Here is a 57,671-nt window from a genome sequence, read left to right on the forward strand (position 1 = left end):
CTTACAAAGCCGTCGCGTGCTGCGTCATAAGTACGTGATGCAACGGCAGGATTGTCGTTATATTTAGAGCTTAGTGCCCCCATAGCGTCGAATTGGCTTGATAGTGACCAATGTAATTCTTCACCGCCACCGGCGAATACTACGTCTTGCTTACCAAGCTGAATAAGCTCTAGCGCATTACCAATACAGTGGGCACTAGTTGCACACGCAGAAGCAATTGAATAGTTCACGCCGCGAATTTTAAACGGTGTCGCTAGGCAAGCCGATACCGTAGACGCCATACAGCGGGGAACCATGTATGGACCAACACGCTTAACGCCTTTTTCGCGAAGAATATCAGCAGAAAGCACTTGGTTTTCAGAAGACGCGCCACCTGAGCCAGCAATAATACCTGTGCGCTCGTTTGAAATGTCGCTTTCTTCTAAACCAGAGTCTGCAATGGCTTGTTGCATCGCCACGTATGCGTAGCCTGCCGCATCGCCCATAAAGCGCATAGCTTTACGGTCAATATGGTCTTTCAAATCGATGTCGATGTTGCCCCAAACTTGGCTGCGAAGGCCCATTTCGGCGAACTGTTCCGAAAATGTAATTCCAGACTTACCCGCTTTAAGTGAAGCAAGTACGTCTTCTTTATTTACGCCGATGCTTGATACGATACCAAGACCGGTGATAACTGCTCTTCTCATAGTTTACCCTTTGCGTTGTTGCGGCTTATGGTAACGATTTTGAATGGTAAAGTGGTCTGCTCTGCCAATTGCCATACTCAAATTATCCAAACTTCAGCGTTGCAATACCTGTTTCAATTCTGGGCTTGTGTGTATAAACAGGTAGTTTCCCACTTCCCTTCTTTTTCGTTTCTGCCGTCTTTGTCTAAGCTTTCTTGTTCAGAATATTTCCAATGTAGCACGAATGCACAGGGTCATGACCAGCGTTAATTTATACCTTCATAAAACCTTCAAAATAGCTTTAGCGGTTTCTTTTATTGACAAAAGTGAGCTCTAAGTTTGTTCTTAAATATTTTACCCGTATCTTCTCTAGGCAGGGCATCGAGTATTTGCAACATTTTAGGCCACTTGAACCGCGCCAGTTTGCCATCTAAATACCCATGTAGCGCATCAATCGACAGCGCATTGCCGGGTGAGCATTGAACAGCCACCACAACTTTTTCACCATACTCAGCATCAGGCACACCGAATACCGCACAGTCTGCAACCTCAAGCATTTCGATGATGACGCTTTCTATTTCAGCAGGAAATATATTGGCGCCACCTGAGATGATCATGTCTTTTTTCCTATCGCAAATATATAAGTAGCCATCTTCGTCCACATAACCCATATCACCTAATGTCGTGAATTCACCAACATGTAAGTCGCTTTGCGTGCCCGTAGTATTGGTATATTTGAATGGCGCGAACATGGAAAGGTGCGCATATATAACGCCAACACCACCTACTTCGCACTCCTCTTTATCGTCGCTCAGTATTTTAATCGCGGCACCGGGAATGGGCTTACCCACAGAATTTGGCTTATCTAATGCTTCTTGAGATGAAATTAGGGTCATAAAGCCTAATTCACTAGCACCATAAGATTCATAGAAAATTGGACCAAACCAGTTAATCATTGCTTCTTTCACATCGCTTGGCAGTGCGGACCCGGTTGATAAGGCAAATCGCAAACTTGAAGTGTCGTATTTGCTTCTTATCGACTCGGGCAGTTTAAGTAGCCTCACCATCATAGTGGGAACAATATAGGCGTGAGTCAGCTTAAACCGCTCTATGTCTTGTAAAAAGCGTTCGGGGTCGAATTGAGGCTCAATGTATACATCAATATTACCCGCTGCTAAACAGCAGAGCGTAAGCGCGTGTGGTGCACTGTGATAAAGCGGTGCCGAGACGAAAAAGCGATCACCTATTGATAGCTGCATTAACGCTTCAGACAGCCCTTTAAATATTAAATAAGGGTCTGGCCGCGTTAGGTCTTCATCTCGCTTAATACCTTTGGGTTTTCCGGTGCTGCCAGATGTGTAGGGAAACATGCCCTTAAAGCGTTTTGGCGGTTCATCGTGGCGCGTTGCGTTTGGGGCAGCTAATAGCGTATCAAGACACTGGTACTGTTCCCCAGTTTTCGCCTCTGATGCTAACAGTGAATTATCTGTTAAATGATAGCGCTCTAAAATGCTTTCCGGCGTTTTAATCGTGTATATCACTGACAAGGTGGAAACTTGTAATAAGGTTTGGCGGTCATTCTCCCCCTTTAATAAATCGCGATGAGCGAACAGCACTTTAGCGCTGCAGTCGTCTAAAATAGGCAGAAGTTCGGCAACAGGGCTGTGCCAATTAAGCAGAACATAGCGCGAACCCACATATCGGCATGCCTCAACTATTTCAAATATATCGACATGGTTTCGCATAAAAATAGCTACCACATCGTTATCGCACACACCTTGCTCAGCCAGTGCACGTGCTATGATACGTGCACGATCATCCATTTCGTCTCTAGTGCGTTTGCAAATGCTTTGACCACATTGGTGAAACACGCCCGCCATACCTTCTCCCTGAACTATCTTCTATAGACTTAGCGCTAAATTTAACAAATTATTTACAATAACAATTAAATAAACGTATTGTTTTTACTGATAGATTGTTATTTGCAGAAGCAATATGAAAAGAAGAGTTTTAAGCAGGCACAAACTTTTGCGGAAAAACAAAAAGGTGACAGGTAGAATACGCGGCCAAACGTTCGAAATTTAGATAAACCTGAAGATTGCTGTGTTATTAAAAAAGCTAAGACCTCTTGCTCTACGTATATTCCAAAGTGCGGCACCCCGACTTTCTTTCATGGTGGCTGCCTTTATCATTGCTTCTGCAGCGACTGTCTCAGCAACAGCTGCGCCTATCGCCCTCCCCGCGCTACCAGAGCCAGTTTCAAACAATGCCGTAGCTTCTGTAACCATAGAAGACACACAATATGTATTTAGTTTTATGGGACTGGGCAAAGGCAAAACCCATAAAGACGTGCACAACCGTGCTTGGCAGCTTCCTATTGATAGCAAAGATAAACCTTTGCAGTGGCAAGACCTTCCCCCAGTTCCATCCAGCCTTGCACTAAAAGGTCGTTTGGCTTCCGTAGCAGTGGGCGTTAATGACAGCGTTTATATTTTTGGCGGTTACACGGTTGATGAAGAACACAATGAAATTAGTACGCCAGATGTATATAAATACGCTCCTGTAACAGGGGAATATACGCTATTAACGCCTATGCCCGTGCCTGTTGATGATGCAACTGCTTTAGTTTACCAAGACCGTTACGTGTACTTAATTTCTGGCTGGCACAACGATGGCAACGTAAACCTTGTGCAGGTTTACGATACGCAAGCCGGCCAATGGCAACAGGCGAGCCCTTTTCTTGGCAGTCCGGTATTCGGGCAAGCTGGCGGCATCGTTAACAGCACTATGGTAATTTGTGACGGCGTATCAGTAACACCTCACAGCGATAAACGCCGCAGCTTCGCACCAGAAACTGCCTGCTTTAAAGGTGATATTGACAAGGAAAATCCATTCAAGATTGATTGGCGTACGCTTGACCATCCAACGGGTACTGCGCGCTATCGCATGGCGGCAGCGGGCAATAAGGACACCAATAAAATCTATTTTGTGGGCGGTTCGACTAATCCGTACAACTACAATGGCATTGGCTATAATGGCGAGCCTTCAACTGCAGATGACGCCATCTGGATCTTTGATATTGCGGAAGAAACCTGGGTTATATTAAAAACAGATGCTGAAGTGCCTACAATGGATCACCGCGGGTTAATTAACGTTAACGGTTCTTGGAGCACCATTGGCGGTATGCTTGGCGCACAGCTCGTGACCAGTAAAGTGACATCGCACTTTTCAACACCTGCAGAAGTATACTGTCCATCTAAAAGCCAGGCTAGCTCTGACGTTTCAAAACAAGCATCGGATGGGCAAGCTGATGAAGTAGTGAAAACTGCTACCAATTCAAAGTGCCAACACAGAAACGACATAAACGGAGAAAAATAAACAGTGAAATCTAAGCATGCACAGGTTCATTTTAATGAGAGCGGTACGCCTGTCGCCGACCATTTTGACGACGTTTATTTTTCTAACGACAGCGGAATTGATGAAACCCAACACGTTTTTGTTGCAGGCAACGACCTTGCTGAGCGCTGGCAACAGTGGCGCAACCCTACTTTTGTCATCGCCGAAACAGGTTTTGGAACTGGGCTGAACTTTTTGGTCGCCATGCGTGCCTTTAACGAATTTAGAGCAGCGAACCCTGACCATCCGTTAAAGCGCCTCTATTTCATTACCACGGAAAAGTTTCCACTGCCTCAACAGGATATGCAGCGTGCGCTAGAAACTTTTCCTGCTCTTAAAAACGAAGCGCAAGCACTCGCTTCACTTTACCCCATGGGCCTTGAAGGTTGTCATCGCCTTCATTTTGATAACCATTCAACCACACTCGACTTGTGGATTGGTGATGTACACGAGCTTTTGCCTCAATGGCATTCTCCTGTAAATGGCCTCATCGATGCCTGGTTTTTAGATGGTTTTGCACCAAGCAAAAACCCTGATATGTGGACAGATGCTCTGTTTAGCCAAATGGCTCGCTTGTCGAAAACTGGCACAACCTTTGGAACCTTTACCGCCGCAGGTATCGTAAAGCGTGGGCTAGCTGGTGTGGGTTTTACCATTAAAAAACGCAACGGTTTTGGCCGTAAGCGCGACATGCTGACCGGCGTTTTTAACCAAGACAATGAGAATGTTCAGCATAAACTTCGCCTGCCTGCTGGCCCCTACTATAGGTACGCGAACGACAGTTTAGATAAAACAAGTAAAGTCGCGGTAGTAGGCTCCGGCCTTGCAGCAGCTACGGCATGCTTGGCTTTAGTAAAACGCGGCATTAGCACCACTTTGTATTTTGATGGTGACACCCTTGCAAGCGGCGCATCTGGCAACCCGCAAGGCGGCTTTTACCCGCAGCTCCATAGCGAAGCAAGTATTGCCAGCCGCATTCAGGCGCACAGTTTTTTGTATGCTAGACAAGCCTACGACCACACAATTGAACATGCAAAAGCCTGTGGCCTAGCCGACGTTGCCCATGATTTCTGTGGCGTTATTCAACTAAGCTTTAACGACAAGGTAGCAGAACGCCAAAATAAATTGGCTGCTGCCGACGTATGGCCTGAAGCTTTGATCAAGCCCGTGGACAGCAAAGAAGTGAGCGATATAGCTAACCTAGCTCTTCCCTACTCTGGCTTATACATTGGCTTAGGCGGTTGGATTTCTCCTCCGCAGTTAGTAGCGGCCATGATTGAAGAAGCACTTCAAAGTGGCAAACTCACGCTGAAACCCAATCATATCTATGTATCTCATGAGGCAGCTGAGACAACAAAGCAGCAGGTGCGGATTCGTTTTAACTTAGATAGCGCTGAGAATGAAGAAGTTATTACTGCCGATCACCTTATCCTTGCCCTTGGTGCAGGTGCGGTAAACGCTAGCGATTTTAACAGCCTGTCCCTTCGCCCCGTTCGCGGCCAGGTTGAAGCTATTCCCACCCAAATGCCAATTGAACAGCTTAACACTGTGTTGTGTCACAAAGGCTATATGACACCTGTATTCGAAGGCCGGCATGCGTTAGGTTCAACCTACGTTAAAAACGACTTAAGTACCGATGTACGAGGCGATGAAACTGAAATGAACCTCGCCACACACGAACAGGCGCTGGCAAACACCGACATCGTGCAAGCATTACAACATGACGGTAAAGCCAGAGCGGCTACGCGTTTAGGTTCACCCGACCACCAGCCTGTTGTCGGTGCACTACATAATTTTGACTCATTAAAAGAACACTACACTATGCTAGGCGTGGGCAAACCGTTGACTAGCGCGCCAGTGTTGCCAAGCAGCGTAGTTTCCACCCTTACTTGCTTAGGGTCACGAGGGTTAACCACAGCGCCTTTAATGGCAGAGGTCTTGGTGAGCAGTCTATGTAAGGAGCCGCTACCTTTAAGCAACGATCTGCTTAATGCTGTAAACACAAGCCGCTTTATGACTCGCGAAGCGATTAGAAGCCAGGGTTAATAAACGGAGAGGTCGTTGTGAAAATTCTACTGTGCCTAGACACAAAAGATCGGACGTTTAGAGGTTTGAAAGCGAACATGAAAGGAGTTCGCTTTCGAAAACAGAGTGCTAAGGAAGTAAATGGCTAGTTTACGCTAGCCATTTTATTTAAATCCATCACGATAAACGCAGGAATGTATACGTTGGCGCTTGCCACCACTTGTTTATTTTCCAGCGACACGATACGGGCGTTTACGCGGACGCCTCTGTCATCTTCAATGATGGTGCCAGTTACAACATGGTCCATTTCAACCTGTTTAGCGAGTGCAGTACCATCTCGCGTGAGTACGAAATCGCCGACTGGCGTTACGGTAATTCCACCTGCAAGCTTAAAGTCGACAACCGCTAACCCAAAGTCTTGCAGCTCGGCTATTAGATACTCTGAAAGCTGATTACCTAACACGGTGCTGTCGCTCAACGACTGATTAAGCCTCACAAAACTGGCCACACCCACCATATCTTGCTGCGTAAGACGGGTTGCATTGTCCATTAACTCCATCGCAAGTTGCGAGGCGTAATCATTTAAGCGCTTATGCGTTTGTGAAGGTGAATAGCCATGGTGTAGTGGGTCTTTATAGCCGGGTTCAACTTCCACCTGCTGTTGATATTGTCTATCGCGAGAATCTGGTGTGTACTCTAGCCCTGAACGGCTTGGTACAGGTACTGGCTCGGCGTGATGAGTAATTTCACCGTCTTCGCCTAACCAAAACGAGCCCATAGACTCCGTGCTAGTGCACCCTGTCATACATACACTCAGCATTACGCCAACGGCTGCCCAACTGCTTGACACAAGCTTCTTTGTAAACACCATGCTGAAACTCCTAGCCGCGACTTAGCTTAACGCCATCGCGCATACCGTTTTGCTGGCTACCGTCACTTGGAATAAGTGCATCTACCACGTAGAACGGCACTAACATTTGCGCAGTTGCCACAACTGCGCGCGACTCCATGCCTAAAATACGGGCGTTAACTAACACGCCACCTTGGTGCTTGGTCATTGTTCCGGTTAACACATATTCAATAGGAAGGCTGCTGCTCAATTCCAAATAGTCTCGGCTTAATACAAAATCGCCATCGTCAGTAATGCGAATATACTCGGTGGCTTTGAAGTCGATAACCGGCACGCGGAATTTATGCAGTTCGTGAACAAAAGATTCCGCCATCTGACGACCAAGCAAATCTGTTTTCTGCAAGTCAGTATCTAGTAGTGCGAAATGGGTTACACCGATAGGTGTTTTGTTATTCACATATTCCATATTGGCAATTAAGTCTTGCGCCATGTTCTTCACATAGTCGCCAATATGCTTGGTTAGAGGTCGACCTTTATACGCGCCCTGTACGCTCGAATACAAAGGAGGTTGACCGATAGCGCCGTACGCGTCCATACCCTGAGACTGGGTATCGCTGGTATTTTCAACTGGCTTTGAAGGAGCGCGGTCGGCGGCAGTAATATCAATCACATTCATGGCCGGGCGCTGAGGCGCTTGTTCGGCTACCTCTTCTTCCCCCATCATCATAGAGCACCCGCTAACGCTTAGCAGTGAAGCACAAAGCGAAAGCGCCGCGTATTGATTTCGTCTTTTCATGGGGTTACCTCGTACCTTCAGTTCTGTATAACTTGCCGTTTCTGGTGGTTACTTGTTCTTCGCGCCAAAACAGTTCGGCAGGGAAAAAGCGTGTTGCTGCAGCGACAATGTTTTTATTTCTAGCGTTGATAATTCGAGCGTTAACCACCGCGCCAGACTCTTGATACACCATAGTGCCGGTTATGTAAAAATCGACGCGCTCAATGTTGGAAAGCTGGTCGATATCGCGGGTTAATACTCTGTCGCTCTCGTTACTAACAATTATATCGTTCGAAAGCTTAAATTCTTGAGTAGAAAAGCCTCTTTTCGTGGCCTCAGTAATCATTCCTTGTTCAAGTTGATGGCCCAACAACATTAGCGGATGTTGATGGCCAGCACTGTATTTCATAGTATCGGCAGGTACAAAGCCAACTACCGCATAGCGAGACTGACGTGCTGGACCCACATCAGCAAAAAGTTCGTTCGCTAACATATAGGTGTGGTATTCCACATTCCCCAATGCCGATACGTCGCTGGCATCGGTTTGCGCAAATTGACTTTTAGGTTCGTCAGATGAAGAGCAACCAGAGAGTAAGCCCAAGATAAGCGCGGTATATGCCAAGGCTTTCGCGACTAAGCGACCATTTTCTGTCAGCAAAGCGTGAGAGACAGGTTTTGTCATACTTTTCATTACACATGTCCAGTGAAAAACGTCAAATTTCTATCGGAAAGAAGCAAAAACTCATCGAAAAACAGTGATCAGCTACTACGCAAACCGACATTTTCAGTGTCTTTAAACAGGCTTCTGCAAAATTCACACCAAAGAGAGGCTACAAGCAGCATTGACCGTTACATTGGAGGTTACATTGAAAAAAATTGCTGATAACCAAGTGACGTAAAGCGCCTAGTTTCAGGAGATGTCCCTTTCTCAGTGTTAAAAGAACTTGATGTTTATCGTCAGGCCGTGCATGAAAAGCGGAGGCGACTTGCCGCCTTAGGACAGAAAGCTGCCGATAATTAAATAGGCAATGATCACAATGCCAAGTGATTAAAAAACTTGAGAACTCCCGGGACTCTCATGCCGCGTTAATGACCAATTAGCTAAATAAACCTGCACATGCCTAAACCTAAACTTTCACCATCACGAGGTTCAAAACCGAATTTAAGATAAAAACTTTCCTTACCATGCGCAGCCAACAGGCCAATGGTTGCGCCAGGTGCGCAGCAAGACTCCAAATGTGCAATCAACGTGTTCATTATTTTCGAGCCCAAGCCTTTATTCTGATGTTCTGGATGAATGATGACGTCTTGAATATAAAAATACATTGCGCCATCGCCAATCACCCGACCACAGCCTACAAGGTTGTTGTCGAGGTAAATTGTTGCCCAAAACAACGAGGCATCAATACTTTTTTGAACAACCGATAAACACGGGTTACTCCATCCAATCAATTTTCTTAGACTGGCAAAGTCTTCAGCTGACGGAGGACTTTCTTTAACGGTGTAATTCGTATGCATCATTCGTCATTCCTCCCCTCGTTCTCGCAAAAGCTAGCTACCTAATTCGGTAATGTGAAGCAGTTCGCCCGACGGACCCCATAGATAGAAAACACTTCCCCAATGTTGTTGCTCAATTGATGAAATTTTCGTTTTATGTAACGAGCGCGAGCACAAATCAAAAGCGTCCTGAATGTCTGCTACACATATTTGTAGCATAAAGTTATTCGCCAATTCAGGATTATAAAAGCGCTGAAGAAAGAAGAGACAATCACCATTTTCAAACAGTGTTAGGTCTTCATTTACGTATGAAGCATTAAATCCAATCTCAGAATAAAATGCTTTAGAAATGTCGTAGTTTTTGCTTGGAATAAAAGTCTTAATATCTATGACGTCCATATCTTTAGATCCCTCGCATTTCGCTGCTTTAAATTTAAGTCGTGGCTAAATGGCAATAACAGCAAGCATGTCTTCGCCATCTTCATCTAACCCCACCTCTTCGAAACCAAAGCTTGAATAGAAGGCTTTGGCGACAGGATTCTTGGGGTTATAGCATATCTCTATCTGTTTGAGCTCAGAAGTTTGCTTTATAAGCGTGATAGCTTGAGATAAAGCAAGTCTGCCAATTCCATTATTCTGATGGCTCTCATCAATCATAAAGCGCCAAATGGACACTTTGGTTGGCGTTTCCTGAACCCACATCAAGAACCCTACGGGCTGGTCGTTGCAATAAATGGCTTTGCAGGTATGGTTCTCGTTGTAGAAAGACTCAACCAACGACCACATATTGCACGCTACAAACGCTTGTTGATCATCCGCCACATCCAAGTCACAAACCTGCTCATAGTTAGATTTGTTTATTTCTTCCAGTGAAATTTTCATCCTGTCTTCTTATAAAAGCATGCTGTTTTATTGCCATTATAAGCTGAAGTTCACTCAAGTCATCATTAGTCGTTTATATCCATATTGATAGTAAAAGCCTAATTAACAAAGCCGAAAGGTACAGCCCAACGCCAAATACGACGTGATTAATAATACTGTGTAACCGAGCGGTATTAGGGTTAGGCGTTTTCGATGCGGCAACACCAGCGCCCATACCTGGCTGCAATATAAAGAACGGTGCAACGACCGTAGCGATACCGAGCGCCACTGCTGGACCCAGCGTCGGTTCGAACAACCAAGATTCTCCGCATATGAAAATAAGCAGCGCTGCATAGGTAATTCCAATTAGGTAATGGGCTGTCCATCCAATAGTACTTTCCCCGTGAACAACATGGGCACTTGAAATAGAAGTATGACGAAACTGCCCTTTTCTCATGTGCCCTATCCAGCGCCCCACCATGCCCCAATTGGTAGGGGCAATACCAAACAATTGCTTTCTCAACAAGGCCCATAAATCCATCACTAAAGTAGCTCCAATACCTATCAGCAAGATAAAAACAATACTTTGCATATTCACTCTCAATAACTAGTTTCAATTAACATGAGATGCTAGCCTACAACTTCAAGTTAACTTTAAGTCAAGCATTCCTTTGGGAAAAAGTATGGAAATATCTCAGGTCGCCAAAAAGTCAGGAGTGTCGGCATCAACACTGCGCTTTTATGAAGAAAAAGGCCTTATCAAATCTATTGGTCGACAAGGTATACGTCGCGTATTTAGCTCAAACGTTTTAGAGCGCCTTGAATTAATCGCACTAGGCCGCGCAGCTGGTTTTTCACTGGAAGAAATTTCTGGGATATTAGGAACCGATGCAAAGCCTGATATAGACCACGCTCTGCTACTTAAAAAAGCGAGCGAATTAGATGGAACAATCAAAAAATTAGAAGCAATGCGTGATGGTCTGCAGCATGCAGCTGCTTGCACAGCACCGAGTCATTTGGAATGTCCGAGGTTTCGTCGATTGATGAACCTTGCAGCCGCAGGGGTGATTGAAGGCGTTGCAGCGAATAAGGCAGTAAAATAAATATCCGTATCAATGGAAACCACTCAACGCTTTGCGGGTACTAAAGTCACCATCGCAGAGCTACCTCAAAATGGCAAAAATATGGCTATCGTAAAACCGTCCATTTTTAAAAATGGCGCGTTGCAATATCGCTTCTTGCTTAAACCCTGCATCTAACAGCAGCTTTTGCGAAGCAAGATTGGATGAAAATACGCAGGCAAAAATGCGCTCTATACTTGTGTTTGAGAAAGTAAGGGCGATAATTTGGCGCAGCGCGTCACGCATAATCCCTTTTCGCCAATGTGATGAACAAAGCCAGTACCCGACCTCTCCGGCTCTTTCATATTCAAAGTTTCCAGGGTTAACACCAATACACCCTACTAACTCGCCGTCGTACTCTACAGCTTTTATAAAACCCTCTTTGCTCCCCTCTTGAATCCACCATGTGGCATCTTCTTTTGTATAAGGGCTGGGAATTTTTGTCGACAGAAATTGCGTGACCGACGGTTGATTCAAAATATCTACCAGTCTACCTACATCGCTCATTTTAAAATCTCTGAGTGTTATCACGCGCTTTACTTCCCACCCGCTAAATCAATAAACGACCCTGTAACATATGAAGACTGAGGTGATAGAAGCCAGGCTATCGCCTGTGCGACTTCATCTGCTGTACCGCCCCGCTGCATAGGAATTTGTGAGCTTAACCGTTCTACTCTGCCAGGTTCACCACCATCGGCATGAATGTCTGTTTTAATAAAACCAGGCCGGACGCTGTTTACACGAATGTTCTTCGCAGCAAGTTCTAATGAAAGCCCTTTAGTAAATGAATCCATTGCCCCTTTCGACGTCGCATAGTCGACGTATTCAAAAGGAGCACCAGTGCGAGAGGCAATGGACGAAACATTAACGATTGCGCCCCCTGCAACGCTTTGTTTTACAAAAGCCTTTGAACACAAGAATGCGCTAAGCACATTGGTATTAAGTACTTTGGTGAAGCGCTCTGCACTGACGTTAATTAACTCAGTTTTGGTAAATAAAACACCCACATTGTTAACCAAATGCGTTACCTCACCCCACTGTTCCCTTACATATTCGAACATTTCCAGTACTTGCGCTTCATCGGAAACATCGGCTTTATGAGCAAATGCAACGCCACCGTTGTCAGTTATCGACGCACACACGCTATCAGCTGCGTTTTTATCCGAAAGATAATTTACGCAAACTTTATAATCGCTACTTCCCAACAATTTAGCAGTCGCAGCACCAATACCACGACTAGCACCTGTGACAATAACTACCTTGCCCACAATTTGATTCCCTTAACTGGCCATTGAACGTGGCGCTAACTTTATAAGACTAACTTACCAGCTAGTTCTGGCTTCAGAAAGTCTTATTCACCATTGACACGTAATCAGAAAACTTCACAATGGTTCTACTTTATATTCACTCGCGATCATTAATGCTGTACCTTTCTGAATTTCAAATAAAGCTTCCTAATCAATACATTACTCCTGCATTTTCGCTAGCGCTCTGTACTGAAAGTGCGCCGTCGCACTTCCTTATCGCAGGTAGAAACAGTAGCGGAAAGTCACTCTTAATTTCCGCGCTTGCCGGTAATGGGAAGGTAGCAAGCGGTAGTCGTGAATGTACTTCGGTTGTTGCAGAGGTATCGGTTTTTAAACAGCAAGCGATAATTGAAGAAGAAAAACAAAAAGACAGTGCAGATATTTTAGACGTAATAGCTGAGCCAACACAGGTTCGCGAACTATTCGCACAGACTAATGAGGATTATAAAAACCACCCTTATTACGACGAACTCGCCTCTGCGCTTAGAATTGAGCATCTGCTAGATAATGCGTTTCTTTCACTTTCAACAGGTGAAACCCGCAAGATTATTATCATGTTGGCATGGTTAAGTAATGCCTCTATTATTTTGCTTGATGAACCCTTCGAAGGTTTAGATGTTGAAGCGATAAGCGCATTTAGTCTCTTTCTTGTCTCTCAGCAGCAAGCTTCTTTAGTACTTACCGCCAACAAACTCGCAGATATTCCCAAGAATATACAAGCTCAGTTGATTGTCATGGATGACTTGGCCATTACGTGGAAATCTGAAGATAAACTTAACTATGACGGTTTGCGCTCAGAACTAAGCACCTGGTTTGCACTAGAGTCTGATGATATCGATGTTCCCTCAGCCCTAAACGCTAAAGACAAACACGGCGATGACCCCAATCGCAATGACCGAAACCTCAATGAGCAAAACAGTGAGTTAGATTCACTACCTCATACCTTAATTCAGCTTAAAGATGGGTTCGTGCGCTTCGATGAGCGAACCGTATTTGAACAGCTTAACTTTACGCTTAACAAAAATGAGCATTGGCAGATCACTGGTCCAAATGGGTCAGGAAAAACCTGTTTGCTTCAAATGTTTACTGGTGATAATTCCCATTGTTATACCAACGATTTAACAATGTTTGGCATAAAACGTGGCACAGGCGAGAGCATATGGGACATTAAAAAGCACATTGGAATTATGTCGAATGCGCTCCACATGCAGTACAAAGTGAATGCAAGTGTTGAGCACGTTATCATTTCAGGCTTTCACGACAGTATTGGTCTGTACACTCGCCCCACGCTAGCGGAACGCATGGTGGCAGAGCAGTGGCTTGAAGTACTGGGTTTGAAACAGAAAAAGAACACGCCGTTTCAGTCACTGTCTTTTGGTGACCAGCGATTAGTACTTATTGCACGTTCTATGGTTAAGCACCCCGCCGTGCTTATTTTGGATGAACCTTGCAATGGTTTAGACGACTTCAACCGCCAAAAAGCGCTCAAGCTTATTGATATATTAGCTAAAGCAGGCACAAGTACACTGCTGTATGTAAATCACCATGCAGAAGAACACATTCCTAGCATTCACAATACGTTAAATATGAAAGACTATAATGTTTAAGGGTATATGTTGAAAAACTTGGCTTTTCAGGTCTTCGCTAAAAAGGTGTGGCACTTGCCTGTTAGACAACTCGCCTTAAAGCTGGAAGCTTAAAAGCGGATATTTAAGAAGATTAGCGAGGCTAGGTACCGAGAGAGAAAAAAGCGCTATCACAAGGGAAAACTCATGGAAAAAGTGATAGCGCCGAAGTAACCGAGGGTGAGGTACAATAAGAACTTAAAAACTACATGGGATCCAGGGTAAGTAACACGCGATGAGTACCAGGTATGACTTTGCAGGACCGATGCACGGCGGCAAATTCTTCATGGCCCAGCCACGACTTACCTTTAAGTAAACCCACATCAAACGCGTTCATTTGCCTAACGCTGCTCTCTCGATAGTGCTGGCCCAACCTATTCTTAGTAAGCCCTTGTGTATTCGCGTCGTTAAGACCAATCATTTGGCGTGTAACCACACTTTCTTTCGGCAGCCACTCTGTACCTTCGCCCAAATAGGTATTCACCAACCGAACAGGAATATTGTCCACATGGAAGCTTGGGCACATTGCTGATGAAAGGGGCACTAACCTTACGCCCACACTGTCACAGTCAAATAGCGTGGTGAGCATGTCAGACAGCAAATAAATATCGACAATGGCAGCCTGCTTTCCAGCACTAATTCTTCCATCAGGTAAAAGCTTTGCGATTTCCTCTTTCAGTGATGTTAAAGAGAAAACACCGCGAATCCCCATTCCTAATGATTTAAAAACGTCGACATAATATTGCGTGACAAGTGGTACTTCGGGTCTTGTCCATACCGCAACGCTAATACCTTTATCAAAGATATCGCCCAACACCATAGCATCGGCGCTTGAACGCCAAGAGCCGCTGTGTTCAAAGGAAGTAATGTAGTCTTGTAACGCCTGCATATTAGTGCTCCCACGCAGGAAATGGGTCAGGCATTTCAGCCCAAACATGATGGCCTTGAATAAGCTGATCGTCTGTTAACAAGCAACGATCTAACCGCTCGATAATGTCGTTTTTATTAAGCCCTTGTCCAATGAACACCAGTTCTTGACGCATGTCACCGAAGGGCTCCATCCATTGTTCTTCAATCGCTTTAAGGTATTCAGGGTCTTCAGGCCACTGCTCTTTGGGTACGGCTTTCCAAAACAGCCCAGCAGCCCCGTATCTTGCCATACCGCCAGCTTGGCTCCAGCTACCCGCTAATTGAGGGCGTGTTGCCAGCCAGAAGAAGCCTTTTGAACGAATTAACTTACCTGCAATGTCTTTACTATGAATAAAATCATAAAACTTCTGCGGATCGAACGGACGTCGCGCTTCGTACGAAAAGCTGCTTATACCAAACTCTTCAGTCTCTGGTACGTGCTCGCCACGCATTTCTTTCAGCCAACCGGGCGACTGCTGAGCACGCTCGAAACTAAATCGCCCTGTGTTCAGCACTTTGTCGAGGGGCACTTTTCCATGCTCGATAGGAACTTGAATAGCCTCGGTGTTGAGGGTTTGCAGAATACTTTTAAGACGCGCCAACTCTTGTTCAGAGACTAAGTCGGTTTTGCTTATTAGCAATATATCAGCAAATTCCACTTGTTCGACCAACAAGTCTGCCACACTTCGCTCGTCTTCCTCACCCAAGCTCTCACCCACTTCGTTGAGAAACTTAGCTTCGTCATAGTCTTTAAGAAAATTCAATGCATCGACAACGGTAACCATCGAATCGAGGCGTGATATTTCCGACAAGCTTTTACCGTCTTCATCGGCAAACGTGAAGGTCTCAGCTACAGGCAAAGGCTCCGAAATACCTGTAGACTCTATTACCAGATAATCGTATTTACCTTCATGCGCTAAACGCTCTATCTCTTCAAGCAAATCTTCTCGCAACGTGCAGCAAATGCAGCCATTGCTCATTTCAACCAGCTTTTCTTCAGCTCGATTAAAGCTAACTTCATTTTTCACCGTAGCAGCATCGATATTGATTTCACTCATATCGTTAACAATGACGGCTACTCTTAATCCATCACGATTATTCAGAATATGGTTTAGAACCGTGGTCTTACCGGCGCCTAGAAAGCCCGAAAATACGGTAACGGGAAGCTGAGTTTGAATAGACATAACGACTCGCTAAGTTTCATTTTAAATCTCGAATTTAATAAATGTTATAACATAACAATTAAAGTGAAAATAGCAATATGATTAATTTATTACAAAACGCTTGCGCTATTCCACCGGACTAAGCCCATACTCTTTACGGAATATCTTCCTAAATGCATTGACGTTTTGAGAACACCAATTTAGAAGAAACCTTACAGTCATTGGGCGTGGATGAAATTCTTCTTGCAGGTATGATGACGCACAACTGCGTAACTCACACAGCATTATCACCAGCTGCTGCCAAGTATTCCCCCAAAGTCATTGAACCTTGCACCTGCACGCGTGACGCCATTAGTCATCTATTGGCGCTGGATTCTATGCAAGTGCGCGGTATTGACATTGTATCGATAGAAACCGCATTCGCTTAGCTCCGACTTGTTTCGCTCATCACGTTGTTCGACTACTTGATGAGCGCTAACACTTCTCGGAATTTTGGATGCTGGCATGATTTTAAAAGGCCAAAAAGTGTCATCTCAAAACTGCTGATCCGTGCGCCCTGCTCACGCATATTTTGGATGGCGAGCACAACATTTGAAGACTCTCTTGAAGAAATGCAGTCCTGTATTACTTCCACAGTGTGATTATTTTCCAATAAACCCGTTACCGTTTGATAAACGCATACGTGCGCTTCAATTCCCACAACCAGCCATCGACTTAATTCCATTTCACCAATGTACGCCAATATTTCAGACGAGCACTGGTCAGTACCCGCTACGGCGTTAAAAGTAAACTTCTTTAAGTGAGGCTCGCTTGCGACATGAGCTTCAATTTCAGGGACCGTTTTCCCTAAGCCATCAGGATTTTGCTCAAGTACAACTACGGGAATATTGAGCAATTTACAACACTGTATTAGCTTTACCGTTTTGCAAATCATTGTCTGGCTATCATTGACTTTTCTAGCCAGCGCGCCCTGAACATCTACGATCAATAATCCTACCTTTTCTTCGTCTAAATGCATCATTCAAACTGCTTGTATGTTAGTTGTGGCTTCATATTCGGCTCTGTTCGCCTTGTTTGACGGCGTTAAATTGCTCTTCAATACTTACTAAATCCTCACACAAACCGCAATACCAAGGAAATAATGACACCGGTTACGATAAGCTGAACCAAGCAAAAGCCCATAATGTCTTTGGCTTTCAGGCCGGCTATGGCAAGTACGGGTAGTGCCCAAAATGGCTGAATCAAATTAGTCCACGCATCACCCCACGCTACCGCCATGGCGGCTCTATTTATTTCGGCTCCAAGTTCAGCGGCAGCAGGCAAGATTACTGGGGCTTGCACTGCCCACTGACCTCCACCCGAAGGCACAAAGATATTAACAATGCCTGCGCTAATAAAACTCCAAACTGGCAATGACTCTGCAGATGCAAAGCTAATCAGCCACTCTGACATGGTTTGGGCCAATCCTGATTGAACCATTACCGCCATGATCCCCGCATAAAATGGGAACTGTATAACAATACCACTACCGCCCTGAACGGCTTGCTGCAGGCTGTGCAGTACATTGCGTGGTGTACCGTGAAGGACAATAGCGAGAAAGAGAAATAGCGTATTAAGGATATTGAGATTAAGCCCGCCCCCTGAAACAAAGTAGTTAGTGAGATAAGCAAGCCCTGCAAAGCCTACGAGTAACCCAAGCACCTTGCTGTTTTCAAGTTTGTCGGCGGGCCGCTCGTTTGTTGCCGAAGGCAAAGCGTCGTCTTTTAGCTTGGCGCTATCGACAATAATGCTTTCAGATTCAGGCGGTAACATTAAACGATTAACAAGAGGAATAATCACGAACATGATTGCCAATAACAGCAAGTTAAACCCACTGAAAATAGTCTCTCCGGTGCCAACTACGCCAATCTGTGCTTCTGAAAAATGACCCGGTGTTGCAATCGTTAAGGGCACAGAGCCCGCTAGACCGCCATGCCATACAATAAAGCCTGAGTACGCGCTTGCCACCAATAACCGATAATCAACCGACACTTTTCTTGCTAAGGCTTTAGCAAACAACGCGCCCACAACAAGACCAAAGCCCCAGTTTATCCAGCTTGCGATAAGCGACACCAACGTGACCAGCACAATGGCGCTCCCAGGGCTTTTTGCTAAGCTCGCAAGCCTCTCAAGTAAGGATTTTACTAACGGCGTGCATGCCAGCATAAACCCAGTGACTAGCACTAAGAGCATTTGCATTGAAAATGTGAGCAGCCCCCAAAATCCGTCACCCCACTGTTGAATAATTGTAAGTGGAGACTGATTTTGAATGACCACTGCAAACGCAAACGTAATTAGAGTGAGTAATAAAACGAAAATGTAGGGGTCAGGAAGATATCGTTCGACGAGTTTGACGAAGGGTTTTGATGCTCGGTTTAGCATTAACGCTCTCACAACATGTTAAAAACTTGTTGCATATTAACGCGTTTATTTCCCCGTTGGCGAGGGTCTAATTAACTTTGTTGAGCCAATGCTGTAATGTTGAAGTTACTTTATTGTGCTCTATGGGTTTGGTGAGGAAATCATCCATACCGGCTTTCATACACATATCTTTGTCGCCCTGCATAGCATTCGCCGTCATCGCTATGATGGGTACACGTTTGTAAACGTCGCCGGCTGCACCATAGCGAATAAGCTTGGTTGCTTCGAACCCGTCCATTTCCGGCATTTGGCAATCCATGACAATTGCGCTGTAATGCGCCTTTAGCTTGCTGCTTTTTAACAGTTCTAACGCTTCTACACCGTTGTTGGCAACGTCAACCACATACCCTTCGCTTTCTAGAACATTGGTGGCCACTATTTGATTAATGGCATTGTCTTCTACTAACAAGATTCGATAAGCATTATCATCAGAGGTGGATTTTGCGTTTTCTTCAGGTGATTGCACGTGCTGAGTGTTGCCTTCGATAATATGAACCGGATCATCCTCGCGTTTTTTAAAGCGTGGTTTAGCTTCATAGTCAGATGTATTAACTGATTCCTCTACAATTCGAATTAAATCTGTGGAGGTCAGTGGCTTAGGAAGACTCTCATCAACGTCTACTCCGCTATAGACAACAGAGCTCTCCATGTCGCTTAGCTGTGTCATTAATACCAAACGCGTATGTTTTGTTCTGGGGTTATCTAAAAGTATCTGGCCGAAGTGTTGTGAAAACTCCTCCTCTTCTGCTTTCTCAAGAAATACAACATCAATGGGTATTGCCGGTACCTCTTGCTCGCTGTCTTTCAAATATAGGCTAATCGCTTCCTCAATCGAAGATGCGGTCAGCGTAAGCACTCCCCAAAGTTTCAGCTGGCTTTGCATGGCACGCCTTGTTGAAGCATTGTCGTCAATAATCAGGCAACACATGTCTTGTTTAGCAAGCTGAGGACGCACAGTTTTGCGTTGCTCGGCGTAGCGAATTTCGCTTGTCACATCAAAACGGCTGCCTTTGCCAAGCTCGGTGGTAACACTTATGTCTCCTCCTAACAATTGGCATAGCTTTTTGGTAATGCTCAACCCAAGCCCTGTTCCGCCATAGCGTCTAGTTGTAGAAGCGTCGACCTGTGTAAACGCATCGAACAAGTGAGGTAGTTTTGACGCGGGAATACCAATGCCCGTATCTGCCACCGCAATGTGCATAAGCGCAGTATTCTGATTGTTAGTAGGAAGCAATTCTGCCGTGACAGAGAGCTCTCCCTGCTCGGTAAATTTAACGGCGTTGCTTAAAAGGTTTGTGAGGATTTGTTGAATTCGGCTGGGGTCTGAGTTTATTTTCGACTCACTGACCTTTGATAAATCTACAACAACATCCAGCCCTTTTTCTTGCGCTAAATGCGCAACCGATTGAGCAATGCTCTCAATCAATTCCCTTACATCAAATTCAACGGACTCAATCTCGAGTTTATCCGCTTCTATTTTAGAGAAATCCAAAATATCATTAATCAGGGTCAGTAGAGAATTAGCGCTTGAGCTTGCGATGTTGACGCGCTGTGATTGCTCAGTAGTTAGGTTGCTTTTCTTAAGCAGACCCAGCATCCCTATCACGCCGTTCATTGGCGTTCTAATTTCATGGCTCATATTTGCAAGGAATTCAGACTTCAGCTTGGTTGCTTCTTCGGCTTGTTCCAGCGCCTTTTTCAAATCGTTGGCCTGTGCTTTCAATGAGGCTGTTTTTTCTGAAACTTGTTGCTCTAGCGCCTGAACAAAGCGCTTCTGCTTGGTAATTTCTGTTTGCTGTAAGTGGGTTCTTAAGTAAATGATCAACAGAACAATGCCGAGTAAAAACGCAATGTAAATGCTGTATGCCCACCATGTTTTCCAAGGAGCTGCTGCTACATGCAAATTAACCGACATGACTTCACTGCCCCATTCACCATTGGGCTTCATTGCTTTGACCAGCAATGTATAGGTGCCGCCATTTAGGTTAGTAAATGAAACGTTGTTGTGATTTCCGATATCAATCCACTGTTCATCGTATCCTTCTAATTTGTAAGAAAAATGCGAACGCTTGGGATCAGAGAAGTCTAGAAGAGCAAAATCTAATGAGAAGAAATAGTCTTCGTAGGAAAGATTAATATCCGTAACGTAGGATAGTGGTTTATCAAGGCTTACTGCTTCGCCCATTTTATTGAAGCCAGTTAGCACAATTTTAGAATCGACCAACTCAGACTGTCCTGGCACATACTCAAAGTATTCAATACCTCGCTGGCTACTAGTAAAGAACGTGTTGTTAGCGGCTCTAAGTAAACTGTTTGAATAGAAGTTCTGACTTACAGCCGCTGCAGTGCTAGTGTAATTAATGGCACTTTCAGTAGCCGGATTAAAAAGAAAGATCCCTTTATTCGTGGTAAGCCAGAGCTGGCCCTCGTCGCCGTCTGCAATCGCTCTTACTAAGGTAGCGGGCAACCCTTTCTGCTCCCCAAACCACTCGAAGGATTTCGATTCAGGCTTATAAAGGTTCAACCCCCGTTGGGTTGCAATCCAAATTTGGCCGTTTTTGGTCTCATGAATATCTTCGACAATGCTGCCCAACAGACCTGCATTGTGATCTTTATTGTACTCAATCTGAGTGAAAGTATTGTCCTGAATGGACCATAAATTTACGCCGCTTCCAGTGCCAATCCACATATTTCCTTGAGAGTCATTAACAATGGCGTGAATCTCTGGGTGAGCTAAACCGTCAGTCGTTGAAAGATGCTTAAAGGCGCCAGATTGCACATTGTATATATAAACACCATGCTTGTAGGTACCTATCCATACATTGCCTTCGTTATCTAACGCTAACGCTCTGAATTCTCTGAATTGGCGATACTTGCTGTCTTCTCTGGGATATTCTAAGCGACTTACATTTCCATTCTTTCTGTTAACACGTGCAATAAAGTTGTCTTGTGCCACCCAAATATTGCCGTGTTCATCGGGGACAATAATAGGTCGTTCTATAACTCCCCTATTTGAATATTCACTTTCTTCTTTAAATACCGAGTCAAATTCCTTTTGGAGTATTTGCTCTTTCACTTTCCACGTATAAATTTCAGCATTTGCTGTAGCAATCAATACATCGCCACTATTTTTGAAGGTATCTATCTCAATGCCACTGGGTGAAACTAATGAGTCACTGTTGATTTGCTTGATTTTACGGCGAGGAGATAGCTTGAATATGCCGTGAACTTCACTGGTTACCCATTTAGTTTTAGTGTGGTCTTCATATATTATGCGAAGTCCGTTGTCATAGCCAAAGTCCATCTTCTCTACGTAATTCCCCTCACCTGTATGTCTATAAAGACCCGTGGTGGTCACAAACCAAATGCACCCTTCGTGATCTTCAATCATTGAGTTCACTTGGCCTAATGCTTTGCCGTCTCGCGTAGTTTGTGCAAGGAACACGCCTGAACTTGGAAAGAAAAGAAAAGGGCCTTCCTGAGTCGCCACGTAGAATTGGCTTGACGACGTACGCAGCAAGCTACGTATTTCATTGGCTCCTGTTGCAGTACGATTATCAGGGTCGGGAAAGAAGTGTTTGGTGGTGAGAGTTCTTTTGTCTAGCAAGTTCAAGCCAAAACTGGTGGCTACCCACAGGCTGTTATCATTATTATCCATAATGTCCCAAATGCGATTATGAGACAGACTATGGTCCTCATTATTTCTCTTCTGAACCCTTTCAAATTCCCCATTTTCCAGAAAACGATTTAAACCTTGATCATACGAACCTAGCCAAATTTGGCCCGTTTTATCGTGGAAGAGTGATTGGATTCGATTTGAAGATATGGAGCGAGGGTCGTCTGGATCATTCAAGTAACGAGAATAGCGACCTGTTGTTGGGTCGTACTTATTAACTCCACCTCCCCACGTTCCAATCCATATATTGCCTTCTGCATCCAACATCAAATTGCCAGCGTCGTTGTGTGATAGTCCTTGGATAGGATCGCTGTCAGACTCAAACAACGTAACTCTACGACCGTCGTAACGCATTACACCGTTTTCGGCAGTACCAAACCACAAAAAGCCTTGGCGATCTTGGATAATGGAATAAATCTCTGATGAGACGAAGCCATCTTCGGCAGTTAAAAGATCAACCGAATACTCATTCATCAGCTTGTCTGCATTAGATGGATAAACACAGGGAATACAAAACAGGCAGAGAAGAGCTATTGCAAACAAGCGCACTGGTGCAAGTACCGGATTTGTTATGCTCGCAAAGAAGGCATTCTTCAAAGTGGAATCAAGACATTAAATTAAACTTTCCTAACCATAAAGCATCTATTGAACGCAATCTATTCTACAAAAGACGCATTTGTCACATAAAAAAGGGCCGAAAATGATATCGGCCCTTTGTCTCTTGGTTAATTATTTACCAATTACAGTGAATTCATGCTTTGCACGCTAACAGGCCCGAGCTGAGCCGCTTCAACTTCTGCTTTAATCTTCTCGGCATCTCCGATGATTATCCAGGTTAATTTCTCTGGGTGCAGCACTTCTTTCGCCGCGTTACTCAAATCGTCTAAAGACAAGCTATTGTATTTCTCGACCAAAGACTCTGGGTAGTTATATTGTCTGTTAAATCTTTCACTCGACAGCAAGCTATACAATACCGCGTTAGCCGTCTCAAATTGACCTGGCAATGAGCGAACTTCGTCTAGCCGCGCCCTTTCAAGTTCATTCGCCATTGGCGGCTTTTCACCTAAGTAAGCGTTAAGCTCTTTCTTAAGCTCAAGCAGAGATGGACCTGTTTTATCGGTTTGCACTGGCGCATAAACCATAAACGGGCGCTGTCCCCTAGCATCTTGCAGGAAGGTGTACGCGCCATAAGACCAGCTTTTATCTTCACGCAGGTTCATATTAACGCGAGCAGTAAAAGCACCACCTAAGGTTAAATTCATGGCATTAATTGCAATATTGTTGTCAGCCCCTGTTGGTGGCGCTAAATGTGCAGCCAGAATAAGCGACTGTTGTGCACCAGGGCGGTCGATAATAATCGCTTGGCCTTGCTCAGGCATTGACGCTTCAGCAATTTGCTTCGCACCTTTGCTACCTTCTACCTTCCATTTGCCAAACTCTTTCTCAAGCACGGGTTTAATGGCACCTAACGTGGTGTCGCCAACAACAAAAATTGTCGCATTGTCTGGGCGTAGCCACGTATTTTTAAAGTTAACAAGGTCATCTCGCGTAATCGCTTGTACGTCTTGTTCAGTTCCGGTACCGGTAAACGGAATACCGTACGCATGGCCTTCACCATAGATAAGAGGCGGAAGTAACGTAAGCGCAATACTTACAGGGCGTGTTTTTTGCTGTGCAATATTACTTAATATAAGCGCTCGTTGACGTTCAATCTCTTCCTCTTTGAACGTTGGTGATTTCAAGATATTCCCCATCAGCGCCAAAGAAGGCTCCATGTTCTCTGTTAACATTGACATGGTAACTGTGGTGGTATCTAGGTTTGAGCCGGCGTTTAAATCAGTACCCAACTGCTCAAGCTCTGCCGCAAGCTCCAGCGCATCATATTTTCCCGCGCCTTCGTCAAGCATCTGTGTGGTGAAGCTCGCAAGTCCTAACTTGCCACCCGCATCAGCAGCGTAACCTGCGTCGAATTGCACCGCAACATTCACCAATGGAACCGTAGAGCGTTTTGCAAATACTACCTTTACACCGTTAGAAAGCGTAGTTTCTGTCACCTCAGGAAAGCTCAGTTGAGTCTCTGCATCGATTGAAGGCAAGCCAGAACTGCGGTCAACGCCTTCGGTAGATGCTGTGTGCTCAATAAACGGAACAACCGTGATTTGATGCCACCCTTCTTTTAGCCATTTATTCGCAGCCGCTTTAACCCCTTTAGGAGTAGCCTGTCCTAGCTCACTCAATTCAGTTTTGAAGTAGTTAGGGTCGCCAGCAATGAACTCACCACTAGCAAGCGTATCGGCTTTACCGCCAAAGCCCCCAACCTCTTCAAGCCCGCGAATAATTGAAGCACGTCGCTTAGTCGACACCAATTTAACTTCGTCTTTGCTTGGACCTTTACTCAAAAACTCGCTAATGACTTTATCTATTTCTTTTTCCACTGTCGCAACGTCAACGCCATCTTTTACGTCAACCGTCACACCAAAAATAGACGCCATTTGTAGCTCGTAGTTAAACACCGAGGCATTGGTAGCAATTTGTTGGTCGTACACCAGTTCTTTGTAAAGGCGTGAGTTTTTACCATCGCCCATGACACTCGCGGCAATGAACAAGTCTGTTGCGGTTGAAGAGGTATTTTCAGGTGAAACCCAAAGGCGGTAAATGCGCGATTGAGGTACTTTGTCTTGAATCACTTCGCGGGTGTTTGCGCTACGCTTTGGCACCCATGCTTCCCACTTAGATAGTGCTGGGCCCGGCTCAATGTCAGCGAAATATTTGTTAACCAGAGGTTTGGCTTCTTCTGCGTTAATGTCGCCGCTTAGCACCAGTATTGCGTTATTCGGTCCGTAATATTGGTTAAACCAGCCCTTAACGTCGTCTAACGAGGCGGAGTTAAGATCTTCCATCGAGCCAATCACCGTATGATGGTAAGGATGCCCTATGGGAAATAAGCCTTCAAAAATATGTGTGAATACGCTTCCATATGGCTGGTCTTCGCCCTGACGTTTTTCATTTTGTACAACGCCACGCTGTTCGTCTAATTTCTCTTGTGTTACCGCACCTAACAAGTGCCCCATGCGATCAGATTCCATCCAGAGAATACGATCAAGTGCAGGTGTCGGAACGGTTTGGAAATAGTTAGTACGGTCAAAGTTTGTGGTACCGTTTAATCCTGTTGCCCCAGCTTCTTGTAACGGCCCAAACCATTCATCGTCATAGTTCTCCGTGCCGTTAAACATTAAGTGTTCAAATAAGTGCGCAAACCCTGATTTGCCGTTTGGTTCGTCTTTTGAACCCACCTTGTACCAAACCGCAACGGCAACCACTGGGGCCTTGCGGTCTTCATGAACAATTACGGTTAAACCATTATCAGTAGTGAACTTTTCGTAGTCGATATTGATATCGTTCTTGGCAAACGCTGAGCCAACCAGCGTACTACTTACTGCCAGCACACCTACACTTACTTTTAAGCGCTTGGTGAGATGCTTAAGTACAGTCATTTCGTCATCCTTAATCTTATTATCTGTGCTGAACACCAAAATGTGCCAGGCACCACAAAACGGCTTTACGCCAGTACTAAACATAAATCAATTTGGTAGTTTATAAAGAGTTACGATGCAGAAAACTGTAACGGATTGTAAAAGAGAGGATAAACGACGAACGAAGAAAAATTGTTAGGGAAAAGTAAGGAAGAAAGTCGCAATTATATTGCGACTAGCCGTGCCCAAAGCGCTTTAACTTGTTTAGCATCTTCACTTTCTAATTCGTTGTTGGCGAATGCGCTATTAAGGCTCTCGAGCATTTTATCATTAAGCATCGCAACCGTAGCATCTTCTTGCATTTCTAACTGGCGAGCCTCTACTGCAAAGTGACCTTGCAAGTAGCTGGCTATAAACAATTCGTCATCACTACCGTGATTTACCACGTCATCAAGCGATGCCTCAATATCTGCGATGGCGTTAACGACACTTTCTGGTGCTGCAGCAGGTGGTAACACGTCTTACTCCTTCCTGTTTTTAAATATCAAATCTTAGTTCGAGATAAACTCATTTTTTATGGCTATACATGTGCCGTGTTGTATCAAACTACGTCTTTAAACAGCTTGGCAAAGTACTTTATCTTTATACCCAGTGATAACCGTGAACGCGCCTGCGAGTTCAGCGTCTAGCGTTGCATCGCTTGAGTCTAAGCGAAGCGGCTTACCGTTTAATGCCTGTAGTTTTTGTTTAGTGGCAACAACGAGCATATTCTGCTTGCCAATTTGACGGATAAAAGCAGGGCTAAGCTGCTGATTTCCGCGCCCTAATATGTGGCCCTGACCACCGATCACCGTCAAAATGACTTTCGTGAGTTTGCCTTGAGTCAGCGCAATCAGTTCGCTCGCAGTAACGTCACTTGCGATTAGCTCACCTTGTTTAACCACATCCACACCTAATAAGGTATTTTCTAGGCCAAGAAAGTCCATGACCGCACCTACAGTAGAGCCGGATCCCATGACAAAATAGGTGTCAGGCTCATCGTCAATAATTTCACCAACATAAGCGGCAATGTCGTCAAGCACTAAGGCCTCGTCCTCTTTCCCGCCCATTTTTACTGCTTGAACGTAAGTGAGCTCTGCGGGTACGCGCATTTCACCATAGTGTTTGGCAATAACTTTGCCCGCGCGAAACGCGTTTTCGTCAATATCACGTACTTCGGCGTCCATTTCACTCACAAGCTCGCCTGCGATCATCTGACTTACTACCTGCCCTGCCGCTGACGGCGACACGCAGTAAACGCCAGAGTGAATTTTGCAACCTGCAGGCACACCTAGCACGGGCACCTGTGTGCCAACTACGCTACAGATATTACGGGCTGTGCCGTCGCCACCGGCAAAAAGCAGTAAGTCGACGTTGGCGTCCACCATTGCTTTAGCTGCACGCTCTGAATCTTCGCCCTCGGTTTGCACGGCATCGGCCGTATAGATTACCTCATAAGGAATACCTAGAGATTCACAGATTGTTTCACCCATATCGCCCGACGCTGTCACGACGCTAAATTGCCCAGATAAGGCTTCTAGAATACTGAGCGCTTTCGCCATTTTTTCGTTGGCTTTTTTCTCTGCTCCCATAGCCAGTGCTTTTTCGCGAATTTCTGCACCGTCGCTGCCTTTAAGCGCGAGTGCTCCGCCTATGCCGGCAAAGGGGTTTACCACAACACCCAGTTTGAATTTGGGTTTGTTATCAAACGTTGATTGGTTAAGATCAGTTTGATTCATTCGGCATCTACTCCTATTCCGCCACCTAATTTGCTGTAAGCGTATTTTTTGACGTGCCTGTTACCGTGCTATTTATTATGCTGTTACATGAACCAGACGACTTACCTTTACCAAACTTAGATGACAGCGCATCAATAAATTGTGCAGCCCGGGGCGGAAAGCCCTCAGATTTATAGCGTTCAAGCTGAGCGGCTACGTTTCGCGTAAAACCTTCTCTGTCGGGCTCAGCACCGTTTAAGTTATCTGTGCTTACCTGAAACTTTCTGCCTGCTGCTTCTGTAAACGCCCACTCAATGGCCTGGGGCTTAATTTCTACTTTTTCGAAGTCAGCTTGTTGTGATGCATCGCGGCCATCTGGGCAATACCAGTAACCGTAATCTTCTAATAGTCGACGCTTTTCACCCGCAATACACCAGTGCGCAATTTCATGCAAAGCGCTTGAAAAAAATCCATGAGCAAACACGACTTGATGGTAAGGCGTTGCGCTGTCTGCTGGGATGTAAATGGGTTCGTCATCACCTAAAACCAAGCGCGTATTAAAATCTTCAAATGTCGAATTAAACAACGCGATTAACACAGGTACATCAACGTCTGCTTCTGAGTGATCCGACCCCGTAGGCGTTTCTCGGTGCATGCCCGGATATTCACTTTTTAGGCTTTCAACGTTTGAGCCTTTAGTATCGGTATTTTTAGTTTCAGTTTTGGCAAACAATGCGTGATGACTTGCGATGTTCATGGCGGCTAATAAATTCTACACAACAGAGCTATTTCAATGGCGGTGGAGTATACCAGTAAAACTTTGTCTTCTCACTTGAAAGGCTCGCTTGCTTAGGTCAATCTAGGTTTACAACAACGAATTAGCCACACTATCTCAACAGGGAGTTTGTCATTTGGCGCAAGAGATAATTAAACATATTCATCGGGTCAATGCCCTTCGTGACTTAGCCAATCAGTTGGGTGTAATGCCTATCATTCATCAATTGCAACACTGGCAATGCGAACGCTTACTGGTCACGCACGACGATTTAGCACAGCAAAAACGTTACCAAAAAGCCATGGCTTTTTTTGTAGATGAATTGTACGGGCCAAAAGATTTTAGCCAACGGGACGCTGATTTAGTGCGAGTCATTCCAAAACTCGCAAAAGTACTGCCCGATAAAGCCATGAACGCCATGGATGATGCATTATCGTTAAACGCATTGTCGTTTGATTTAGATATGGCGATGGCACAGTATCTTCAAACCCACTTTCCTGGAGAACCTATCAATCGGGACAACTACGCCGTTGCTTATCGAAGTGTAGGCAGAATTGAGGATAGAAAGCATCAAATCGACATAATTTCCCATTTGGGCGATCAACTCGCCGACGTTATAAAAATTCGTGGTATAGGTATGTTGATTTCACTGTCCCGTCGTCCAGCTAAATTAGCAGGATTACTCGCATTGCATGAGTTTTTGGAACGAGGGTTTGATGCGTTTAAAGCGATAGGTGACGTGCAGAGCTTTATTGACCCTGTATTGGTGAGAGAAAAAGCGATAATGCAATTATTGTTAAGCGATGATTTAACGTTACCTGAAGATAATCCCCTGCCTGTGGTATGAGGCACAATGCCTGAACGTGAAGAAGCAGAGTAGATCAAAGCAAAAATATGAGTAAGGAAAAGATTTGAGCACCCCAACGCTTAATTGGATGTTAGACGCCCCCTATGTGCAGCAGTGGCATATTGATGAAACGCACATCGACCACTATCAGCACGTTAATAATGTGGCATACCTGTCGCAGTTAGAAAGCCTAGCATGGGCCCATTCAAACGCGCTTGGCTTGCAGTTTGCCGATTATCAATCGCTTAACCGTGGCATGGTCATTAAGCGCCACGAGCTAAACTACCACCTGCCAACACATCTTGGAGATACGTTAGAATGCGCTACCTGGATAGTGCATTGCGACAGCAAACTTACTTTGAAACGCCAGTTTCAATTTATCTGCCCAAAGCGAGGCAAAACCGTATTTGATGCTATGACCACATTCGTGTGTGTTAGCCTTAATACTGGTGCCCCAAAGCGAATGCCTAAACAATTTGTGGACATATACGGCAAGGCGTGTGTGGCACAATGAAAACGTGGCTAGCGATAGTGCTTTCGCTCTTCCTTATTGTGTCGCTAGGCATAAACGTTTACCTATGGCTTGGTTTAAAGCAGCACAATGATAAAGCTTATGCGCTAGAGGCCAGTTATGAACACCGTTTAGATAGTGACAAGCAGCTAGAAACCCAAGCACAGTTGGTGGATGAAACTCAGATAAACGAAAAAGCTGAGCCCTTCAACAATGAACGCTCTCCCGCCAACTTTTCACCTATGACAGGCACTAACACGGCACCCAGCGAACTTGACGATCTGCGCACCTCTTCACCACCCGTTAATCAAGATCAATTAGATTCACTGACTACCCTACTCAATAACGAGCAATACGCGTTGCTCGCCACTGAATTAACAAACCTTTTAAAATATGACCCGCTCAACGAATCTCTGTTGTTGCTAGAGGGTGAACTGATTGAGTTAACCAAGCCTCTCTCAACGGCCATAGTGCACTACTACGACTTGGCCGAACTGCCTCTTTCAACTGAAACTCACTCATTTATTGACGCAAAAATTGTTACTTTGTATCAACAGGCGCAGACGCAGTTAAGTCAAGACGAACAATGGGAACTGGTTGCCAGATTAAATGAGCCACTGTATCAACGCATACCTGACGCTAGGCACTACACCCTTAATTTGGCTGAAGCGTACGCTTATCAGCAAAAGTTTACGTTAATGGAAGACGTGCTTGCTGCCCTTCCATCAAACGACAGAGACGCTAATATCATTCGCAATAAAGCCTATGAAATGCGCGATATTGCTGACACAGGTAACACGCTTAGCGAAAGTGAAATAGAGCCAACAGGCGCTGAAGCCGCACGTTATCAAACCCGTGTAGCCTTAGCGCGCATTGGCGATCAATATCGCCTTGATGTAAAGGCGCTTAACCAAAAAGCCACCATGATTTTAGATACGGGTGCCAGTACCACCGCAATATCATCCCGACTCTTTGCGCGTTTAGGCCGTATGCGAAACCTCACGTTTATTGGTAACTTCAACATTAGAACCGCGTCAGGAACCATTGAAGCCCCTCTGGTACAAATACCGCGATTTTACTTCGCAGGTTACGAGTTCAATGATGTATCTGCCATCGTGCTGCCCGAAGACGCATTACCCGATTCTGATGGATTGTTGGGAATGAACGTTCTAGGGCAGTTTGACTTCGCGATAATGCCCCAGTCTAGTGAGTTGATTTTGACAGAGCGAGATTAATGCAGTCTGCGAAAGGGCAAGAGCTTAGCACCTCTCGCCTTTTAGCCTCTATAGCGCGATGTACTAATTTTGCAATTCAACTAAAGGAAATGTCTCAAACACCACACCTTCATGCCCCGTTTTCATAAAATTACGGATGTTGGCGTGATCGCTACCGTTCGGATTATTGAGTACGTCTTCTCGATAAAAACGCCCAAACAAGGCTAGGGTTTGTGCTTCATTTAGCTTTAAATGCTGGCCAAGTGCGAGCAGTTTGCACGAGCCGTTGTTTTGGTTTGCTTCGTTTGACACATCACCATTGGTGAAAGCAGTGGGCGTGAAAGTAAACGCGCTATCGATAAGCGCAATAACGTCGTTAAATTCGATAGTATCTGGGGAATTAGTAACTGCTTGAACTAAGTCTTGGGTGTTGCTAAACGTCATGTTTATCTCGAAAAAAAAGAAAACGATAATAGCAGGTCTAAGCTACCATCACAGACTGAAACATGTCTGGTTTCGGTATTTTCATAAAAAATCACAGCCTTCGGCGGCTGAAAAAAATAAACCCCTCCGGAAAAAAGAGGGGTTTATCATCAATTTAAAGCACCTTTTGATGCGGCACTTCTATTCCTAAACGCGTTTGCACTAGGTCATTAAACCGCTGCGCACACTCGCGTGCCTTGGTCGATGGCGCGTTTTGCGTCTAGCTCTAACGCTTCATCAGCACCACCAATTAAGTGATAAGGCATGTTTAAGCCTTCAACGATATCACGCATCGGCTCTTGGCCTGCACAGATGATAATGTTGTCTACCGGCAATACTTGGCTGTTGCCATCAACCGTAATATGTAGCCCTTCGTCATCAATTTTATCGTAGCTTACCCCTGGGATCATGGTCACGCCTTTGGCAAGCAGGCCTACTCGGTGTGCCCACCCCGTTGTTTTACCTAAACCGGCGCCAACTTTGGTTGTCTTGCGCTGTAATAGGAAAATCTCTCTTGGCGATGGCTCAGGCTGTGGCTTAACGCCTTCAATGCCCGCGCGAGCAGAGAAGGTCATATCAATGCCCCACTCTTTCATAAATGCAGGAATATCTTGGCTTGGCGTTTCTTTGCCATGAGACAAGTACTCAGCGGTATCAAAACCAATACCACCAGCACCGATAATGGCCACTCTATTGCCAACGGGTTTCTTTTCCTTCAATACTTCGATATAGGTCAGCACTTTTTCGTGTTCAATGCCTTCAATCGCTGGCGTACGCGGCTTGATTCCCGTCGCAATCATCACTTCGTCAAACCCTTCGTCGTTTAGCGCAGCCGCATCAACATAAGTATTGAGCTTAAGGGTAATGTTTTTGTGAAGCTCAATCTGGCGTTTGAAATAACGTAGCGTTTCGTAGAACTCTTCTTTGCCCGGAATTTGTTTGGCTATATTAAATTGCCCACCAATTTCGCTAGAGGCATCGTAAATGACAACATCGTGACCGCGCTTAGCAGAAGTCACTGCCGCTGCTAATCCTGCTGGGCCTGCGCCTACAACCGCTATACGCTTTTGGGTTTCTGCTGGCTTGATGTTAATTTCAAGCTCGTGACACGCACGTGGGTTTACCAAACAGCTGGTCATTTTACCGTTGAATACGTGGTCAAGGCAGGCTTGGTTGCAGCCAATACAGGTATTGATTTCATCGGCTTTATTTTGCTGCGCTTTGCGCACAAAGTCAGGGTCGGCCAAGAATGGACGCGCCATGGACACCATGTCAGCGTCACCGCGAGACAGCACTTCTTCAGCAACTTCAGGTGTGTTGATACGGTTAGACGTAATAACAGGAATTGAAAGCGCTTCTCGGAATTTAGCGGTCACCCACGTAAATGCCGCTCGCGGTACTTTAGTGGCAATGGTTGGAATACGCGCTTCGTGCCAACCAATCCCGGTGTTAATGATAGTCGCACCGGCTTTTTCAATTTCTTTGCCAAGCTGCACGACTTCATCATAAGTAGAGCCACCTTCCACCAGATCTAGCATCGATAAGCGATAAATAATGATGAAGTTCTTACCTACCGCCTCGCGCACGCGGCGTACCACTTCAATAGGCAGACGGATACGGTTCTCGTATTCGCCCCCCCACTGATCGTCACGGTGGTTTGTGCGCTTTGCAATAAACTGATTAAGGAAATAGCCTTCAGACCCCATGATCTCAACACCATCATAACCCGCGCGCTGGGCCTGGGTTGCGGCAGTAATGAAATCTTTAACCTGCTTCTCAATCTCGTCAGCATCAAGTGCTTTAGGTTTAAACGGATTAATAGGCGCTTGTACCGCAGAAGGTGCAACAAGCTTAGGGCTATACGCATAGCGCCCCGTGTGCAGAATTTGCATACAGATTTTACCGCCAGCAATGTGCACCGCGTCAGTCACTTCTTTGTGGTTTTTCACTGCTTCGTCTGTATCTAAACGAAACGTTGAAGGATGGGTAGCGCCCTCTTCGTTTGGTCCTATACCACCTGTAACGATAAGCCCTACGCCACCTCTGGCACGTTCACCATAAAATGCCGCCATACGTTTATGGCCGTCGGGTAATTCCTCTAAGCCTGTATGCATAGAGCCCATTAGCACGCGGTTTTTAAGGGTGGTAAAGCCTAAATCTAACGGACGAAATAAATGAGGGTAAACGGGATGATCGGTAACGGTCTGATTCATGATACATTCCTGAAAGTCGTTTTGGCTTGGTAAAAGCCGTTAAAAAGCCTGTTTAAATATTCTTATTTGATGCGTTTCTGTAGTAGAAGCGCTTTTTATCTAAGTATTTACTCAATCTAATTTGTTACATAGTTTATGTAATAGAAATCGTATCGCGCGCCAGCCTTAACGTATGCTAATCATCATTGGGCCATCAATGAGCAATTAGCTACAAGGGAAACGCGCTTTCATACATAAACTTACGAATTCATTTTCTTAATGGCTGGGTGTAATGGCGGATATTCCGGCAGCGTTTTGGTTTTCTGTGCTTCCATGGCTTTAAACACATCTTCCATTTGGAACATGCCCGCTTGCCATGTGGCCATATAGGTCAAGCTCTCTGCCACCGTGTGTTCTGCCGCGTAGTTAATCATAGTCTTAGTGCCTGAAACTGCTAACGGCGAATTCGATGCAATCTGCTGAGCTATTTTCATTACCGCGTCTAGCATGGCAGTTTGGTCATCGAATACCTGATTCACAAAACCAAGTTGCTGAGCTTCTGCAGCACCAAAGTTGCGTCCGGTGTAAGCCAGTTCTTTAACTATGCCAATGGGAATGAGTTTTGGAAGTCGCTGAAGTGTACCTACGTCCGCCGTCATACCTAACTGTGTTTCTTTTATGGTGAAAAAGGCGTCTTGGGTGCAATAGCGCATGTCGCATGCACTAAGCAAATCTACTGCACCACCAATTGCCCCGCCCTGCACGGCACCAATAACCGGCATACGTGCCTGCTCTATGGCGGTAAAGCTATCTTGAAGCAACATCACCATACGGCGCATACGCTCTGCTCTGCGCGACGGGTCGCCCTTAAAGTCTTCTTTCATATTCAGGAACACCGATAAGTCCATACCGGCAGAGAAATGCTTACCCGTTGATGAAATAACAATGACACGGGCGTTACCTTCATCGTCTATTTCACGAATAGCCGCTGGCAATTCGGTCCAGAACTCTGGGACCATGCTGTTCATTGCGTCGGGGCGGTTTAGTACTACGTGGGCAATATGACCCTCTTGTTTTACTTCTAATGTAGAGTACTTCATGGTTTGCGCTGTCTCCTTGAGCTGTTCCTGTTAACAAATTTGCAAACTAGACAGCGTCAAGATAAAAGGCTATGTTGACAGTGTCAAGATAAAACGTTATCTATTCGTCTCAATTTTGAAAATGGAAACATCGGGTTTATGGCTAATGCAGTACAAAGCTACCATCACGGCGACCTGCGCAGCGCGCTGATAGAGGCGGCAACGGCGCGTCTTTCTGAATACGGCGTTGATAGTTTATCTCTCAGAAAGCTGGCAGAAGATGCCGGAGTGTCACGTACTGCGCCCTATCACCATTTTAAAGACAAGAGTGCGCTTTTAAGCGCTATTGCAGCAAAAGGCTTTAGCGATTGGCATACCGCAGCTAAACGAATCTTCGAACAAGAAGACAAAACACCGCAGGCACGTTTCCGCGAATTTGTGCACGAATACATTGGCTACGCTGCCGACAATCCAGAGATGTACGAGTTGATGTTTGGTCGCACTATTTGGCAAAACCAAGCGGCGACCAACGATCTGAAAGATGTTGCATTTCCTTGCTTTCAGTTTCAAGTGACGATGACGCGCTATTGGCAAGATAAAGGACTACTTCCAAACAATCAGGATGCGTTGAGACTGGCACAGGTTACTTGGGGTACGTTACACGGGATTGCACGATTGCTCATTGATGGTATATACGCTGACAGCAGTCATATCGAGGAAATGTGTGATTGTGCAGCAGATTTGTTTATGCAAAAGCAAATGGATGCTTAGAACGGATGAATTGCCAGAGCGAGACGAAGACTCGCTCGTAGCACTTTTTCAGTTACGCCGATTCCGCTTTAGCCAGGGATACTGGCTGACCTTCGTGCGTCGCTTTAATAAACTCTGCAGCACGCTCAGCAATCATGACGGTGGGCGCATTGGTATTACCGCCAATTAGACTGGGCATCACCGAGGCGTCTACCACTCTAAGACCAGCTATACCTCTTACCCGCAATTGGGTATCGACAACGGCCATCTCATCGTCATCACTGCCCATTTTACAAGTACCAATCGGGTGATAGATGGTTTCAGCGCGCTCACGTAAAAACTCTAATATTTCTTCATCTGTTTGTGCTTCTTCCCCAGGATATAGTTCACTGCCTTGGAACTTGTCGAAGTCTGGTGCAGATAGCAGCTTACGGGCAATGCGCACACCTTCAATCATGACCTGCTGATCTTCCTCTGCAGTCAAATAATTGGGGTCAATAAGGGCTTGATCAGCAGGGTGGTTGCTTTGAAGCGAAATAGTGCCGCGGCTTTTGGGGTATAGACAGCATACGTGAAGGCCATAACCGTAACCAAAAGCTAACTGTCTTCCATGGTCGTTTAAAATTGCCGGTAGAAAGTGAAACTGAATGTCTGGGCCTTGTGTCGCTAAGCTTGAGCTAACAAAGCCACCTGCTTCGGCTATGTTGGACGAGAAAATACCTTTGCGCCTAAACGCATAGTCTGCGGTGGCTTTTACGTAGGAAGGCAAGGCCCCTAACGCCACGGCATAGCCCTCTCTCGCTTTACAAGTATATTGTACGATTGCATCAAGATGGTCTTGTAAGTTTTGGCCCACACCAGGCAGATCTTGCTGTACAAAAATCCCCTTTTCTTCTAGCTCTGCTCTGGGTCCTATACCTGAAAGCATAAGAAGTTGTGGTGAATTAATCGCGCCGCCACTCAGGATAACTTCGCTTTTAGCAAAATAGCGATTTACTACGCCTTTTTCACGTACCTGAACGCCAATTGCACGCCCCTCTTTTAACAGCACTTTTTCGGCTGCGACTCTTGTAAGTACAGTTAAATTGTTGCGATGCTTGGCCTGCGTTAAATATCCCTTCGCCGTTGAACAGCGCTGCCCGTTGGCCTGCGTAACATGGTAATACCCTAACCCTTCCCTGTCGTCTCGGTTAAAGTCGTCGAGCTGTTGATAGCCTGCAATCGACGCTGAGTTCACAAATGCGTCTGACAGCACGCTGGTATGCCTAAGCTTGCTAACATTGAGTGGGCCGCCTGTGCCATGGTATTCATCAGCACCTTCTTCAAAGTTCTCAGAGCGTTTGAAATAAGGCAGTACTTCATCAAACGACCAACCTTCAGCCCCTTCTTCATTAGCCCAGCGGTCGTAGTCTTCTTTTTGCCCGCGAATATAACACATCGCATTAACCGAACTGCTGCCGCCCAAGGTTTTACCGCGGGGCCAGAACAGTTCTCTGTCATACATCTCTTTTTGGGGTGCTGTGTGATAACCCCAGCCAATCCCCTCAAATCTACTGAGTAAAGACAACCCAAACGGGATATGAATAAGCGGATTAGTGTCCTTTGAGCCAGCCTCTAATAGCAAAATATCTAACGCGGGGTTTTCTGATAAACGGGTGGCAAGCACCGCGCCCGCAGAACCGCCGCCTACAATAATGTAATCGTATTTGCTCAGTACTTCGCTCATTTCGCCAACTCCTTGAGGGCAAGACTATTAAATGTTAAAAAAACGTTGTGGTACGACCAGATTACCAAACAACACTTCGCCAAGAAAAGACTTAAATTGTAAGATTTAAAAAATCTAATAATCCTGATAACTTAAGTGCTATATCGAAGTAGCCCCTACTCTGAAAAAACTAACAACAAGCCACCGCCTAGTAGATTTAGGCTAAGAATGAACGTTGACCAAAAACCTATCGTTTAAAGACAAATGTAAAGTCTACCTTGCACAATGGCTTGTGAAATGGGGCAAGCTGACGCACGACGACTTCACGAAATCAGAGCTTCATGACCTCGTAAAAGGCAGCTTTCCTTACTCATTCACTTTCGATATCCCCATGGGAACTGGCACGGTTACCGTGCTTGAAGGAAATATCACGCTAGATAGTGAAAGCAACCGTATTGGTCTGCAGTGCCTCGCTGCGCTTAATATTGTGGTTGCCACCACGACTATTTATCGCGCTCATGTTGTATTTACCGTGTCAGCTTCACCCTATTACGACAAAAATATGAGTACACTCTATTTGACAGGCGTCGCCACTGACAGCGTCACCTTAGTTAACGATGATTACGCGTTGATTAAAGACACGCAATTTCTGATGTCGCGACTCTTCCCCAAAAGCGTTAATTCTTTGCTTGGTGGCTCTTTAAAATCAGCGTTATCACTGTTTAGCGCCGGCACATCCGATATGGCTGCAGACTATCTAAAGGTCTATTTATCTGGCTCGAAACAAGCAGTGTTGGACTACCACATCCCTCTCATTAACAACGCCATTAAAAAGCAAATTAAGCAGGAAGACTTAAGCCATACCATGCGTAACGACCATTGGCGCGAGGTTCTGTTCTCAAAAGCTGGCCAAAACGTGCGTGTAGAAGACGACGTACTGCGCTTTTACCTCATTGAATGACAACGCTTACTGTTTGAAGCAATGCACGCTAGTGATCTGACACAATAGAAACAGGGACGGTATCCACCTGTTCACCAATATCGTCGATGTTTAACCTGGGATCGTCCACACTTGCTTCTAGCATATCGAACGCCTCTTTGACGTAGCGCGCTAACGGCTGTAGCGATTCAATATTCTTATTGCAGCACACTAATCCCACATTTGCCGTGCCTGCATATGTCATAAGCGTAATATTTACCCCGCCACCAGGCGTCATGGTAGAAATGGGGTAACAAGCCAGAAGCTCTGCATCTTTTAGATACCGCGTGTCTTTTGGCCCAGGTACATTGGAGATTAAGATGTTGGCAATGGGTTTGACTACGCTAGATAGCCTTAACCACTCAAAGACCAGTGCAAGCGATTGAATAACAATAGTATAGCCGCTAAATGCTGCGGGCCGCGCGTGCTGCGCTGCATGTTTTACAATGCGGTGATTCACTACAATTTGGCGCAAACGTAAATAAGGATCGGTTTCGCCGTGAGCAAGCTGCACCGGCACAATAGCTATCTTATTGCCCGTGGTTTTCTCGCCGGGTTTACGCAAATTGATTGGCATATTGGTGAACAAGGCTTTTTTAAATACTTGCCCGTGGTCTTGCAGCAGTTTATGTACGCCAATATCGAAGGCACATAGCAACACCTCGTTTGCCGTAGAGCGCGTTCGCCTTGCCAGGGCTTTCACACGCTTAAAGTCTAAGTCCATGGTAGCCACAGCCCTTCCCGCTTTCACTTGTCCAGTCAGCACTGTTTTCGTACCAGTGAAAGGAATAGGCATATAGTGTGGGTTCACTCGCAGCACTTTCATGAATATACGAATAAAGATAATTAGCAAATCGAGCGCGGTTTTAAGGGCGTAACCCACTCCCACTAAGCGCTTATAAAAGCTCACAGGCTCTCTGCGCTTATGGCGCAGTCGTTTTACTGCCCATACTGGTGTGAACTTAGTCTCATGTGAGTTTGATACATATCCCGCTTGGAACCAGCGCACTAAGGTTGCCCCATCGCCATACATATGATGAACCCGCGCATAAATAGCAAACGTCTCGCTGTTGTCATCAAAGATGAAATGGTATTGCCAAAGGGGCTTGTCGGGATCTAACCGCGAAGCATGTAATCTTGCTACAAACGCATCGAGTGCTTCGCGGTTTGTAACATCAGCCACACGATGAATTTGAACGTGATAATCCATGTTGAGCTTTTTTACCGGCGCAAACCTCACCGGGTACCCCAATACCGTTTTTACCGCACAGTTGAAGGGAGAAGTAGCACGGGCAAAGCTTCTTATTTCTTGGAATAATTGCGGGACATATTCGGTACCTTTTGCCCCTTTAGGTATGGCAAGTAGCTGCAAGCAAGCTACGTGTTTTGGATTCTCGTCTGATTCGGTTATCCAAAATGACTTATCTAAGAAACTGAGCGTTTTTGCCATTACTATTCCTTTACGCGAAGTCGAGGGGTGACGGGGTTGAGGCATCTCTCATAAAGTCATGAGAGTCGAGCATCTGTTCTAACTGCTGTTTTTGTTCATCGGATAGCGCCAATCTTGGCAATACGCTTACCATCATTAGCGACAAGGCATGATAGCGCTGCAGCGTACTATCCATATGGCTGTTTAATTCATCAAATTGACAGGACTGTGTGATGATTAAGGACATTAAATCTACCATAAGTGCTCTGTCTGCCTTTGAGGCAATAAGAATGTCTCGTTTCGATAGTGACTCAAAAAGAAACGCTAATTGCTTATTTAAGCTAGACAATATGTGCTGTCTAGGACGCACGATACTGGGATATTTTTCTGCTAAGTCAGCCGGGCTGCGGTAGAAAAAGCGAAATACATGAATACTATCTATAAGCAAGTACAGGTAATACATAATTTCTTCAGGATGAAGTGTATCGAGCTTTTCTCGGCTTAGTATCTTCTGCATCTGCTGCTCATGCATTTTCATCAACGCGTTAACCAGGCTGTCCTTGCCTTTAAAGTGGTAGTAGAGATTCCCCGGACTAATATCTAGCTCAATGGCGATATCAACACTGGTAACAGTGTTTTCGCCGTGCTCGTTAAATAAGGTTAGCGCGGTGAGAAGTATTTTCTGCGCGGTTTTCATAATTTAGTTCAATCCTTTGCCAACCCAGTGCGTTAATTTTTTATTCGTGAAACACGTTACATAAACACCAGATAGAGTTGAGCAATACCAGCTACCATACCTAGAATAGCGCCGGTTACGATGAGCTTCCACTCATCCTGTTGATACGCTGGGCGCAAAACGCCTTCAAATTCTTCAACACTTAACGCCTGCATGCGCTCACTTAAATCGTGCCCAATCTGCATAGCATTATTAGCGTAATCAAACGCATAAAGCAGATACTTATCAGAATTATCAAATATCTGACGCACCGCTAGTGCCTTCATTTTATGGTAATTTTCTGACCCCACACCCAACGCAAAATACGGTTGCGCTATAGCAACATAGCGTTCAATAGCGTCGTTAACATGAAGCTCAATGAGTTCTAAAAGCTGGGCTGAGCCTGAACCATGCAAGATTACATGGGTGATGTTTTTAGGCGTTATAAGCTTTTCTTCAATAATGTTTGAATAGACTTCGGACACTTCTTTTTGGCGCTTTAAAAACATACCTTGAATAGTAATAGGCCCCAGTTTTCTTGGGCGTTTGGGTTCGAATATGATTTTGATAGCAATCCAATTAGTGGCATAACCCACAAGCAGTCCACCTAACGGTAGAATCCACCATGCTTGGTAGAAATACCAAAGTAGCATGGTGGGCAAACCAAACAAAAAGCCAAAATAGAAGCCGGAACGCACAATAAACGGAAACTCTTTGCTGCCTGCCGTTAAGAAAATTTCATTAACGAGCTCGGGCGCATTCACCAGCTGCTCTACCACCAGCTCTTTAATATCTAAAATTTCTGAGACATTGTGCTGAAAGTCGTCCACCATTTTATGAACCACATTAGGAATGTCGTTTTCGATGCGTTGATAGACTAAATTTTTGCCCTGTACAGGCAACGCAGCCCAAAGTTGAGGCGCAGATTCTGCCATTACATCGTTAACGACTTTGCGAATAACTTGACTTAAACGCCGCTCAATTGCTTTAGTGAGCTCGTCTGCGTCTAAACGCTGTGCTAACTCTTCAACACTAAGCAGTTTGCCTAGCACTAGCTCAACCTCAATCTCGGCCATTTGGCGGCGCTTCGCAGGAATGAGTCCCTGCCACCCTAAGAAAGGCTTAATACCAACAAACTCAATGGGGTAAAACATCATTTTTACCGCCAGATAGTTGGTTAGCCATCCAACAATAGCGCTAATTAAAGGAATTGATAGCAGACTTAGCGTTTCAAAGTTCCATTCCATACTACGAACATGTGGTCCAATTTGTTATTTTCTCTCTCAGGCTACTGAGTGCTTATGAAATGGTCAATGTAAAAAGTGAAATTACTGCTAATTGTTGATTGAAAACAGCTAAATGAAAGTCTAAAAGTTAGAACGTTTGACCTTGTGTGATTCACCTAATGTGCATCAGTTTTCTCAACAACAAACGATTAGGTAGTGAATTCTAAATTTACGCCATACACTCAAAATAGTGTATGAACCGCTGTTCTCAAACCCTTGCTTTGAGTCTTCGTTATATGGACATTTAAAGACCTGTAATTTTTGAGAGCTGCGTTCTAAGTGAAAACTATCGTTTTGCTGGTGTTTTTTGGGTCAGTGTACTTTTTCCAATGAGTAGAAGGTACAGCCCTCATCAATCAAAAATAGGTACTCGTCATGGCAGTATTCGACTTGCGGTTAAAAAAGCTTGAACATGAAATCGAGCATGCAGGCAATTATGATGAATATGAGGCCGCGTGCTTAGCGCACGATGCATTGTCTGGTGCAGAGGAATGGAAAGCCGAAGACGCTAGCGATGATTACGACTACAAACTAATTCGCAAACGGGTTCAGCGCCTACAGCTTGCCAGAGGCAAAGGCGATTTACATGCGCTTATGTCGATTCTGCACGAGGGGCTACACGGCAATTTAGGCAATATTGCCAACCCCGTATTACTTACCCAGTGTAAAATAGGCACTAAATATCTTATTGAACAGTTTATTGACGAAGTGATATTGGCGCTAGAGCAAATTTATCACGCCGATGAACAAGACGTAGACTTTTACGAGAAACTGTCATTTTTTGAAGAGACTGCACACGCCTTCGGGCGCAGCTGCCTTATGCTTTCAGGTGGCGCAGGCTTAGGCTTTTTCCATGCTGGCGTGGTTAAGTCATTAAACGAAAAGAATTTGTTACCTACCGTAGTGTCTGGCTCTAGCGCTGGTTCTATCATCGCAGCCATGTTGGGTACACGAACTCACGACCAATTATTAGAAGCACTCAGCGCCGACTTTATTTACGAGACTTTTAAACACTGGCGAAGCTTTGCCGGTCTTGGAAAGAAAGGGCTATTTGATAGTTCCGTGCTCGAAAATGCGCTGATTGAACTTTTCGACCTTACCACTTTTGAGGAAGCCTTTAAGAAAACAGGTCGACACATTACTGTGACGGTATCCCCTGCCGACCTCCATCAACATTCGCGCTTGTTAAATGCTAAAACCTCACCGAATGCAATTATTACTCAAGCGGTACGTGCATCCTGTGCAGTTCCCATCATTTTTAGCCCTGTACAGTTAAGAGCGAAAACGCCTTCGGGCGAGATTGTGCCTTATATTCCTAACCGTCGTTTTGCCGATGGCTCATTAATGGCCGACCTTCCCTTCGAGCGCTTAGCGAGGCTATATGGCGTAAATCACAGTATCGTGAGCCAAACAAACCCGTTGGCAGTGCCATTCATTTCCGCAAACCGCATTGACCCCAACTCGCTGTGGGACATGTCTGCGCGCCATCTTGGCCAACTAGCGAAAACTAACAGTATTTTCGCCATTGATATCATTGAAAGGTTAACCGGTAATAAAAGTGCCAAATTGGCTATTCATAAAGTTCGTTCTATCATTGATCAGCAATACGTAGGTAACATCAATATTTTACCCAAGCGCCAAATTAGAAATTTATCGCAGGTGTTGTCTAATCCGACGCGCGAAAGCATCAATCAGTTGATCGTCAGTGGCGAACGGGCATCATGGCCGCAACTTCATGTTATTAAAAGAAATACCAAAATTAGCGAAAATTTACGGTATCATTTAGGCCAATTGAAAAAACGTGAGGCAGTAGAGCTTGGGCACGAAGTAAGATAGCGTGTGCGTCGCTTGACCTGTCTTGAATTGCCAATAGCAAAGTAATGGCAATTCGCAGCATCTTTTGAAAGGAAAACGGTGAGCGCACAAAGCCAAAACCCCGACAGCATTTACACGCAGCAAGTAAAACAACTAATCAATATGATTTATCCTCAAGAAACGGGCTACGGTTCGGTGTTCGAGGATGCGAGTCACTATTTTTCGCTTACCCCCTCTCTTGAGCAGCACATTGAAGACTTAAAAGCTCAGCTTAAGAAAATTGAGGGAAATAAAAACAAAGAGGTGCTTGCAGAGCAACTGACCAAGCAAATAACAAACAGCACTGAAAAGCTTGAAGAAGAGCGTCTGGCAAGGATAGAGCGGCTTGACGCTGTAAGCACCAAAATTATTGAGCTTTGTGAGGGCGATAACTGGCAAGAAACACAACAGCTCAGCGCTAAGTTACTTGGTACACTTATGCTGCTCACACGAGGACCAGAGGGCAACTTTGCACGTGTGCACATGCGCTTCAAACCGCTCTACAAAGCGGTGCTTACACTGCGCTTAGTCGATAGACTGTTAGAGCACGACACGATTGCTCACAAATATCTCTCGAAGTATCGCGAAGCTGCATCCCGGTTTCGTGGGAACCGCTATTGGCGCGATAAATGGAAAACTGAGCTTGGACGACCGCTAATTACCGCAGCGTTACTTCAAGATATTGGCCTGCAAAGCCCTGCCGCACTTACCATCTTGAAAGGGGAAAATGGCGATCTAGACGAATTTCGTTTGCTGGAAGAGTCGCAGCGAAAGGATCTTCTGAAGCTAAACTATCACTTCACTTTAAAGTACTTGTCTGAGGGGTTAGGCCTACCTAAGTATGTAGGAAACAACAAAGAAGAAAGAGATCGCTTTGTTCAAACTCACAAAGAAGCCAATGAATTTTTGCAGCAGCTGGTAAAAGATGCATTTGTATCGAAAACGGGGCTGGGAGAAATTGTAAAGATCCCTCAAATTTATGTTTCAATTGTGCTTTCAACTAAGTCTGACTACTCACGTATGAGCTTGCCTAAAGGCTACATGCTCATTGAACAATTAGCGAAAAAAGGCGGCTTAAATAAGCAGTTAGCTCAGGATTTTGTTGAGCTTGTGGGGTATTTCCCACAAGGGTTCGGCATTACCTACATACCGATGAATGAGAAAGGTCATGAAAAGGACCAGTACGAATGTGCAATAGTGATTGGCCTTAACCCTGCAAATCCAGCTGAGCCTTTATGTAAAGTGGTAACAAGAAATCAGAAGTACATTACCAGCGGTACGCAAGAAATCATTCCCAAAGGAAGAAACCTTTATTTCCCAGCTAACCGCAAGAAACTCATGCGCGTAGGGAAAGACAGACTAAGTGAAATTATGAGTCAATTGTCGAGCAACTTTACTCCGGACGCACTTGACGATTTAGTACCGAGTTTCTGGGAACCCTATGACTTCTTCGGTTTTAAAAAGCATCAGAATTTGTGGGCGAAAAATAAATAGCGAGTAAGTATTGTTCCATAAACAATATGATAAAACACGGACTGAATGAGACGTTTTTATGACTATTGAGGTAAGCCGAGCACAACTTAGAAAAGCAAGATTGGGAGTCTATTTTGTCGCTTTAGTTGCCCTAATTTTTGTCATCGTCTTTTCAATACAAGTAGTTAAAGGGTTAGCCGGCCCAATCTCTTCAATGAATTGGGTTCCTATCAAAGCAACTTTAATAAATGTATATATTGACGAAATGATTACAACAACGACTAGAGATAATCGAAGCCAATATACTTTATACACGCCTCGTATCCTTTACAAATACAATACTAATGGCCAAGAACATACCGGAAGAAAAGTTACTTGGTATGACATTTATGACGACGGCTTTATGCTTAAATTAGGGCTTGAATTAAAAAGAAAATTTGCAGCTTCTGAGCCAGTAGACATTTTCATAAACCCCAAAAACTCGGCAGAATCCATTTTGATCAAGCGTGTTATCTGGGAACATATGTCGATGTTGCTTGTCGGTTTTCTTGTTTCTTGGTCGGTATTTCTTTGGTTAGTTTACGTTTTTATTTTTAAGTTAAAGTATAAACGCTGATGACTTTGAATTTATCTAGTTGCATTTTAAAAGTTGCTTTTGATTCTTTTGAAAAGCTTCTTTTAGTAACGACACAAATATATACATCTGAAAGCTCACTGGCATGTCACAAACTGAGCACCCTAACTACTAACCAAACAAGAATTGTATTAATGTTTCATTGGTGATTATTACGCAATACAAGATGACTCGGATATACTGGCAAAAATTCTTGGATTAGAGGTGGATAGTTTAGAGGCCTGACATCACCGATAATTATCTCTACACTCAAACAAAAAGATAATTTAAACGAACCTAGACGAAGCAGCGCCAAATATACGCGAATTCATTTATTTGGCGCTATTACCAAAAACTACCTTTACCTTTACCTTTATTGAACGCCTTTACTCGTCGTTCTTTGTGATGTCAGACGAATCCGATGTACTTTTAGTCGTACTTTTGGCCGATGTAGCTTTTGTACTAGCCGTTGTTTTACGTGCTGTACTCTTAGCTGCCGTTGACTTTGCTACGGTGCGCTTATTCGCTGTTCCGGTCGCGGCCTTTTTAGTCGGACTAGGCGATGAAGCGGCCGTTGTAGTGGTTGTTTTTGCTTTACTCGATTTGCGGGTACCGGTAGTTGTCGACGAGGTCGTTGTTGACTTAGCTGAAGAGCTTTTAGTTGCTGTTCTGTTATTGGCAGTAGCCTTACTTGCAGTACTTGTCACTTCGGCTTTTTTAGCCGCCTCCTTTGCAGCTAAAAGGGCTACTTGCTCGACGAGTAAGTCCACTTTTGCGCTCAGCATTTCAAGCTGTTGTTCTTTCTGTTGACGTTTTTGACCGCCAGACAACGCCGAAAATAATGGCGTTGATGCAACCAGTTTTTGAGCAGTATCAACTAGGGCGAATGGATTAAGCGTACGTCTAAGTTCACTCTCCACTTCCAAGCCTTTAGCTTGCATAGCATTGATGGTTTCTTGAGTGTTATCAATTTTTTGGCTGACCACACCTGCCGCTTGATCTAGCTTTGCAGACAATAGGTCGGAACCAGCAAAAAGCCATCCAAACAAGGGGGACGACTTCAGAGATGAAGGGGTAGTACCATTTAGCGTTGTCGATTCTCTTTGGACAACAGGCATAGCTTCCGGGTTAGGAATATTTTTGTTGCTCATAACGCCTCCAATATGGAGATTTAGTAAGCATGACAGTGGAAAGCAATGTGATTTACAGCACACTAAGTTGCACACTCGCTTTCCGCGGTCACTCAACTGTAGCTTTCTATCTAGCCAATTTAGTTAAAAGGACTAAATGAAAGCTGCGTTTTGGACACCGAAAACGATGTCCAAAATACTGATTGCTTTACTTGCTGGCAGCTAGCTTTGCAACCGCTTCAGTCAAGGCATCGATTTTTGCTGAAAGCTCTTCGATGCGCTGATCAGCTGGCTCTGAATCAAGGCCAAGCTTCTTGCGCACGTCTGCAACGCGATTTTCAACATCGTTAGTCGTAGATTTGAACTTACTCTTTGCGTCTTCTTCTAGCGTTTCGCCCTTTGTCACTAGCTCGTCAAACATTTTGTTCGCTTCTTCGCTTAGCTTCTCGTAACGCCCCTGCGCTTCTTCAACGCTCTTGCCATAAGCGCCTAGGCCTGCTAACCAAATTTTACGTGCCATTTCTTCGGCTTCGTTGATTTTACCTTTAATTGTGTCAGTAGTAGTCATGTTCAGCTCCTATGAATGCTAAATGAGAGTGTATTTCAACACCATGGCTTTACTTTACGATTAACAATTAGAATCCGCATACTAAAAACACAAAAAATAAAAATGCCCGAAAAAGCGCTAACTTGTTCGGGCGAAATACCAGAGGAGACTGGTTTTAAAAAGGTGGGTGTAGAGTTAGAGTGGAACACCTGCAAGATGCAATACGAACGCATATTCAAGCGCGGTAGACTCGAATCGTTTGAAACGTCCTGAAGCTCCACCGTGACCCGCTTCCATGTCGGTTTTGAAAAGCAGTAAATTATCGTCTGTTTTGTATTCTCTTAGCTTCGCCACCCACTTCATTGGCTCAAAGTACTGCACTTGTGAGTCGTGTAGTCCGGTTGTAACCAACATATGTGGATAGTCTTTTGCTTCAATCTGATCGTAAGGCGAGTAGGAAAGCATATAGTCAAACTCAGCTTTATTGGCTGGGTTACCCCACTCGGTATATTCGCCGGTAGTCAGCGGAATAGACGCATCGCTCATCGTGGTCACTACATCAACAAATGGAACGTGCGCGCTCACACCTTGATAGAGTTCAGGTGCCATATTTACGATTGCGCCCATTAATAAGCCACCCGCGCTGCCGCCCATAGCAAAGACGCGTTCTTTGTCTGCGTACTGCTTTGCCACAAGTCCTTTTGAAACGTCAATAAAGTCAGTAAAGGTATTTATCTTCTGATGCATTTTGCCGTCTTCATACCACTCGCGCCCCAACATTTGACCTCCGCGAATGTGTGCGATCGCGACAACAAAGCCTCTGTCTATCAAAGACAACCAGCTGCTTCTAAACGTTGGGTCTACAGTCGAACCGTATGAGCCATAGGCGTATTGATATAATGGATTGGTGCCGTCTTTCTTAAACTTATCTTTGCGATAAACCAACGAAACGGGAACCGACGTACCGTCTCTCGCTTCAATCATCACGCGCTCAGAGGCATAGAGAGAGGAGTCAAAAGTGTCAGATACACGGGTTTGTTTCATCACCTCGCTTTCAAGGGTATCTAAGTTGATATCAATGATAGAACCAGGCGTGGTCAACGAGCTGTAATAAATTCTAAGCTTATTGGTATCCATTTCAGGGTTTGCATTAAAATACGCACCGTAAATTGGATCTTGAGTTGGAATAACTTTCTCTTCGTTTGTCGTCAGATTGTGAACGACTAAGCGCAGCATCCCGTTTTCTTTTTCTTTAACCACTAAGTGGTTGTTCATTACTTCAATACTTTGAAGGAAAACGTCTGGACGATGTGCAATCACTTCTTGCCATTTCGACACATCGTTAGTGGCGTCCAATGGTGCTTTCATCACTCTAAAATTCTTCGCACCAATATTAGTCAACACAAAATAACCGTCACTCGCTTTTGCTACACTGTATTCTTGTCCGTCTTCAATGGGCAAGAATACTTTTGTTTGAGACGTTGGGTTATTCGCATCAATCAAAGTCACACCTGTTTTTTCGGTGTTGTCATGGTGAATGTATATGACACTATCGTCTTTACTTTTACTGATATAGGTATAAAAGGTAGGGTCGCTCTCTTCATAAACTAAAACATCTTCGCTTTGAGACGTGCCCAATTTATGGCGATAGACTTGGTATCCCAAAAGAGTCTGCGGGTCTTTCTTCACGTAAAAGAGGTGGGTATTGTCGTTCGCCCAAACTACACTTCCAGATGTACCTTCTAATACGTCATCAAGCTTTTCTTCACTCTCTAGGCTTTTGACATACACAGTGTAGATGCGTCGGCTAAGCGTATCTTCAGAATACGCAAGCAACTTGTTGTTGCTGCTCACCGCATAACTGCCAATACTGAAATAATCATGCCCTTCAGACATTCGGTTTGCATCAAGCAATACTTGCGGTTCAGCATCAAGTGAAGGTTTTCTTAAATAAATAGGATACTCATTTTCACCTGAGTAGCTGGTGTAGTACCAGTAACCATTGTCGAGAACGGGAACGGTTGAGTCGTCCTTCTCAATCCGAGACACGAGCTCCTCATAAAGCGCTTCTCGGTTTTTCTTAAGAGGAGCCAAAACAGTCTCAACATAGCTGTTTTCTTGTTCTAAATGGGACAATATCTCTTCATCGGTGCGGGAGTCATCACGCATCCAATAGTAATTGTCATTACGGGTGACACCATGTGCGGTCATTTCATGCGGCACTTTTTTCGCCACAGGCGCACTTACTTGAGTATTTAGCATAACGGATGGCGCTGCACTTTCAGCTACTTGTTGAGGATTTTCAGTTTTATTTTCGACGCCACAGCCTGCTACCAAGCCACCTGCGGCAAGTGCTATCCATAGATATTTCATTATTATTCCTGTTGTGCACTTTTATTGGCGCTTTGTTTACCGCCAAGCGATTGAAGACAATCGACTTTTGATCATTGAAGATTTAAGAAAGCAGCTAAACTAAGCGAAGTTTATAAGTAAAGTGAGTATATATAATTACGATTTAGGGTCTAGCGTTACTTAACGCGAATGAGACTAAGTAAGGGTTAAAATGTTACAAGATATGTGAAACTGTGTTTCATCGCTGTAAATTCACCAACGAGCGTTAGTAGAAAGCGATAAAAAAACGCCGCATATTCAGAAATAATGCGGCGCTTTTGTTGTTTATTGTAAAAGCCGTCGTATGGAAACCAACAGCCTTTGGCAGCCTAGTGTTTAGTCGACCAAATCTTTAGGCATGTCATCACGAATAGCAAGCCACACCTTTCCACTTTCTATACCGTACTTTCTAACTACTACAGGGACACGGTCGTATTCGCCTTTCTCAGCAACATCAAGCAAGTCTGCGTAATACTTGTTTGCCACGTCGCGTGCTTGTTGGTGCGAGAAGAAATAGCCACCAATACGCGAGTACAAACCACGGAAACCGTTCATCATCAAAACAAATACGTTATTGTTAGACGCTAACGCCAAGTCATGTGACATTTGATAGTCGAACTGGGCAAAAGCTAAACCTTCTTGCTCCACATTTTTATAACGGGCAATAATTTCAGCAGACTCTTGAGGGTTGTTTCGAATTGCGCCTCGAATGAAAACCGCACTTAAATTAGTGCGCGCTGCTAATAAATTATCAACCAGTTCAGGGATCCCTTCTTGGTCTAAACGAGCGAGAGTTTCTAAAATGTTTAACCCACACGTTTCCCAGAAATTGTTAACCTTGGTCGGCTTGCCGTGTTGAATTGTTAACCAACCATCACGAGCTAGACGCTGAAGTACTTCACGCAGTGTAGTACGCGTTACACCAATTAACTCAGAAAGCTCTCTTTCTGCAGGCAAAATGGTGCCAGGTGGAAATCTTCCACTCCAAATAGATTCAACAATATATTCTTCGGCGAATCCAGCTGGACTCTGTGCCTTATAAATCATAACTAATCGCCTGCACGTTATTGTTATTTTGCAACTGATTGTACCAGATGCTGTTTTATTATCACAATGAATTATGCCTCGTCCACTAAAGCTTTTAACAACTTGTTAAAATTAAAGTGTTATTTCAAACACCATTAAACACTGCTTGTACATTTTATGTTCGAAATATTACGTATTTTCAAATTCAATGATAACTATCATAAAAAAAGTGATAAATATTCAGTGACTTTCACATGGTGGGGTCTGTGAATTGCTTTCTCAAGACGTTAATATCATGTACGCTTAATTTCCGACTATAATGACAGCAGCAAAACCGCGGTAAGGCGAAATAAATCGCATAGCGCCAGCAGTTTATGTATGCAATAACCGGAACTACACAGTATAAAGATGCGCAAAAATGCGTGCTTTGTTGTAAAAGGAACAGGAACTCATGCAAACCTCAATGATCGCGGCGATCTATAAGAATTTCCTGGGACATGCGCCCGACTGGTATAAAAAAACCATTATTGCCTTTCTCATTGTTAATCCCTTTATCTTTATGGTGGACCCATATGTAGCGGGCTGGACGCTTGTAATCCAATTCATCTTTACCTTAGCGATGGCATTGAAATGTTACCCGCTTCAACCAGGCGGCCTGCTGCTCATCGAAGCGATGTTTATAGGCATGACATCGCCTGGCCATATGATGCATGAGATTGAAGTTAACTTAGAAGTGCTATTGCTACTGGTATTCATGGTAGCGGGCATTTACTTCATGAAAGACCTGCTTATGTACTTGTTCACCAAATTAGTGATTAAGGTTCGCAACAAGTTAATTTTATCCCTATCGTTTATTTTTGCATCTGCATTTCTATCGGCGTTTCTCGATGCATTAACGGTAGTTGCTGTAATTATCAGCGTCGGTCTGGGCTTTTACTCTATCTATCACAAAGTAGCGTCGGGCAAGGAGTTTCATTCTGATCACGACCACACAAGCGACGACGAGCTGGGAAGCCACGACTTAGAAGACTTCAGAGCTTTCCTACGCAACCTTATGATGCACTCAGCGGTAGGTACTGCCCTTGGTGGTGTTATGACCATGGTAGGTGAACCACAAAACCTGATTATTGCAGACAAGGCTGGCTGGGACTTCGTTGAATTTTTCATCCGTATGGCACCTGTTACTATCCCAGTATTCGTATTTGGACTACTTACCACCGTAATTCTGGAAAAAACCGGTATGTTTTCATACGGCGCAAAATTACCTGCAGCGGTAAGACAGATCTTGGTCGACTATAACGACCATATGGACAAGGGCCGCAGTAAGCGTGAAACTGCTAAGCTGGTAGTACAAGCACTAATAGGTGTTTGGTTAATCATTGGTCTTGCTACGCACATGGCGTCAGTGGGTCTTATTGGTCTGTCAGTTATTGTACTTGCTACTTCTATGAGCGGTGTTATCGAAGAACACGCACTTGGAAAAGCGTTCGAGGAAGCACTGCCATTTACCGCATTACTTTGCGTATTCTTTGGTGTAGTAGCCGTTATCATTGACCAAGGCCTTTTCCAGCCGGTAATCCATTGGGTACTGTCGTTTGAAGGCGAAACGCAAATGGTTATGTTCTATCTTGCTAACGGTGTGCTTTCGATGGTGAGTGACAACGTGTTTGTGGGCTCTGTTTATATCACTGAAGTAACAGCTGCTCTACAGGCCGGTCAAATCACACGTGACCAGTACGATATGCTTGCTGTAGCAATCAATACGGGAACCAACTTACCTAGTGTGGCGACACCAAACGGTCAAGCTGCTTTCCTATTCTTGCTAACCTCAGCCATCGCGCCACTGCTTCGTTTGTCGTACGGCCGTATGGTTATGATGGCATTGCCATATACCATAGTACTGACCATCGTTGGTTTGTTAGCAACTTACATTGGACTTGCTGATGCTACTCAGGTGCTTTACGACATGCACCTCATTGAACACCACACCGCTGCTGAAGCGGGTGCTCAAGCGGTAGGTCACTAGTCTATGCGTGGAATCATTCACAGCGTTAGCCAATGGGCAGAGCACAAGTCTTCATGGCTTGTGCTTTTCGCCACGTCATTGGCATTAGAAATTGCTGCGCTTTACTTTCAGTATGGCATGGGTTTAAAGCCGTGCATTATGTGCATTTATCAACGAACCGCCATGTACGGTATTGTGTTGTCAGCACTTATTGTCGTTATTAAAAACAATGGCTTTACACGCATGCTTGGTTTCGCTGGTTGGGCTGTATCTGCAGGATGGGGCTTCTTAATTGCCAAAGAACACGTTGGCATTCTCAATGCTGCGAACCCATTTTTTGCCAGCTGCGAAATTGTGCCAAACTTCCCTTCGTGGTTACAACTTCACGAGTGGCTACCCGCTGTATTTGCTGCTGAAGGTGACTGTTTAGAAGATTCATGGCAGTTTTTGTCTATGGGAATGGCTGAGTGGATGCAGATTATTTTTGCTGCCTACTTTGCTGTATTCGCTATTGTGTTTGCATGTCGATTATTGGATAAGAAACCCTTTTGATCGACTTATCCATTCTACCGTCACGCCTACCTCCAATACATACGGAGCAAGGCCCCATTTCCATTCAGCGCATTGCGGAGAAACACTGCTATGCGCTTTGTGAGGCTGGGCAACAGTCTATCCATCACGTAAAACCTTGGTTTGGTTCAGCGGTTTGCCCTGTTACGCCTGCACTCTCCAAGCAGTGCATCGCCAACATGGAAAAGGCCCGAGATACAGGCTATGGACTTACCTACTTGCTAATGCACGACGAAAAGTGCTTAGGTATGGGCATTATCAATCATATTCACCACACGCACCTTACCGCTAATCTTGGCTACTGGCTCAGACCAGACGCATGCGGGAAAGGTTTAGCTACCGCGATTTGTGAAGCCTTGAAGAAGCTTGCGTTCTCTCAAATGAATTTGCATCGATTAGAATGCTTTATAGAGCCTAACAACAAGGCAAGCATACGTGTAGCAGAGCGAATTGGTGGTACAAAAGAAGGGCTTTGTCGCAAACGTGTATTCGGGCGCGATGCGCTGCTTTATGCTATTGTTAATGGCGATTAACGCGCGTTCTGCGCGTTAATCTAAGTCTTCTAAAGGCCAAATGGCTATATAGTCTTCAAAATTATTTAAATCCACATCGGTTTCAAAAACAGTCTTATTGCGTACCGACATGCCCTTTGCGTGCATCACGTGCTTCTTCCCTTTGTTTAACAATGGATGCCACGATGGTATGCCCCTTCCCTCATAAAGGCGACGATAGGTACAGCTGTTAGGCATAAAAAAGATATCCTTCAGATTTTCTTTTGTCAGCTTCACGCAATCAGGCACCAGCTCTGTGCGCCTTTCATATTGGGTACATTCACATTTTTTTGTGTTCAAATACGTACACACAATATTGGTATAGTGAATCTTCTCATTATCGTTAATATGGTCGGTCACTTCGTATTCTTCTACCGCGTCATCATCGATAAATTTTTGCAGACAACATTTACCACATCCATCACAAAGTGATTCCCATTCCTTTTGGGTCATCTCCTCTAAAGATTTGGTTTCCCAAAACGCTGCCGTCATTCTGCTATTACCTCAGTTTCCACGGTTAAATGATTGTCTAGCGTTGCAACAATCGTATCTTGCGAACAAAGCTTACCTACCCCTTTGGGCGTGCCTGTAAGAATCACGTCACCACTGTCTAACGTAAATATAGATGACATATGGGCGATAAGTGGGATGATTTTGTGCAGCATCAGTTCGGTATGTCCCTGCTGTCTAATCACCCCATTTATGGTTAAGGTAAAACGCAGGTCTTCCAAGTTTTCTATTTCACTTAACGGCACAAAACCTGACAGCGGTGCACTGTTGTCAAAAGACTTCGCTCTTTCCCAAGGCTGGCCTTGCTTCTTAAGCTCGGCTTGAACCTCGCGAAGGGTTAAATCGAGACCAAGTCCAATACCCCATACCGCGGCTTTTACGTCATCTACACTCGCATTCTTCAATGATGATTTTAGCAGCACAGCGACTTCAAGCTCGTTGTGACACTCGCCTTTGTCGGTAGGAATGGCAATAGGCTTCTGCATATAACATAAGGCAGCCTTTGGCTTCATAAAAAGCAAGGGTGCTTCAGATACGGTAGAATTCATTTCTTGAATGTGGTCGAGGTAATTTCTACCTATACACACTATTTTACTAACGGGTAGTGATATTTCATTGCCTTGAGAATCGATGTGACGATAAGCCATTAGTAACCTCGTTTTATCCGCTCTGATAAATACCCAACCGAAACGCCAAAATAAGACGAGCGATTCCACTTCATCAGTGTGTGAAAATTGTTATACACCAAGTAAATTCGGCCTTGCTCACCATCTGGCATAATAAGCGATGCACTGATTTCTGCATTGGGGAGTTCATTTCCGTTGTAGCGTTTGACGCCATTCTGCTGCCAAAAGGCCAACGGCTTCATGTTAGATTTCGCTAACCCTGAAAAAGGTACTGGTTTGGTTAGTATTACTTGGCGTCCCCACGTCCCTTCACTATCCCAACCTTCAGATGATAGATAGTTGGCGATTGACGCAAATACGTCTGCCTTGGTCTCCCAAATATCCTTTCTGCCGTCGCCGTCGTAGTCCACTGCGTAATTTAGAAAGGATATGGGCATAAACTGTGTTTGTCCCATCGCACCGGCCCAAGAGCCTTTAAGCGCCTCTACAGAGATATGCCCTTCATCTAGAATCTGAAGTGCCGCAAAAAAGTTGTCTTTAAACAGCTTTTCTCGTCGCCCTTCATACGCCAAAGATGCCAGTGCAGACAGCACACTAAAGTTACCCTGAATTTTACCAAAGTTAGACTCGTTACCCCACAGCGCAACAATAAAGCGTGCCTGAACCCCGTATTTTTGAGCAATTTCGTCAAGCAGTACTTTGTGTTCATTGTACTGCTCAACCGCCTGCTTCACTTTCCAGTCGGGTACTCGCGTTGCTAGATAGTCATCTAACGTTATTTTTTTCTCTGGCTGGCTTTTGTCAGACTTGACGACCGTAGGCCTGAAAGTAATGTCAGCAAACGCCAAGTCTAACTTAGTCTTATCTATGCCCTTTTCGGCCGCTTCTTTTTTCAGTTGAGCAACATAGCTTTTGAAGCCCGTCTCGCTAAGCTCACTGTCATTACTTGGTTGATTTTCGGCATGAACTATCAGTGAAAAGCTTAAGGTTATACTCGATAAAACTAGGGCAATATTGCGCGGTTGAGGAAATAAGCTACGGTTTTTACGCTTAGCTATAAAGATAATTCGGTTAACTAAGCGGTTTAGAGTCTTTAATAACATGGAAATTTAAAACTTCTTATCGGGCGTTTTTGACAGCCCAAGAGATTCACGGTGTTGCTCTAGCAAGTTATCTTCTTTTGGCGGCATTTGAAGGTAAAAGCCTTTTTCATTAAGCTCGTCGATAAGTTTTTTCTTATCAACCATGCCAAGTTTCTCGCGCTTTTCTAGGGCGATGATAGTCACTAGCTCTGGACGACCAAACTTTGCCATAAGCGGCTCTGGCACGTCTTCAAAATGGTCTTTCTTTGGCACGTACAAATACATGCCGTCTTTCTTTCGCGTTTTATAAACTGCGCATAACATAGAATTTTTGCTCTTTCTTAATTCGTTTGTTTAGTTCTTTTGGGGTCACTATGCAGATTTAATTGGCCAGACAGCATACACCTCTCGCCAATACTGCTCACCCATATTGCTTTTAAAGCACTATTGGGCCGGAGCGTCGCCAAGTAAACGGGTTACGTGAGAGCGAAACAATGGCTCTCTCCACGTCGACAGTACATCGGGCATTAGTCCCTGCACGCGGGTTTCATCAACCGAAAACCAGTACCATTTTAACAGTTGATTCAGCTGTTTTTTAGAGGCAATAACGTCACTATTTACTGCATTGTCTTTCGCTATCTGGTCGCTGATAACTTTAAGCTCGGCCAGCGTTTTTTTGTACTTGGCGATATCAATTAACCGCAGCACAACCGGAAGCCTGAGCTTTTCTGGTGTTTGCGCGTACTTTGCTCTCGCCTCTTCAATTAGCGTGATGATGGTGTCGCCGTAGCGGCGTACCGATTGATGATTCACGCCGTTAATTCGAGAAAGGCCAGATTTACTATCGATAAGACGCTGCGCCGCTTCAAACAAATGCCCTTCTTTGAACACAAAGTTTAGAGCCAGATCTTTTTTTCGTGCGGTATTCAAACGCCATGCCGCTAGTGCCTGTAATACAGTGAGCTGCTCGCTGTTCAATCGCCAGTTATTCTTAATGCTTAAGTACGCAAAATCTTCAGGCATTTGAGCGCGCTTTTTATCAACTAACAAAGCGATCTCTTGATAAATCCAGTGCACTTTCCCCGCCTCTTGTACTTTACTGGCTAACTGTTGGTAGCAAGGCAGTAAATACAGCACATCATTCGCTGCGTAGCTCAGCTGCGCTTCACGTAGAGGTCTGGCTAACCAATCGGTTCGCGACTCCCCTTTGTCCAAACTGATATCACACAGCAACTCTACAAGCTTTGCATAGCCAAGTGACGGCCCCATGTCCAAAATACTTCCCGCAAGCTGCGTGTCGAACACAGGCGTTGGTACGGTATCAAAAGCGGTAAGGAACGCCTCAATGTCTTCAGAACACGAGTGCAGTACTTTTACGACTTCGGTATTCTCCATGAGATCGATAAATGGCTGCATATTGTCTATGGCGAGCGGATCAATGAGTACCAGCTGATGGCCATCATAGAGCTGGATAAGGCCTAAATGAGGAGTGAGGGTTTTCGTTCTTACGAATTCGGTGTCTAAGGCTACCGCCTCTTGACGCTGTGCGGCAGTGCACACTTTTTCGAGTTGTTCAGATGTTGTAATTAATTGATATTGCATATTTTTGCACAGTAATAAAAAAGCCGGCTTACGCCGGCTTTCACAAAACTATTTCAACGAAATTAGTCTCGAAGCTCCCGACGCAGTATTTTACCTACATTGGTTTTTGGTAAGTCGTCTTTGAAAACAACTTGCTTAGGCACTTTGTAACCCGTTAAGTGATTAC

Annotated in this window: 52 protein-coding genes and 1 pseudogene (2 of these 53 cut by a window edge); 16 read left to right on the forward strand and 37 right to left on the reverse strand. The window is 44.7% G+C overall.

Translation table 11 applies throughout. The features are described from left to right. Both fabB and WA381_RS08975 read right to left on the reverse strand, forming a co-directional pair. On the reverse strand, positions 1-686 hold the 5' portion of the coding sequence (gene fabB / locus WA381_RS08970) for a beta-ketoacyl-ACP synthase I (protein WP_014949953.1). The gene continues 529 nt to the left of window position 1, outside the view; the window shows 686 of its 1,215 coding nt (coding positions 1-686); its start codon is at positions 684-686; its stop codon lies off the left edge, out of view. Between the two features lie 293 nt (positions 687-979). Next, positions 980-2,545 (reverse strand): AMP-binding protein, encoded by a 1,566-nt coding sequence (locus WA381_RS08975; protein WP_069944561.1) that lies wholly within the window; start codon positions 2,543-2,545, stop codon positions 980-982. A 223-nt stretch (positions 2,546-2,768) separates the two neighbouring features. On the opposite strand from WA381_RS08975, the gene WA381_RS08980 reads away from it, so the two are divergent. Together WA381_RS08980 and mnmC are read left to right on the forward strand one after the other, a co-directional pair. Then, a complete protein-coding gene (locus tag WA381_RS08980; protein ID WP_156086582.1) occupies positions 2,769-4,043 on the forward strand; it encodes a Kelch repeat-containing protein in 1,275 nt (424 codons plus the stop codon). A 3-nt stretch (positions 4,044-4,046) separates the two neighbouring features. Beyond that, a complete protein-coding gene (mnmC, locus tag WA381_RS08985) occupies positions 4,047-6,107 on the forward strand; it encodes a bifunctional tRNA (5-methylaminomethyl-2-thiouridine)(34)-methyltransferase MnmD/FAD-dependent 5-carboxymethylaminomethyl-2-thiouridine(34) oxidoreductase MnmC (RefSeq protein WP_156086583.1) in 2,061 nt (686 codons plus the stop codon). Positions 6,108-6,231: 124 nt separating this feature from the next. Here the strand turns inward: mnmC and WA381_RS08990 are convergent, their stop codons facing one another. The 7 genes and pseudogenes from WA381_RS08990 to WA381_RS09020 form a co-directional block, all read right to left on the reverse strand. Next, the gene (locus WA381_RS08990) at positions 6,232-6,957 is read right to left on the reverse strand and encodes a FlgO family outer membrane protein (RefSeq protein WP_156086584.1); all 726 of its coding nucleotides are present in this window, start codon (positions 6,955-6,957) and stop codon (positions 6,232-6,234) included. Positions 6,958-6,967: 10 nt separating this feature from the next. Continuing rightward, on the reverse strand, positions 6,968-7,732 hold the full coding sequence (locus WA381_RS08995) for a FlgO family outer membrane protein (RefSeq protein ID WP_014949957.1): 765 nt from the start codon (positions 7,730-7,732) through the stop codon (positions 6,968-6,970). A 4-nt stretch (positions 7,733-7,736) separates the two neighbouring features. Further along, positions 7,737-8,402 carry a FlgO family outer membrane protein gene (locus tag WA381_RS09000; RefSeq protein WP_075177491.1) on the reverse strand — a complete coding sequence of 222 codons (666 nt, stop codon included), beginning with the start codon at positions 8,400-8,402 and terminating at the stop codon, positions 7,737-7,739. A 410-nt stretch (positions 8,403-8,812) separates the two neighbouring features. Further along, positions 8,813-9,232 (reverse strand): GNAT family N-acetyltransferase, encoded by a 420-nt coding sequence (locus WA381_RS09005; protein ID WP_156086585.1) that lies wholly within the window; start codon positions 9,230-9,232, stop codon positions 8,813-8,815. Continuing rightward, positions 9,229-9,607: pseudogene (locus WA381_RS09010) on the reverse strand (lactoylglutathione lyase). The gene WA381_RS09005 and the pseudogene WA381_RS09010 overlap by 4 nt, the downstream one beginning before the upstream one ends. A 45-nt stretch (positions 9,608-9,652) precedes the next feature. Continuing rightward, a complete protein-coding gene (locus WA381_RS09015) occupies positions 9,653-10,090 on the reverse strand; it encodes a GNAT family N-acetyltransferase (RefSeq protein WP_156086587.1) in 438 nt (145 codons plus the stop codon). Positions 10,091-10,163: 73 nt separating this feature from the next. Continuing rightward, positions 10,164-10,661, reverse strand: a complete 498-nt coding sequence (locus tag WA381_RS09020) for a DUF2938 domain-containing protein (RefSeq protein ID WP_156086588.1) — start codon at positions 10,659-10,661, stop codon at positions 10,164-10,166. A gap of 91 nt (positions 10,662-10,752) precedes the next feature. Here WA381_RS09020 and WA381_RS09025 point away from each other — a divergent pair, with 91 nt between their 5' ends. Then, a complete protein-coding gene (locus tag WA381_RS09025; RefSeq protein WP_156086589.1) occupies positions 10,753-11,172 on the forward strand; it encodes a helix-turn-helix domain-containing protein in 420 nt (139 codons plus the stop codon). 60 nt (positions 11,173-11,232) lie between these two features. On the opposite strand, the gene WA381_RS09030 is transcribed toward WA381_RS09025, so the two are convergent. Together WA381_RS09030 and WA381_RS09035 are read right to left on the reverse strand one after the other, a co-directional pair. Next, positions 11,233-11,721: a GNAT family N-acetyltransferase gene (locus tag WA381_RS09030; protein WP_080589185.1), complete on the reverse strand. Its 489-nt coding sequence runs from the start codon at positions 11,719-11,721 to the stop codon at positions 11,233-11,235. 5 nt (positions 11,722-11,726) lie between these two features. Next, complete coding sequence (locus WA381_RS09035) at positions 11,727-12,458, reverse strand: SDR family oxidoreductase (protein WP_156086590.1); 732 nt, start codon at positions 12,456-12,458, stop codon at positions 11,727-11,729. Positions 12,459-12,577: 119 nt separating this feature from the next. On the opposite strand from WA381_RS09035, the gene WA381_RS09040 reads away from it, so the two are divergent. Then, entirely contained in the window at positions 12,578-14,104 is a 1,527-nt protein-coding gene (locus tag WA381_RS09040; protein ID WP_156086591.1) for an ATP-binding cassette domain-containing protein, read from the forward strand. A gap of 223 nt (positions 14,105-14,327) precedes the next feature. Here the strand turns inward: WA381_RS09040 and WA381_RS09045 are convergent, their stop codons facing one another. Both WA381_RS09045 and zigA read right to left on the reverse strand, forming a co-directional pair. Continuing rightward, a complete protein-coding gene (locus WA381_RS09045) occupies positions 14,328-15,011 on the reverse strand; it encodes a DUF1826 domain-containing protein (RefSeq protein ID WP_156086592.1) in 684 nt (227 codons plus the stop codon). Between the two features lies 1 nt (position 15,012). Continuing rightward, a complete protein-coding gene (gene zigA, locus WA381_RS09050) occupies positions 15,013-16,215 on the reverse strand; it encodes a zinc metallochaperone GTPase ZigA (RefSeq protein WP_156086593.1) in 1,203 nt (400 codons plus the stop codon). A gap of 206 nt (positions 16,216-16,421) precedes the next feature. Here zigA and WA381_RS09055 point away from each other — a divergent pair, with 206 nt between their 5' ends. Further along, positions 16,422-16,622: a cysteine hydrolase family protein gene (locus WA381_RS09055; RefSeq protein WP_231506509.1), complete on the forward strand. Its 201-nt coding sequence runs from the start codon at positions 16,422-16,424 to the stop codon at positions 16,620-16,622. Positions 16,623-16,654: 32 nt separating this feature from the next. Here the strand turns inward: WA381_RS09055 and WA381_RS09060 are convergent, their stop codons facing one another. The 7 genes from WA381_RS09060 to WA381_RS09090 all read right to left on the reverse strand — a co-directional run bounded on the left by WA381_RS09060 (position 16,655) and on the right by WA381_RS09090 (position 28,317). Beyond that, positions 16,655-17,215: an isochorismatase family protein gene (locus WA381_RS09060; RefSeq protein ID WP_231506510.1), complete on the reverse strand. Its 561-nt coding sequence runs from the start codon at positions 17,213-17,215 to the stop codon at positions 16,655-16,657. A gap of 92 nt (positions 17,216-17,307) precedes the next feature. Continuing rightward, on the reverse strand, positions 17,308-18,615 hold the full coding sequence (locus WA381_RS09065) for a short-chain fatty acid transporter (protein ID WP_156086594.1): 1,308 nt from the start codon (positions 18,613-18,615) through the stop codon (positions 17,308-17,310). Between the two features lie 67 nt (positions 18,616-18,682). Beyond that, the gene (locus tag WA381_RS09070) at positions 18,683-22,804 is read right to left on the reverse strand and encodes a hybrid sensor histidine kinase/response regulator (RefSeq protein WP_156086595.1); all 4,122 of its coding nucleotides are present in this window, start codon (positions 22,802-22,804) and stop codon (positions 18,683-18,685) included. A gap of 266 nt (positions 22,805-23,070) precedes the next feature. Further along, the gene (locus tag WA381_RS09075; RefSeq protein WP_156086596.1) at positions 23,071-25,824 is read right to left on the reverse strand and encodes a M16 family metallopeptidase; all 2,754 of its coding nucleotides are present in this window, start codon (positions 25,822-25,824) and stop codon (positions 23,071-23,073) included. Between the two features lie 203 nt (positions 25,825-26,027). Continuing rightward, entirely contained in the window at positions 26,028-26,321 is a 294-nt protein-coding gene (locus WA381_RS09080; protein WP_014949976.1) for a YfcL family protein, read from the reverse strand. A gap of 96 nt (positions 26,322-26,417) precedes the next feature. Then, on the reverse strand, positions 26,418-27,581 hold the full coding sequence (locus WA381_RS09085) for an ATP-NAD kinase family protein (protein WP_156086597.1): 1,164 nt from the start codon (positions 27,579-27,581) through the stop codon (positions 26,418-26,420). A 25-nt stretch (positions 27,582-27,606) separates the two neighbouring features. After that, positions 27,607-28,317: an elongation factor P hydroxylase gene (locus WA381_RS09090; RefSeq protein ID WP_156086598.1), complete on the reverse strand. Its 711-nt coding sequence runs from the start codon at positions 28,315-28,317 to the stop codon at positions 27,607-27,609. 154 nt (positions 28,318-28,471) lie between these two features. Here WA381_RS09090 and WA381_RS09095 point away from each other — a divergent pair, with 154 nt between their 5' ends. From WA381_RS09095 to WA381_RS09105, 3 genes are all read left to right on the forward strand, one after another. Continuing rightward, positions 28,472-29,182, forward strand: coding sequence for an FFLEELY motif protein (locus WA381_RS09095; RefSeq protein WP_110288613.1), 711 nt, complete (start codon positions 28,472-28,474; stop codon positions 29,180-29,182). 64 nt (positions 29,183-29,246) lie between these two features. Next, on the forward strand, positions 29,247-29,696 hold the full coding sequence (locus WA381_RS09100; RefSeq protein WP_156086599.1) for an acyl-CoA thioesterase: 450 nt from the start codon (positions 29,247-29,249) through the stop codon (positions 29,694-29,696). Then, on the forward strand, positions 29,693-30,928 hold the full coding sequence (locus tag WA381_RS09105; protein WP_156086600.1) for a retropepsin-like aspartic protease family protein: 1,236 nt from the start codon (positions 29,693-29,695) through the stop codon (positions 30,926-30,928). The genes WA381_RS09100 and WA381_RS09105 overlap by 4 nt, the downstream gene beginning before the upstream one ends. Positions 30,929-30,991: 63 nt before the next feature. Here WA381_RS09105 and WA381_RS09110 read toward each other — a convergent pair whose 3' ends face one another. The 3 genes from WA381_RS09110 to WA381_RS09120 all read right to left on the reverse strand — a co-directional run bounded on the left by WA381_RS09110 (position 30,992) and on the right by WA381_RS09120 (position 34,682). Next, positions 30,992-31,351 carry a HopJ type III effector protein gene (locus tag WA381_RS09110; RefSeq protein WP_156086601.1) on the reverse strand — a complete coding sequence of 120 codons (360 nt, stop codon included), beginning with the start codon at positions 31,349-31,351 and terminating at the stop codon, positions 30,992-30,994. A 209-nt stretch (positions 31,352-31,560) separates the two neighbouring features. Then, positions 31,561-33,603, reverse strand: coding sequence for an NADPH-dependent 2,4-dienoyl-CoA reductase (locus WA381_RS09115; RefSeq protein WP_156086602.1), 2,043 nt, complete (start codon positions 33,601-33,603; stop codon positions 31,561-31,563). Positions 33,604-33,842: 239 nt separating this feature from the next. Continuing rightward, positions 33,843-34,682 (reverse strand): crotonase/enoyl-CoA hydratase family protein, encoded by an 840-nt coding sequence (locus WA381_RS09120; RefSeq protein WP_156086603.1) that lies wholly within the window; start codon positions 34,680-34,682, stop codon positions 33,843-33,845. A gap of 138 nt (positions 34,683-34,820) precedes the next feature. Here WA381_RS09120 and WA381_RS09125 point away from each other — a divergent pair, with 138 nt between their 5' ends. Beyond that, positions 34,821-35,432, forward strand: coding sequence for a TetR/AcrR family transcriptional regulator (locus WA381_RS09125; RefSeq protein WP_156086604.1), 612 nt, complete (start codon positions 34,821-34,823; stop codon positions 35,430-35,432). 52 nt (positions 35,433-35,484) lie between these two features. On the opposite strand, the gene WA381_RS09130 is transcribed toward WA381_RS09125, so the two are convergent. After that, positions 35,485-37,137, reverse strand: a complete 1,653-nt coding sequence (locus WA381_RS09130; RefSeq protein ID WP_156086605.1) for a GMC family oxidoreductase — start codon at positions 37,135-37,137, stop codon at positions 35,485-35,487. 214 nt (positions 37,138-37,351) lie between these two features. On the opposite strand from WA381_RS09130, the gene WA381_RS09135 reads away from it, so the two are divergent. After that, a complete protein-coding gene (locus WA381_RS09135) occupies positions 37,352-38,077 on the forward strand; it encodes a DUF1439 domain-containing protein (RefSeq protein WP_014949987.1) in 726 nt (241 codons plus the stop codon). A 28-nt stretch (positions 38,078-38,105) separates the two neighbouring features. Here WA381_RS09135 and WA381_RS09140 read toward each other — a convergent pair whose 3' ends face one another. From WA381_RS09140 to WA381_RS09150, 3 genes are read right to left on the reverse strand one after another with little or no spacing between them, the layout of a single operon-like run. Beyond that, positions 38,106-39,545: a wax ester/triacylglycerol synthase domain-containing protein gene (locus WA381_RS09140; RefSeq protein ID WP_039225237.1), complete on the reverse strand. Its 1,440-nt coding sequence runs from the start codon at positions 39,543-39,545 to the stop codon at positions 38,106-38,108. Between the two features lie 10 nt (positions 39,546-39,555). Then, entirely contained in the window at positions 39,556-40,221 is a 666-nt protein-coding gene (locus WA381_RS09145; RefSeq protein ID WP_014979708.1) for a TetR/AcrR family transcriptional regulator, read from the reverse strand. A 56-nt stretch (positions 40,222-40,277) separates the two neighbouring features. After that, positions 40,278-41,486 carry a DUF445 domain-containing protein gene (locus WA381_RS09150; protein ID WP_014976916.1) on the reverse strand — a complete coding sequence of 403 codons (1,209 nt, stop codon included), beginning with the start codon at positions 41,484-41,486 and terminating at the stop codon, positions 40,278-40,280. A 414-nt stretch (positions 41,487-41,900) separates the two neighbouring features. Here WA381_RS09150 and WA381_RS09155 point away from each other — a divergent pair, with 414 nt between their 5' ends. From WA381_RS09155 to WA381_RS09165, 3 genes are all read left to right on the forward strand, one after another. Further along, on the forward strand, positions 41,901-43,361 hold the full coding sequence (locus WA381_RS09155; protein ID WP_075177517.1) for a DUF3336 domain-containing protein: 1,461 nt from the start codon (positions 41,901-41,903) through the stop codon (positions 43,359-43,361). 78 nt (positions 43,362-43,439) lie between these two features. After that, positions 43,440-44,873 carry a hypothetical protein gene (locus WA381_RS09160; protein ID WP_049587740.1) on the forward strand — a complete coding sequence of 478 codons (1,434 nt, stop codon included), beginning with the start codon at positions 43,440-43,442 and terminating at the stop codon, positions 44,871-44,873. 58 nt (positions 44,874-44,931) lie between these two features. Then, positions 44,932-45,468: a DUF3592 domain-containing protein gene (locus tag WA381_RS09165; RefSeq protein ID WP_156086606.1), complete on the forward strand. Its 537-nt coding sequence runs from the start codon at positions 44,932-44,934 to the stop codon at positions 45,466-45,468. A 383-nt stretch (positions 45,469-45,851) separates the two neighbouring features. Here the strand turns inward: WA381_RS09165 and WA381_RS09170 are convergent, their stop codons facing one another. The 4 genes from WA381_RS09170 to fadR all read right to left on the reverse strand — a co-directional run bounded on the left by WA381_RS09170 (position 45,852) and on the right by fadR (position 50,580). Next, positions 45,852-46,616, reverse strand: a complete 765-nt coding sequence (locus tag WA381_RS09170; protein WP_156086607.1) for a hypothetical protein — start codon at positions 46,614-46,616, stop codon at positions 45,852-45,854. 187 nt (positions 46,617-46,803) lie between these two features. After that, on the reverse strand, positions 46,804-47,163 hold the full coding sequence (locus WA381_RS09175) for a phasin-related domain-containing protein (protein ID WP_014949994.1): 360 nt from the start codon (positions 47,161-47,163) through the stop codon (positions 46,804-46,806). Positions 47,164-47,337: 174 nt separating this feature from the next. Further along, positions 47,338-49,515 carry a S9 family peptidase gene (locus WA381_RS09180; protein WP_014976921.1) on the reverse strand — a complete coding sequence of 726 codons (2,178 nt, stop codon included), beginning with the start codon at positions 49,513-49,515 and terminating at the stop codon, positions 47,338-47,340. Positions 49,516-49,869: 354 nt separating this feature from the next. Continuing rightward, positions 49,870-50,580, reverse strand: a complete 711-nt coding sequence (gene fadR / locus WA381_RS09185; RefSeq protein WP_014949996.1) for a fatty acid metabolism transcriptional regulator FadR — start codon at positions 50,578-50,580, stop codon at positions 49,870-49,872. Between the two features lie 430 nt (positions 50,581-51,010). Between fadR and nhaB the strand changes: the two genes are divergently transcribed. The 3 genes from nhaB to WA381_RS09200 are packed head-to-tail and all read left to right on the forward strand — an operon-like array spanning position 51,011 to position 53,667. Beyond that, positions 51,011-52,585: a sodium/proton antiporter NhaB gene (gene nhaB / locus WA381_RS09190; protein ID WP_014949997.1), complete on the forward strand. Its 1,575-nt coding sequence runs from the start codon at positions 51,011-51,013 to the stop codon at positions 52,583-52,585. A 3-nt stretch (positions 52,586-52,588) separates the two neighbouring features. Continuing rightward, entirely contained in the window at positions 52,589-53,116 is a 528-nt protein-coding gene (gene dsbB, locus WA381_RS09195; RefSeq protein WP_014949998.1) for a disulfide bond formation protein DsbB, read from the forward strand. Further along, positions 53,113-53,667 carry a GNAT family N-acetyltransferase gene (locus tag WA381_RS09200; RefSeq protein WP_014949999.1) on the forward strand — a complete coding sequence of 185 codons (555 nt, stop codon included), beginning with the start codon at positions 53,113-53,115 and terminating at the stop codon, positions 53,665-53,667. The genes dsbB and WA381_RS09200 overlap by 4 nt, the downstream gene beginning before the upstream one ends. Before the next feature lie 15 nt (positions 53,668-53,682). Here WA381_RS09200 and WA381_RS09205 read toward each other — a convergent pair whose 3' ends face one another. From WA381_RS09205 to fadD, 6 genes are all read right to left on the reverse strand, one after another. Then, on the reverse strand, positions 53,683-54,177 hold the full coding sequence (locus WA381_RS09205; RefSeq protein WP_014950000.1) for a YcgN family cysteine cluster protein: 495 nt from the start codon (positions 54,175-54,177) through the stop codon (positions 53,683-53,685). After that, a complete protein-coding gene (locus tag WA381_RS09210) occupies positions 54,174-54,842 on the reverse strand; it encodes a fumarylacetoacetate hydrolase family protein (RefSeq protein ID WP_156086608.1) in 669 nt (222 codons plus the stop codon). The genes WA381_RS09205 and WA381_RS09210 overlap by 4 nt, the downstream gene beginning before the upstream one ends. Further along, positions 54,842-55,924, reverse strand: a complete 1,083-nt coding sequence (locus WA381_RS09215) for a lytic murein transglycosylase (RefSeq protein ID WP_156086609.1) — start codon at positions 55,922-55,924, stop codon at positions 54,842-54,844. The genes WA381_RS09210 and WA381_RS09215 overlap by 1 nt, the downstream gene beginning before the upstream one ends. A 6-nt stretch (positions 55,925-55,930) precedes the next feature. After that, positions 55,931-56,227 carry a YcgL domain-containing protein gene (locus tag WA381_RS09220; protein WP_156086610.1) on the reverse strand — a complete coding sequence of 99 codons (297 nt, stop codon included), beginning with the start codon at positions 56,225-56,227 and terminating at the stop codon, positions 55,931-55,933. A gap of 120 nt (positions 56,228-56,347) precedes the next feature. Further along, complete coding sequence (gene rnd, locus WA381_RS09225) at positions 56,348-57,505, reverse strand: ribonuclease D (RefSeq protein ID WP_014950004.1); 1,158 nt, start codon at positions 57,503-57,505, stop codon at positions 56,348-56,350. Positions 57,506-57,567: 62 nt separating this feature from the next. Continuing rightward, on the reverse strand, positions 57,568-57,671 hold the final stretch of the coding sequence (gene fadD / locus WA381_RS09230; protein ID WP_014950005.1) for a long-chain-fatty-acid--CoA ligase FadD. It continues 1,549 nt past the right edge of the window; the window shows 104 of its 1,653 coding nt (coding positions 1,550-1,653); its start codon lies beyond the right edge, outside the window; it ends in the stop codon at positions 57,568-57,570.

This window comes from Alteromonas sp. CH_MED4-4, assembly GCF_037029575.1.
In the GTDB taxonomy this organism is placed as follows: Bacteria; Pseudomonadota; Gammaproteobacteria; order Enterobacterales; family Alteromonadaceae; genus Alteromonas; species Alteromonas macleodii.

What these genes read in the sequence shown, in the direction of transcription:
- WA381_RS08975 (WP_069944561.1), bottom strand. Translation starts at nt 2,545, where the DNA reads ATGGCGGGCGTGTTTCACCAATGTGGTCAAAGCATTTGCAAACGCACT.
- WA381_RS08990 (WP_156086584.1), bottom strand. Translation starts at nt 6,957, where the DNA reads ATGGTGTTTACAAAGAAGCTTGTGTCAAGCAGTTGGGCAGCCGTTGGC.
- WA381_RS08995 (WP_014949957.1), bottom strand. Translation starts at nt 7,732, where the DNA reads ATGAAAAGACGAAATCAATACGCGGCGCTTTCGCTTTGTGCTTCACTG.
- WA381_RS09000 (WP_075177491.1), bottom strand. Translation starts at nt 8,402, where the DNA reads ATGAAAAGTATGACAAAACCTGTCTCTCACGCTTTGCTGACAGAAAAT.
- WA381_RS09005 (WP_156086585.1), bottom strand. Translation starts at nt 9,232, where the DNA reads ATGATGCATACGAATTACACCGTTAAAGAAAGTCCTCCGTCAGCTGAA.
- WA381_RS09015 (WP_156086587.1), bottom strand. Translation starts at nt 10,090, where the DNA reads ATGAAAATTTCACTGGAAGAAATAAACAAATCTAACTATGAGCAGGTT.
- WA381_RS09020 (WP_156086588.1), bottom strand. Translation starts at nt 10,661, where the DNA reads ATGCAAAGTATTGTTTTTATCTTGCTGATAGGTATTGGAGCTACTTTA.
- WA381_RS09025 (WP_156086589.1), top strand. Translation starts at nt 10,753, where the DNA reads ATGGAAATATCTCAGGTCGCCAAAAAGTCAGGAGTGTCGGCATCAACA.
- WA381_RS09040 (WP_156086591.1), top strand. Translation starts at nt 12,578, where the DNA reads ATGGTTCTACTTTATATTCACTCGCGATCATTAATGCTGTACCTTTCT.
- WA381_RS09045 (WP_156086592.1), bottom strand. Translation starts at nt 15,011, where the DNA reads ATGCAGGCGTTACAAGACTACATTACTTCCTTTGAACACAGCGGCTCT.
- zigA (WP_156086593.1), bottom strand. Translation starts at nt 16,215, where the DNA reads ATGTCTATTCAAACTCAGCTTCCCGTTACCGTATTTTCGGGCTTTCTA.
- WA381_RS09060 (WP_231506510.1), bottom strand. Translation starts at nt 17,215, where the DNA reads ATGATGCATTTAGACGAAGAAAAGGTAGGATTATTGATCGTAGATGTT.
- WA381_RS09065 (WP_156086594.1), bottom strand. Translation starts at nt 18,615, where the DNA reads ATGCTAAACCGAGCATCAAAACCCTTCGTCAAACTCGTCGAACGATAT.
- WA381_RS09070 (WP_156086595.1), bottom strand. Translation starts at nt 22,804, where the DNA reads ATGAATGAGTATTCGGTTGATCTTTTAACTGCCGAAGATGGCTTCGTC.
- WA381_RS09075 (WP_156086596.1), bottom strand. Translation starts at nt 25,824, where the DNA reads ATGACTGTACTTAAGCATCTCACCAAGCGCTTAAAAGTAAGTGTAGGT.
- WA381_RS09085 (WP_156086597.1), bottom strand. Translation starts at nt 27,581, where the DNA reads ATGAATCAAACTGATCTTAACCAATCAACGTTTGATAACAAACCCAAA.
- WA381_RS09090 (WP_156086598.1), bottom strand. Translation starts at nt 28,317, where the DNA reads ATGAACATCGCAAGTCATCACGCATTGTTTGCCAAAACTGAAACTAAA.
- WA381_RS09105 (WP_156086600.1), top strand. Translation starts at nt 29,693, where the DNA reads ATGAAAACGTGGCTAGCGATAGTGCTTTCGCTCTTCCTTATTGTGTCG.
- WA381_RS09110 (WP_156086601.1), bottom strand. Translation starts at nt 31,351, where the DNA reads ATGACGTTTAGCAACACCCAAGACTTAGTTCAAGCAGTTACTAATTCC.
- WA381_RS09115 (WP_156086602.1), bottom strand. Translation starts at nt 33,603, where the DNA reads ATGAATCAGACCGTTACCGATCATCCCGTTTACCCTCATTTATTTCGT.
- WA381_RS09120 (WP_156086603.1), bottom strand. Translation starts at nt 34,682, where the DNA reads ATGAAGTACTCTACATTAGAAGTAAAACAAGAGGGTCATATTGCCCAC.
- WA381_RS09125 (WP_156086604.1), top strand. Translation starts at nt 34,821, where the DNA reads ATGGCTAATGCAGTACAAAGCTACCATCACGGCGACCTGCGCAGCGCG.
- WA381_RS09130 (WP_156086605.1), bottom strand. Translation starts at nt 37,137, where the DNA reads ATGAGCGAAGTACTGAGCAAATACGATTACATTATTGTAGGCGGCGGT.
- WA381_RS09140 (WP_039225237.1), bottom strand. Translation starts at nt 39,545, where the DNA reads ATGGCAAAAACGCTCAGTTTCTTAGATAAGTCATTTTGGATAACCGAA.
- WA381_RS09145 (WP_014979708.1), bottom strand. Translation starts at nt 40,221, where the DNA reads ATGAAAACCGCGCAGAAAATACTTCTCACCGCGCTAACCTTATTTAAC.
- WA381_RS09150 (WP_014976916.1), bottom strand. Translation starts at nt 41,486, where the DNA reads ATGGAATGGAACTTTGAAACGCTAAGTCTGCTATCAATTCCTTTAATT.
- WA381_RS09155 (WP_075177517.1), top strand. Translation starts at nt 41,901, where the DNA reads ATGGCAGTATTCGACTTGCGGTTAAAAAAGCTTGAACATGAAATCGAG.
- WA381_RS09165 (WP_156086606.1), top strand. Translation starts at nt 44,932, where the DNA reads ATGACTATTGAGGTAAGCCGAGCACAACTTAGAAAAGCAAGATTGGGA.
- WA381_RS09170 (WP_156086607.1), bottom strand. Translation starts at nt 46,616, where the DNA reads ATGAGCAACAAAAATATTCCTAACCCGGAAGCTATGCCTGTTGTCCAA.
- WA381_RS09175 (WP_014949994.1), bottom strand. Translation starts at nt 47,163, where the DNA reads ATGACTACTACTGACACAATTAAAGGTAAAATCAACGAAGCCGAAGAA.
- WA381_RS09180 (WP_014976921.1), bottom strand. Translation starts at nt 49,515, where the DNA reads ATGAAATATCTATGGATAGCACTTGCCGCAGGTGGCTTGGTAGCAGGC.
- fadR (WP_014949996.1), bottom strand. Translation starts at nt 50,580, where the DNA reads ATGATTTATAAGGCACAGAGTCCAGCTGGATTCGCCGAAGAATATATT.
- nhaB (WP_014949997.1), top strand. Translation starts at nt 51,011, where the DNA reads ATGCAAACCTCAATGATCGCGGCGATCTATAAGAATTTCCTGGGACAT.
- dsbB (WP_014949998.1), top strand. Translation starts at nt 52,589, where the DNA reads ATGCGTGGAATCATTCACAGCGTTAGCCAATGGGCAGAGCACAAGTCT.
- WA381_RS09205 (WP_014950000.1), bottom strand. Translation starts at nt 54,177, where the DNA reads ATGACGGCAGCGTTTTGGGAAACCAAATCTTTAGAGGAGATGACCCAA.
- WA381_RS09210 (WP_156086608.1), bottom strand. Translation starts at nt 54,842, where the DNA reads ATGGCTTATCGTCACATCGATTCTCAAGGCAATGAAATATCACTACCC.
- WA381_RS09215 (WP_156086609.1), bottom strand. Translation starts at nt 55,924, where the DNA reads ATGTTATTAAAGACTCTAAACCGCTTAGTTAACCGAATTATCTTTATA.
- WA381_RS09220 (WP_156086610.1), bottom strand. Translation starts at nt 56,227, where the DNA reads ATGTTATGCGCAGTTTATAAAACGCGAAAGAAAGACGGCATGTATTTG.
- rnd (WP_014950004.1), bottom strand. Translation starts at nt 57,505, where the DNA reads ATGCAATATCAATTAATTACAACATCTGAACAACTCGAAAAAGTGTGC.